Origin of the sequence: Hyphococcus aureus, from assembly GCF_042643165.1 — a bacterium.
GTDB classification, from domain to species: Bacteria; Pseudomonadota; Alphaproteobacteria; order Caulobacterales; family Parvularculaceae; genus Hyphococcus; species Hyphococcus aureus.
In genome coordinates this window covers 2430638-2485520 of the sequence record NZ_JBHRSH010000001.1, presented here as the reverse complement: position 1 = coordinate 2485520, position 54883 = coordinate 2430638, and the positions used below count along the sequence as shown (strand labels likewise).

The 54883-nt window shown below is 59.0% G+C and carries 60 protein-coding genes (2 of these 60 cut by a window edge); 28 read left to right on the top strand and 32 right to left on the bottom strand.

The genetic code is table 11. From position 1 onward, the window contains the following. Positions 1–251 carry the 5' portion of a YegP family protein gene (locus ACFOOP_RS12125; RefSeq protein WP_379881218.1) on the bottom strand. 85 nt of this gene lie to the left of the window's left edge, so the window shows 251 of its 336 coding nt (coding positions 1–251); it begins with the start codon at positions 249–251; its stop codon lies beyond the left edge, outside the window. A gap of 151 nt (positions 252–402) precedes the next feature. Here ACFOOP_RS12125 and ACFOOP_RS12120 point away from each other — a divergent pair, with 151 nt between their 5' ends. Then, positions 403–2754, top strand: a complete 2352-nt coding sequence (locus tag ACFOOP_RS12120; protein ID WP_379881217.1) for a DUF3553 domain-containing protein — start codon at positions 403–405, stop codon at positions 2752–2754. Positions 2755–2757: 3 nt separating this feature from the next. Here the strand turns inward: ACFOOP_RS12120 and ACFOOP_RS12115 are convergent, their stop codons facing one another. Together ACFOOP_RS12115 and ACFOOP_RS12110 are read right to left on the bottom strand one after the other, a co-directional pair. Then, positions 2758–3630, bottom strand: coding sequence for a glycosyltransferase family 61 protein (locus ACFOOP_RS12115; RefSeq protein ID WP_379881216.1), 873 nt, complete (start codon positions 3628–3630; stop codon positions 2758–2760). Then, the gene (locus ACFOOP_RS12110; RefSeq protein ID WP_379881215.1) at positions 3597–3851 is read right to left on the bottom strand and encodes a hypothetical protein; all 255 of its coding nucleotides are present in this window, start codon (positions 3849–3851) and stop codon (positions 3597–3599) included. The genes ACFOOP_RS12115 and ACFOOP_RS12110 overlap by 34 nt, the downstream gene beginning before the upstream one ends. A 97-nt stretch (positions 3852–3948) precedes the next feature. On the opposite strand from ACFOOP_RS12110, the gene ACFOOP_RS12105 reads away from it, so the two are divergent. Beyond that, positions 3949–4842 (top strand): 50S ribosomal protein L11 methyltransferase, encoded by an 894-nt coding sequence (locus ACFOOP_RS12105; protein WP_379881214.1) that lies wholly within the window; start codon positions 3949–3951, stop codon positions 4840–4842. A 72-nt stretch (positions 4843–4914) separates the two neighbouring features. Continuing rightward, entirely contained in the window at positions 4915–6732 is a 1818-nt protein-coding gene (locus ACFOOP_RS12100) for an aminopeptidase P family protein (RefSeq protein ID WP_379881213.1), read from the top strand. Here the strand turns inward: ACFOOP_RS12100 and ACFOOP_RS12095 are convergent. From ACFOOP_RS12095 to ACFOOP_RS12055, 9 genes are all read right to left on the bottom strand, one after another. Beyond that, positions 6729–7475, bottom strand: a complete 747-nt coding sequence (locus ACFOOP_RS12095) for a class I SAM-dependent methyltransferase (RefSeq protein ID WP_379881212.1) — start codon at positions 7473–7475, stop codon at positions 6729–6731. The two genes, ACFOOP_RS12100 and ACFOOP_RS12095, sit on opposite strands and share 4 nt — an antisense overlap. A gap of 22 nt (positions 7476–7497) precedes the next feature. After that, positions 7498–8289, bottom strand: coding sequence for an SDR family oxidoreductase (locus ACFOOP_RS12090; RefSeq protein WP_379881211.1), 792 nt, complete (start codon positions 8287–8289; stop codon positions 7498–7500). 88 nt (positions 8290–8377) lie between these two features. Further along, on the bottom strand, positions 8378–8953 hold the full coding sequence (locus ACFOOP_RS12085) for a DUF4167 domain-containing protein (RefSeq protein WP_379881210.1): 576 nt from the start codon (positions 8951–8953) through the stop codon (positions 8378–8380). A gap of 302 nt (positions 8954–9255) precedes the next feature. Next, positions 9256–10131, bottom strand: a complete 876-nt coding sequence (gene prmC, locus ACFOOP_RS12080) for a peptide chain release factor N(5)-glutamine methyltransferase (RefSeq protein WP_379881209.1) — start codon at positions 10129–10131, stop codon at positions 9256–9258. Next, on the bottom strand, positions 10124–11197 hold the full coding sequence (gene prfA / locus ACFOOP_RS12075; RefSeq protein ID WP_379881208.1) for a peptide chain release factor 1: 1074 nt from the start codon (positions 11195–11197) through the stop codon (positions 10124–10126). The genes prmC and prfA overlap by 8 nt, the downstream gene beginning before the upstream one ends. Positions 11198–11273: 76 nt before the next feature. Then, positions 11274–12404: a flavodoxin-dependent (E)-4-hydroxy-3-methylbut-2-enyl-diphosphate synthase gene (gene ispG, locus ACFOOP_RS12070; protein WP_379881207.1), complete on the bottom strand. Its 1131-nt coding sequence runs from the start codon at positions 12402–12404 to the stop codon at positions 11274–11276. Between the two features lie 170 nt (positions 12405–12574). Further along, entirely contained in the window at positions 12575–13399 is an 825-nt protein-coding gene (locus ACFOOP_RS12065; RefSeq protein ID WP_379881206.1) for a TonB family protein, read from the bottom strand. A gap of 135 nt (positions 13400–13534) precedes the next feature. Further along, on the bottom strand, positions 13535–15826 hold the full coding sequence (gene ptsP, locus ACFOOP_RS12060; RefSeq protein ID WP_379881205.1) for a phosphoenolpyruvate--protein phosphotransferase: 2292 nt from the start codon (positions 15824–15826) through the stop codon (positions 13535–13537). 32 nt (positions 15827–15858) lie between these two features. Further along, complete coding sequence (locus tag ACFOOP_RS12055) at positions 15859–17124, bottom strand: aspartate kinase (protein WP_379881204.1); 1266 nt, start codon at positions 17122–17124, stop codon at positions 15859–15861. A 106-nt stretch (positions 17125–17230) separates the two neighbouring features. Between ACFOOP_RS12055 and ubiG the strand changes: the two genes are divergently transcribed. Then, positions 17231–18016, top strand: coding sequence for a bifunctional 2-polyprenyl-6-hydroxyphenol methylase/3-demethylubiquinol 3-O-methyltransferase UbiG (ubiG, locus tag ACFOOP_RS12050; protein ID WP_379881203.1), 786 nt, complete (start codon positions 17231–17233; stop codon positions 18014–18016). Here the strand turns inward: ubiG and ACFOOP_RS12045 are convergent, their stop codons facing one another. Beyond that, positions 18017–18913 carry a tetratricopeptide repeat protein gene (locus ACFOOP_RS12045; RefSeq protein WP_379881202.1) on the bottom strand — a complete coding sequence of 299 codons (897 nt, stop codon included), beginning with the start codon at positions 18911–18913 and terminating at the stop codon, positions 18017–18019. It abuts the gene before it with no gap. A gap of 105 nt (positions 18914–19018) precedes the next feature. Further along, positions 19019–19678, bottom strand: coding sequence for an ATP-dependent Clp protease proteolytic subunit (locus ACFOOP_RS12040; protein WP_379881201.1), 660 nt, complete (start codon positions 19676–19678; stop codon positions 19019–19021). 110 nt (positions 19679–19788) lie between these two features. Here ACFOOP_RS12040 and ACFOOP_RS12035 point away from each other — a divergent pair, with 110 nt between their 5' ends. From ACFOOP_RS12035 to ACFOOP_RS12010, 6 genes are all read left to right on the top strand, one after another. After that, entirely contained in the window at positions 19789–20460 is a 672-nt protein-coding gene (locus ACFOOP_RS12035) for a nitroreductase (protein ID WP_379881200.1), read from the top strand. 6 nt (positions 20461–20466) lie between these two features. Continuing rightward, positions 20467–20949 carry an SRPBCC family protein gene (locus ACFOOP_RS12030; protein WP_379881199.1) on the top strand — a complete coding sequence of 161 codons (483 nt, stop codon included), beginning with the start codon at positions 20467–20469 and terminating at the stop codon, positions 20947–20949. Then, positions 20946–21743: an exodeoxyribonuclease III gene (locus ACFOOP_RS12025; RefSeq protein ID WP_379881198.1), complete on the top strand. Its 798-nt coding sequence runs from the start codon at positions 20946–20948 to the stop codon at positions 21741–21743. The genes ACFOOP_RS12030 and ACFOOP_RS12025 overlap by 4 nt, the downstream gene beginning before the upstream one ends. Before the next feature lie 2 nt (positions 21744–21745). Further along, the gene (locus ACFOOP_RS12020; protein WP_379881197.1) at positions 21746–22144 is read left to right on the top strand and encodes a hypothetical protein; all 399 of its coding nucleotides are present in this window, start codon (positions 21746–21748) and stop codon (positions 22142–22144) included. Continuing rightward, positions 22144–23229, top strand: coding sequence for an ATP-dependent DNA helicase (locus ACFOOP_RS12015; protein WP_379881196.1), 1086 nt, complete (start codon positions 22144–22146; stop codon positions 23227–23229). The genes ACFOOP_RS12020 and ACFOOP_RS12015 overlap by 1 nt, the downstream gene beginning before the upstream one ends. Before the next feature lie 64 nt (positions 23230–23293). Further along, complete coding sequence (locus ACFOOP_RS12010) at positions 23294–23653, top strand: DUF805 domain-containing protein (RefSeq protein ID WP_379881195.1); 360 nt, start codon at positions 23294–23296, stop codon at positions 23651–23653. 36 nt (positions 23654–23689) lie between these two features. Here the strand turns inward: ACFOOP_RS12010 and ACFOOP_RS12005 are convergent, their stop codons facing one another. Then, a complete protein-coding gene (locus ACFOOP_RS12005) occupies positions 23690–24352 on the bottom strand; it encodes a hypothetical protein (protein ID WP_379881194.1) in 663 nt (220 codons plus the stop codon). A 145-nt stretch (positions 24353–24497) separates the two neighbouring features. Here ACFOOP_RS12005 and ACFOOP_RS12000 point away from each other — a divergent pair, with 145 nt between their 5' ends. Continuing rightward, positions 24498–24983: a PH domain-containing protein gene (locus ACFOOP_RS12000; RefSeq protein ID WP_379881193.1), complete on the top strand. Its 486-nt coding sequence runs from the start codon at positions 24498–24500 to the stop codon at positions 24981–24983. Here ACFOOP_RS12000 and ACFOOP_RS11995 read toward each other — a convergent pair. Then, positions 24980–25954, bottom strand: a complete 975-nt coding sequence (locus ACFOOP_RS11995; RefSeq protein ID WP_379881192.1) for a DUF3137 domain-containing protein — start codon at positions 25952–25954, stop codon at positions 24980–24982. The genes ACFOOP_RS12000 and ACFOOP_RS11995 overlap by 4 nt on opposite strands. 190 nt (positions 25955–26144) lie before the next feature. Here ACFOOP_RS11995 and ACFOOP_RS11990 point away from each other — a divergent pair, with 190 nt between their 5' ends. Beyond that, complete coding sequence (locus ACFOOP_RS11990; protein WP_379881191.1) at positions 26145–29657, top strand: response regulator; 3513 nt, start codon at positions 26145–26147, stop codon at positions 29655–29657. Positions 29658–29712: 55 nt separating this feature from the next. Here ACFOOP_RS11990 and ACFOOP_RS11985 read toward each other — a convergent pair whose 3' ends face one another. Next, positions 29713–31551, bottom strand: a complete 1839-nt coding sequence (locus ACFOOP_RS11985) for an ABCB family ABC transporter ATP-binding protein/permease (protein WP_379881190.1) — start codon at positions 31549–31551, stop codon at positions 29713–29715. Between the two features lie 176 nt (positions 31552–31727). Here ACFOOP_RS11985 and ACFOOP_RS11980 point away from each other — a divergent pair, with 176 nt between their 5' ends. Beyond that, a complete protein-coding gene (locus ACFOOP_RS11980; protein ID WP_379881189.1) occupies positions 31728–32129 on the top strand; it encodes a PilZ domain-containing protein in 402 nt (133 codons plus the stop codon). A gap of 44 nt (positions 32130–32173) precedes the next feature. Here the strand turns inward: ACFOOP_RS11980 and ACFOOP_RS11975 are convergent, their stop codons facing one another. The 6 genes from ACFOOP_RS11975 to ACFOOP_RS11950 are packed head-to-tail and all read right to left on the bottom strand — an operon-like array spanning position 32174 to position 35770. Further along, entirely contained in the window at positions 32174–32845 is a 672-nt protein-coding gene (locus tag ACFOOP_RS11975) for an SDR family oxidoreductase (protein ID WP_379881188.1), read from the bottom strand. Between the two features lie 12 nt (positions 32846–32857). Further along, entirely contained in the window at positions 32858–33274 is a 417-nt protein-coding gene (locus tag ACFOOP_RS11970) for an EVE domain-containing protein (RefSeq protein WP_379881187.1), read from the bottom strand. Between the two features lie 3 nt (positions 33275–33277). Next, positions 33278–33778 (bottom strand): hypothetical protein, encoded by a 501-nt coding sequence (locus ACFOOP_RS11965; protein WP_379881186.1) that lies wholly within the window; start codon positions 33776–33778, stop codon positions 33278–33280. After that, on the bottom strand, positions 33775–34836 hold the full coding sequence (locus ACFOOP_RS11960) for an enoyl-CoA hydratase/isomerase family protein (RefSeq protein ID WP_379881185.1): 1062 nt from the start codon (positions 34834–34836) through the stop codon (positions 33775–33777). The genes ACFOOP_RS11965 and ACFOOP_RS11960 overlap by 4 nt, the downstream gene beginning before the upstream one ends. Then, positions 34814–35092 (bottom strand): hypothetical protein, encoded by a 279-nt coding sequence (locus tag ACFOOP_RS11955; protein WP_379881184.1) that lies wholly within the window; start codon positions 35090–35092, stop codon positions 34814–34816. The genes ACFOOP_RS11960 and ACFOOP_RS11955 overlap by 23 nt, the downstream gene beginning before the upstream one ends. 21 nt (positions 35093–35113) lie before the next feature. Then, complete coding sequence (locus ACFOOP_RS11950; RefSeq protein WP_379881183.1) at positions 35114–35770, bottom strand: DedA family protein; 657 nt, start codon at positions 35768–35770, stop codon at positions 35114–35116. Between the two features lie 215 nt (positions 35771–35985). Here ACFOOP_RS11950 and ACFOOP_RS11945 point away from each other — a divergent pair, with 215 nt between their 5' ends. Continuing rightward, a complete protein-coding gene (locus ACFOOP_RS11945) occupies positions 35986–36798 on the top strand; it encodes a hypothetical protein (RefSeq protein ID WP_379881182.1) in 813 nt (270 codons plus the stop codon). Here the strand turns inward: ACFOOP_RS11945 and ACFOOP_RS11940 are convergent. From ACFOOP_RS11940 to ACFOOP_RS11930, 3 genes are all read right to left on the bottom strand, one after another. After that, entirely contained in the window at positions 36795–37109 is a 315-nt protein-coding gene (locus ACFOOP_RS11940) for an encapsulin-associated ferritin-like protein (protein ID WP_379881181.1), read from the bottom strand. The genes ACFOOP_RS11945 and ACFOOP_RS11940 overlap by 4 nt on opposite strands. Before the next feature lie 242 nt (positions 37110–37351). Further along, on the bottom strand, positions 37352–37855 hold the full coding sequence (locus ACFOOP_RS11935; RefSeq protein ID WP_379881180.1) for a PAS domain-containing protein: 504 nt from the start codon (positions 37853–37855) through the stop codon (positions 37352–37354). Positions 37856–37990: 135 nt separating this feature from the next. Further along, complete coding sequence (locus ACFOOP_RS11930; RefSeq protein ID WP_379881179.1) at positions 37991–38458, bottom strand: PAS domain-containing protein; 468 nt, start codon at positions 38456–38458, stop codon at positions 37991–37993. Between the two features lie 505 nt (positions 38459–38963). On the opposite strand from ACFOOP_RS11930, the gene ACFOOP_RS11925 reads away from it, so the two are divergent. From ACFOOP_RS11925 to folB, 3 genes are read left to right on the top strand one after another with little or no spacing between them, the layout of a single operon-like run. Then, entirely contained in the window at positions 38964–39941 is a 978-nt protein-coding gene (locus ACFOOP_RS11925; RefSeq protein ID WP_379881178.1) for a calcium/sodium antiporter, read from the top strand. 3 nt (positions 39942–39944) lie between these two features. Then, the gene (locus ACFOOP_RS11920) at positions 39945–40706 is read left to right on the top strand and encodes an SDR family oxidoreductase (protein ID WP_379881177.1); all 762 of its coding nucleotides are present in this window, start codon (positions 39945–39947) and stop codon (positions 40704–40706) included. 4 nt (positions 40707–40710) lie between these two features. Next, a complete protein-coding gene (gene folB, locus ACFOOP_RS11915; protein ID WP_379881176.1) occupies positions 40711–41139 on the top strand; it encodes a dihydroneopterin aldolase in 429 nt (142 codons plus the stop codon). A 2-nt stretch (positions 41140–41141) separates the two neighbouring features. Here the strand turns inward: folB and ACFOOP_RS11910 are convergent, their stop codons facing one another. Then, positions 41142–41624 carry a DUF3592 domain-containing protein gene (locus tag ACFOOP_RS11910; protein WP_379881175.1) on the bottom strand — a complete coding sequence of 161 codons (483 nt, stop codon included), beginning with the start codon at positions 41622–41624 and terminating at the stop codon, positions 41142–41144. Between the two features lie 78 nt (positions 41625–41702). Here ACFOOP_RS11910 and uvrC point away from each other — a divergent pair, with 78 nt between their 5' ends. From uvrC to ACFOOP_RS11885, 5 genes are all read left to right on the top strand, one after another. Then, positions 41703–43619: an excinuclease ABC subunit UvrC gene (uvrC, locus tag ACFOOP_RS11905; RefSeq protein ID WP_379881174.1), complete on the top strand. Its 1917-nt coding sequence runs from the start codon at positions 41703–41705 to the stop codon at positions 43617–43619. Positions 43620–43705: 86 nt separating this feature from the next. After that, positions 43706–43939 carry a hypothetical protein gene (locus ACFOOP_RS11900; RefSeq protein WP_379881173.1) on the top strand — a complete coding sequence of 78 codons (234 nt, stop codon included), beginning with the start codon at positions 43706–43708 and terminating at the stop codon, positions 43937–43939. Positions 43940–44269: 330 nt separating this feature from the next. Continuing rightward, complete coding sequence (locus ACFOOP_RS11895) at positions 44270–45826, top strand: DEAD/DEAH box helicase (protein ID WP_379881172.1); 1557 nt, start codon at positions 44270–44272, stop codon at positions 45824–45826. Beyond that, complete coding sequence (gene infA, locus ACFOOP_RS11890) at positions 45744–46025, top strand: translation initiation factor IF-1 (protein ID WP_379881171.1); 282 nt, start codon at positions 45744–45746, stop codon at positions 46023–46025. Before ACFOOP_RS11895 ends, infA begins: the two co-directional genes overlap by 83 nt. Beyond that, entirely contained in the window at positions 46022–46228 is a 207-nt protein-coding gene (locus ACFOOP_RS11885) for a hypothetical protein (RefSeq protein ID WP_379881170.1), read from the top strand. Before infA ends, ACFOOP_RS11885 begins: the two co-directional genes overlap by 4 nt. A gap of 29 nt (positions 46229–46257) precedes the next feature. On the opposite strand, the gene ACFOOP_RS11880 is transcribed toward ACFOOP_RS11885, so the two are convergent. Further along, on the bottom strand, positions 46258–46710 hold the full coding sequence (locus tag ACFOOP_RS11880) for a hypothetical protein (protein WP_379881169.1): 453 nt from the start codon (positions 46708–46710) through the stop codon (positions 46258–46260). Then, the gene (locus ACFOOP_RS11875; RefSeq protein ID WP_379881168.1) at positions 46710–47375 is read right to left on the bottom strand and encodes a SatD family protein; all 666 of its coding nucleotides are present in this window, start codon (positions 47373–47375) and stop codon (positions 46710–46712) included. Before ACFOOP_RS11875 ends, ACFOOP_RS11880 begins: the two co-directional genes overlap by 1 nt. 235 nt (positions 47376–47610) lie before the next feature. Here ACFOOP_RS11875 and ACFOOP_RS11870 point away from each other — a divergent pair, with 235 nt between their 5' ends. From ACFOOP_RS11870 to ACFOOP_RS11850, 5 genes are read left to right on the top strand one after another with little or no spacing between them, the layout of a single operon-like run. Further along, complete coding sequence (locus ACFOOP_RS11870; RefSeq protein WP_379881167.1) at positions 47611–48495, top strand: RnfABCDGE type electron transport complex subunit D; 885 nt, start codon at positions 47611–47613, stop codon at positions 48493–48495. A gap of 12 nt (positions 48496–48507) precedes the next feature. After that, entirely contained in the window at positions 48508–49899 is a 1392-nt protein-coding gene (locus ACFOOP_RS11865) for a DUF2330 domain-containing protein (protein ID WP_379881166.1), read from the top strand. A gap of 55 nt (positions 49900–49954) precedes the next feature. Next, on the top strand, positions 49955–50509 hold the full coding sequence (gene pgsA / locus ACFOOP_RS11860; RefSeq protein WP_379881165.1) for a CDP-diacylglycerol--glycerol-3-phosphate 3-phosphatidyltransferase: 555 nt from the start codon (positions 49955–49957) through the stop codon (positions 50507–50509). Further along, entirely contained in the window at positions 50506–51207 is a 702-nt protein-coding gene (locus ACFOOP_RS11855) for a response regulator (protein WP_379881164.1), read from the top strand. Before pgsA ends, ACFOOP_RS11855 begins: the two co-directional genes overlap by 4 nt. A 5-nt stretch (positions 51208–51212) precedes the next feature. Continuing rightward, entirely contained in the window at positions 51213–52523 is a 1311-nt protein-coding gene (locus ACFOOP_RS11850) for an ATP-binding protein (protein WP_379881163.1), read from the top strand. Between the two features lie 9 nt (positions 52524–52532). On the opposite strand, the gene proC is transcribed toward ACFOOP_RS11850, so the two are convergent. From proC to ACFOOP_RS11835, 3 genes are all read right to left on the bottom strand, one after another. Further along, a complete protein-coding gene (gene proC / locus ACFOOP_RS11845; RefSeq protein WP_379881162.1) occupies positions 52533–53339 on the bottom strand; it encodes a pyrroline-5-carboxylate reductase in 807 nt (268 codons plus the stop codon). Between the two features lie 502 nt (positions 53340–53841). Then, positions 53842–54345: a type III secretion system chaperone family protein gene (locus tag ACFOOP_RS11840; RefSeq protein ID WP_379881161.1), complete on the bottom strand. Its 504-nt coding sequence runs from the start codon at positions 54343–54345 to the stop codon at positions 53842–53844. A gap of 130 nt (positions 54346–54475) precedes the next feature. Then, the gene (locus ACFOOP_RS11835) at positions 54476–54715 is read right to left on the bottom strand and encodes an accessory factor UbiK family protein (RefSeq protein WP_375204006.1); all 240 of its coding nucleotides are present in this window, start codon (positions 54713–54715) and stop codon (positions 54476–54478) included. Positions 54716–54825: 110 nt separating this feature from the next. Here ACFOOP_RS11835 and lgt point away from each other — a divergent pair, with 110 nt between their 5' ends. After that, positions 54826–54883: the 5' portion of a prolipoprotein diacylglyceryl transferase gene (gene lgt / locus ACFOOP_RS11830; protein ID WP_379881160.1), read on the top strand. It continues 794 nt past the right edge of the window; only the first 58 of its 852 coding nucleotides appear in the window; the start codon lies at positions 54826–54828; the stop codon falls past the right edge of the window.

Genomic DNA, 54883 nt, shown 5'->3' with positions numbered 1-54883 from the left:
TACATCTGGGATTGTCCGATAACCTGGTGGTTGGCCGCTTTGAGAACAAAATAAGGTTTGCCGCTGGTGGAATCCTTCACTTCGAAGCGCGCCTTGTCGGCTGCGTTCTTCTTGACGGAGGCGATGCCGTTTTCAGCGCCGGATTTATCCTTGTAGCCTTCGCTGGCGAGGATGTTCTCTCCATTGCCCGCTTTGAGGCGGAAGCGGAATTCACCCGCCTTGTCCTTATAAAGCTCAAATTTTCCTGCCATTAGCCAAAACTCCTATCTGGGCGCCGAATATGCGATCCGGACCTATTCTCCCCTGTCCCCAGTGTCGCGATTCCCGGATTTATTGCAATTCCGCCAAGCCTCTATATCTCTTAATGTTCCAGAATCGTTCTCCTTTCGGTACATAGAGTTCATGGCCCCTTCAACCGACCGCAAACCCAGCATTTCCGAGCGCGCGCTCGCCGCAGCGCAGGCCCGGCCCCCTTCCGGGCCGGCCGCCGGCGACAGTGAAAATGCGCCCTATCTTGAGGGCCTTAATGACGAACAGCGCGCGGCGGTGCTGGCGGTTGAGGGCCCGGTCCTGATGCTTGCGGGCGCCGGCACGGGCAAGACGCGGGCGCTGACGACGCGCCTGGCGCATCTCCTCCATACCGGCCGTGCGCAGCCCTGGCAGATTCTCGCCGTCACCTTCACCAACAAGGCGGCCCGCGAGATGAAGGAGCGGATCGCCAAGCTGGTCGGCGGCGACGTCGAGGGCATGAAATGGCTCGGCACGTTCCACTCCATCGGCGCGCAGATTTTACGCCGCCATGCAGAGCTTGTCGGTCTCAAATCCAATTTCACCATTCTTGACGCCGACGACCAGGCGCGACTCGCCAAACAGGTCATTGAAGCGGCCAATCTGGATGTAAAACGCTGGACCGGGCGCGGCCTCGCTTTTGTCATCGACGGTTGGAAAAATCGCGGACTGACGCCGGACAAGGTTCCCGAAAACGAAGCCTGGCATTTCGCCGACGGACGCGGGATCGCCTTGTACAAAGCCTATCAGTCACGGCTGACGACGCTGAACGCCGCCGATTTCGGCGATCTTCTGGTGCATAATCTGACGATCTTCCAGAACCATGCCGACATCCTAGACGAATATCAGCGCCGCTTCCGCTACATGCTGGTGGACGAATACCAGGACACCAATGTCGCGCAATATCTGTGGCTGCGCCTGCTTGCGCAAAAATATAAAAACATCTGCTGTGTCGGCGACGACGATCAGTCGATCTATGGCTGGCGCGGCGCCGAAGTCGAAAACATCCTGCGCTTTGAAAAGGATTTCCCGGGCGCAACGGTGATCCGGCTCGAACGCAATTACCGGTCGACGCCGTCGATCCTTGGCGCCGCATCAGGTCTCATCGCCGCCAACTCCGAACGCCTCGGCAAGACCCTATGGACCGACCTTGAAGAAGGTGAAAAAGTAAAAGTCCGCGGCGTCTGGGACGGTGAGGAAGAAGCCCGTCTCATCGGCGACGATATCGAGTCAGAGCAACTGAAAGGCCGCTCCCTTTCCCAAATGGCGGTGCTGGTGCGCGCCTCGTTCCAGATGCGCGCCTTTGAAGAACGCTTCAACACGCTTGGCCTCGCCTACAAGGTTGTCGGCGGCCCGCGTTTTTACGAGCGCGAAGAAAACCGCGACGCTCTCGCCTATCTGCGCCTCATCCGCTCTCCCGATGACGATCTTGCCTTCGATCGCATCGTCAACAAACCCAAACGCGGGCTTGGCGACAAGGCGCTGCAAACCCTGCACAAGATCGCACGCGCCAATGACATGCCGCTTATGGCGGCGTCCCGTCTGGCGCTTGAAAGCAATGAACTCGCCGCCGCCGCCCGTCGGTCTCTCCTCAATTTCGTCGACACCATTGACCGCTGGTCCCGCGACGCCAAGGACATGCCGCCCGCCGACCTCGCCGAACTGATGCTGGAAGAATCCGGCTATATTGAAATGTGGAAGAACTCGAAAAATCCGCAGGCGCCAGGAAAACTCGACAACCTCAAGGAGCTTATTCAGGCGGTCTCCGAATTCGAGACGCTGAACGCCTATCTCGATCATGTGGCGCTAGTGTCCGAGCTGAGCGAAAGCTCCGCTGACGGACAAATCTGGCTGATGACGCTTCACGCGGCGAAGGGCCTTGAATTTCCCGTTGTCTTCCTGCCCGGCTGGGAAGAGGAAATTTTCCCGTCAAAAAGATCGCTGGACGAAAAAGGCAACGCCGCCCTCGAAGAAGAACGCCGCCTCGCCTATGTGGGCGTGACTCGCGCCGAAGAAAGCTGCCGCATCTCCTTCGCCGCAAACCGCCAGATATACGGGCGCTGGCAGGCGGCGATCCCTTCCCGTTTTATCGATGAATTGCCGGAAGAACATGTGGAAGTGATGTCCGAACCGGGGCTTTACGGCAACGCCGCCTCCTCCCTCGCCAGCCATTCTTCCTTCGAAGGCATGAAGCTGAAAGAAAACGATTATTACGACAATCCCGGGTGGAAACGCGCGCGCGCAGCGTCCTCGCGCCCGGCGGCGCAAGCGCCGTTGATTGAGGGCCGCGGAGCAACCGTGTCGGTATCCGCGCCGGGAAAATCAAAGTTCAAAAAAGGCCAGCGCGTCTTCCACCAGAAATTCGGCTATGGAAAAATCGCTTCGATTGAGGGACAAAAACTGACCGTCAATTTCGAGCATTCGGGCCCGAAAAAAGTCATCGACAGTTTTGTAGAAGCGGCGTGACTGTTACACGCCAAAGAGATCGATTGTGCGTCTCAGGCGCTCATAATCCACAGTGAAGCCTTCTTCAGCTGGATCGCCTACCATAAAGCCATAGCGTAAGCCCAAGAGATCGGTCCAGCGCTTGTTCACCGTGCAAAACCGGTCCGGCGCGCTGATCGCAAGAAGCCCTGCGCCCTTTGGCAACGTGAATATCGAATGCACCTGATGGCTCCCTTCGGCGGCCACCACCAGCGCCGCGCCGTGAAGCGCAGTTGCGATTTCGATAACATTCATCTTTGACGGATCGACAATAGAAAACCCATCCGCTTCGAGACGCGCCGCAATGTCCGCTTCATTGCCGAAGCGCCGCACACCTTTGTCAGCGATGCCCCGCTTGATGAAAACGCGCCGCCCTGTCTCTACCGGCGCTCCAAGCTTTTCCATCGCCCTCGCGCGCAAACGCTCCAGCCTTGCGCCCTTATGGGTGGTAAAATCCTCATCATCGAACAGGACAAGTTTTTTGCAGCGGACATTTTCCGCCTGACGCCAGGGCACGTCCAAAAAGTCGATATAACCGCCAATATGCGTTTCACGAAATTGCGCCGCATGCCATGCGGGCGGACTGGGTGAGAATGGCGTTCCATACTCTTCCGCCAGCAGCGACAAGGGCGCGTCGTCTTTTAGCCAGTGCCCGAAATACATCAGCCCTAAATAAGATCCGGCGAGAGCGCCTTCATCGATAGTTTCAACCGGATGCTCCTTCGAGCGCGGTGCATTATTCTCATAGGGCAGAATGCGTTTCTCGGCGCCAGCGGCGATGATCGATCCCTGATAGAGGATCGCGTCTTTATACTCATATCCCGTCACCGCCAGGCGGTCGAAAGCGCCGCCTTGCATCCGCCGACGCTCCACCTCCGGCGTCGTCCATTGTTCCACCTCGCGGATGCGGTCGAACTCCCCTCCAGGACAATCGATGGCGGCGTTTCGATGGTTTCCGGCGGCGCCACAGTCCAGGTTTTTTGCGCCTGGTCGAACAGATTTCTAGCGCCCGAAAAACGGCGTTGCACACGAAAGCGCGCATAATCCGCCATCAGCGCCGCTCTGTTAAGATCCACCATAGAGGAACCCCTCGCCCCGGTTGCGCATGACCTGCTTTGCGAGTAGGCCAATAAGCATTAATCACCGCTTTTCACAATAAGCACGGAAACGTTCACCATGTTCAAAACGACCTGGAAAGGAAACCGGGCCGAAATGGAGGCCGCCTCGCTGTTCTTCACTGAGGCTGACGAGACCATGGAGACCGCTGTGTCGCTGCGCCGTCTCGACAAGCCCGTTGAAGAAGGCGATGACGGCGTCTGGGCGCTTGAGACGTATGCGGAGGAAGCGCCTGACATTCCGGCGCTGCGCGAAAAGCTCTCCGCGTTCGATGACATGCTTGCTGCGATCGAACATGTGGAGACTGAAGAGCTGCCGGATATCGACTGGGTCGCGCATTCTCTCGAAGGGCTGGGCGTCGTGCGTTGCGGCCGGTTCGTGCTTTACGGCGTTCACGACGCGGATAAGCTGCCCGATGATGAAGGCGACATCGCTATCCGCATCGACGCCAACATGGCCTTCGGCACCGGCCATCACCCAACAACCGCCGGATGCCTGACGCTGCTTGATCGCTTTGCGGGTTTTGCGCCGAAAAAGGTGCTTGATCTCGGATGCGGCTCGGCGGTTCTCGCTATCGCAGCCGCGAAAATCTGGAAACGCCAAATTCTCGCAACTGACATCGACGCCGACTCAGTCGCGATAGCTGCAGAGAATGTAGAACTGAATGACACTGACGATTACGTTATTACGCTCACAGCGGACGGTTTTAATCACAAAACCATTGCGGAGGCGGCGCCATTCGATTTCGTATTCGCGAACATTCTCGCCGGACCGCTCGCCGAACTCGCGCCTGGAATGACCGACCACGTCGCCAAAAACGGCCGGGTGATGCTGGCGGGCCTGATGTCGGAACAGGAAGCAGGAGTTGTTTCCGCTTATGAAGCGCAAGGGTTTCGCCTGATCAACCGCCTTGACCAGCCAACCTGGCCGGTGCTGCTATTCGTAAAATTGTAGTCACGGCCGCCCTTGTGGGCGGCGTAGCGAAGCGCGATAGTCACAGCCATCGCCACAGCTTTGGACAGACTTATGTTTCAGACCTTTGAACCTGTTTCCGACCGTTCCTTCGCAGGAAAACATCTGCCGCTGTTGCGTGCGGAAATGACGAAACAAAATCTCGATGGGTTTCTCATTCCTCATGACGACGAATACCAGAACGAATATATCCCCGCTTACGCCGAAAGACTGATGTGGGCGACAGGGTTTTCAGGCTCTGCCGGCGCCGCTCTTATCTTGCAGGATAAAGCCATCATGTTCACGGACGGGCGCTACACGGTGCAGGTGCGCCAACAGGCGGATAGCGCCTTTTTCGACTATGTGGATTTAATGGAAACGCCGCCGGACGCCTGGCTCTCTGAGCATGGCGCCAACGGCGCGCGCATCGGCTATGATCCAATGCTGCATACACTGGCGGGTGTCCAGAAACTCAAAGCGGCGGCGGAAAAAGCGGGCTTCGAACTCGTCGCCGTCATGCAAAATCCTGTGGACGCCGCATGGTCGGACCAGCCGGCGGCGCCGCTGACTCCGGTGAAACCACACGACCTTCAATTCGCCGGCAAGTCATCCGAAGAAAAGCGCAAGGAAATTGCGGCCGCTGTCGCCAAAGCCGGCGCCGACACCGCGCTCATCACCGCGCCGCCGTCAATCGCCTGGCTTTTCAATGTGCGCGGACAGGACGTCTCTCGCTCCCCTCTGCCGCTGGGGCGCGCCCTCATCAACAAGGACGGCACGGCGACGTTCTTTGTGGCGCCGGAAAAAACTGGCAATGATTTGTCGGGTTTCCTTGGCGACGATGTGGATATTCGCGCAGAAAGCGACGTCGCCTCTGCGCTTGAAAAACTCGGCAAGTCAGGCGCAAAAGTCGCTGTCGATCCGGCGCTCGCGCCATCGAAATATGTAGATGATCTCAAAGCCAATGGCGCGGTCGTCATTAACCTGACCGACCCTTGCGCGCTTCCGCGCGCGGCGAAAAATGAAACCGAAATCGCTGGCGCGCGAACTGCGCATATTCGCGACGGCGCCGCGATCACGGTGTTTCTGCACTGGCTCGACACTGACGCTCAATCCGGTGCGATTGACGAAATCACCGCGGCGCAAAAACTCGAATCCATTCGCGCGCAATCGGACATGCTGCGCGATCTGAGTTTCGACACCATTTCCGGCGCGGGCCCAAACAGCGCCCTTCCCCATTACCGGGTCTCGACCGAGTCGAATATCAAACTCGACCGTGGAACGCTGTATCTCGTCGATTCAGGCGGACAATATCCTGACGGCACGACTGACATCACCCGCACAGTGCCGATTGGCGAAGCAAGCGATGAAATGCGCGATCGTTTCACGCGCGTTCTTAAGGGCCATATCGCGCTGGCGACGATGAAATTTCCGGCGGGAACCACCGGCCACCAGCTCGACATGGTTGCGCGCAAACCCTTGTGGGACGCCGGTCTCGACTATGATCACGGCACTGGTCATGGCGTCGGCTCTTTCCTTGGCGTTCATGAAGGCCCGCAACGCATCGCCAAGGCGCCGAACACACAAGCGCTGAAACCGGGCATGATCCTTTCAAACGAACCCGGCTATTATAAAGAAGGCGCGTTCGGCATCCGGATTGAGAACCTCATCGTCGTTACACCGCCCAAACCCGTCACCGGCGGTGAGCGCGAGATGATGGAGTTCGAGACCATCACACTGGCGCCAATCAATCTCGATCTCGTCAAAATCGCGTTGCTGACCGAGCATGAGCGCCAATGGCTCAATGAGTATCACGCGCGGGTTAGAGATACGCTGTCATCGCTGCTTCCGCCCGCGATCAGGGACTGGTTCGAAAAGGCGACGCGCGCAATCTAGGCTTTCACGCCAAGCGCTCCGATGATCGGTACAATAAACGTCACCGTCTCACCGAAACGGGTAAGCGTGTCTTTTACAGACTGAAAATAATCCTCGCCGCCATGGTCGCGGGCGTAATCGCGCGCGAACGAAAACGTCGAGATGAGCCCCGCCGCCGCCGCTGAGGGCAATTGATGGCGCAGAGTCTGGCGGTAAGGAAGGACCGAAGCGAAGACACCGCTCTCCTTCAACGCCGCCTCATAGTCATAACAGTCCACAAGGCGCCGGTCGCGATAGGGCCGCCACTTGTCAAATTCATCGGTGAAGTAATCGCTGGCGTCACCGGCGACCTGAAACGCGTCCGGGGCGAAAGGAAAAAAGGCGCCGCCGGTTTTGAGCCAGCACGCAGCGTTCTTGCAAACAAGCGCCTGGTTCATCCAGTGAAACGCCGTGGCGCTGATCACCGCATCAAGGCTCGCCTCGGCAAACTCCGCCGTCTCCGCCGCTTTGAGCTCGATTTTCACATTCGCCGGAAGCCGTGCCTCTTCCACGAGCCGTCCGTCAGGTTCGATGGCAGTCACATTGCTGAACAGTCCGGCGAGGTTCCGCGTCGCCTGTCCCGACCCCGCGCCAAGATCAACGGCGAACAAACGACCGCTCGTCACATGCGCCAGGAGAAAATCGAAAATTTCCTGTGGATAGTCGGGACGAAACGCAGTGTAGCGCGCCGCCGCTTCGCCAAAATTCCTTGAAGGGTCCGCCATGACAGAAATTATGGCTTGTCCGTCATAACTCGCCAAGGGAGATCATGGCGCCGCCGTCAATGATCATCGCCTGTCCTGTCATCCAGCGCGCAGCCGGTGACGCCAGAAACACCGCAGCGCCGGCGATATCATCAGGCTCTCCGAAACGGCGCAAAGGCAAACGCTCCGTCATGACTTTTTCAATCTTCGGATCTTTCCAGAGCGCTTCGGCGAACTGGGTTTTCACAACGCCCGGACAGATGCAGTTAACCCGGACATTATCCGGACCCACCTCCACCGCAAGATTGCGCGCGAGCTGAAGATCGGCCGCCTTGGAAATACTATATGCGCCCAGAGAAGCCGATCCGATAAAACCGCCAATCGATGAAATGATAATGATCGATCCGTCTTTTTTCGCCCGCATATCCGGCAGCACCATTTGCGACAACCAGTGCGGGGATTTGACATTGCAATCGATCACCTTGTCGAACTGTTCGTCGGTCATCTCCGACGCAGGCCCGAAATATGGATTGACCGCGGCGTTGGCGACGAGAATATCGACCGCGCCGACTTTGGCCTTGGTCTCGTCCACAAGGCGCTGCAACTCTTCCTTGTGAGTGATGTTGCAGGGGATCGCGAAGGCGGCCTCGCGGCCTTCCAGCATATTGATAGACCTGACGACCGCCTCACAACCGTCGATCTTGCGGCTTGAAACGACAACATTGGCGCCGTATTGCGCCAGGCGCCGTGCAATCGCTTCGCCGATCCCGCGCGAGGCGCCGGTCACGATCGCTGTCTTGCCCGTGAGATCTAATAACGAATCAGGTTCTGCCATGCGTCTCTCTCCTCTTTTTGTGAGCAGAGACTACGAATTCGCAGTGAGTCGCAACATGGGCGCATGCAGTAATTTAAACTGCAGCGTCCTATTCCGCCGCAGCCGCAGCAGGCGTCTCGGCTGAACCGTCTTCATCTTTTTTCGTGGTGCGCCGTGGAGCCCGGCGCCGGCGAGGCTTCTTTTCTTCTTCCGCAGCCGCTTTCGGCTCATCAGCCTCAGCGGCGGGAGCCGATTGCTCGTCGCTGTCTTCGGCGTCGCCAGCCCCCGACTCGGTGGAGGCCTCGTTCGGAGGATTGTCATTACGGCGAGGAGCGCGCTGCGGCCGCGCCTCACGCGCCTCACGTTGGGCCTCGCGCTGCGGTTGCTCCTGATCGTTGTCATCAACGCCTGGCTGTTCGCCATCAACATCCGAAGACTGCGAATTAGGCTGCTGCGCCGGCTGCATGGAACGAATCAGACGGAAATAGTGCTCTGCGTGCTGAAGGTAGCTTTCGGCCTTGACGCGGTCGCCAGCAGAAGACGCGTCGCGCGCCAGCGCCTGATATTTATCATAGATCTGATTGGCTGTGCCGCGAATGCGAACATCCGGGCCATTGGAGTCGAGTGCCCGGTTTGGATTTGATCCGCCACCGGGACGGCGGCGTTGGTTACGGCCACGCTTCATATGAGTACCTTTAACAATTCCCCTTCCGAAAAGCGGGGGCTTCCCGTCTTTTCGCGATGAAAACAGTCTTTCCAGCTAACGGCGGAGAATCGGGCCCGCCCGTTTCTTCATGCGATTGTCTTGTTCCTGGCGCAGCAAGGCTGCGGGGTCAGCGCCGACTGTTTCCGGGCAAAGCAATCCCCAACGGATCACGCCAAAACCGGACGATGGTCGGATGCAAGACCGGGCCGCCGAAGATTCAAGCAAGTCGAAGGCGTTGAACCCCTGTCTTGAGAACCATGATAGTGTGTGTCCCGCGCATTTCAATCCCCTTTTTCTCCCTTTCTGAGGTCGAATCCAGCGCCCCGGGGCCGTCCAGCGAGATCATAAAGGGTAAATATTGCATTTTCAGGCGCCAGATCCTGCAGCATGGCCGCAAGAGTCTCAGTCTGGGTCGACCCGCATTCCATGAGAACGAGGCCGCCCCGAGCGAGAAAGGGAGACAATCGCCCAATGATGGCGCGATAGGCGTCGAACCCGTCCGCTCCGGCGAATAGCGCGCCATGGGGTTCATAGGCCGCAACATCTGGGGAAAGGCCCGGCGCCTCGGTCTCGGCGATATAGGGCGGATTGGCGACAATGAGATCGAAGACGCCTGTCAGCGGCGCCAGCCAGTCACCGGCCGCGAAAGACGCCCTCTCCACAAATCCCAGCGCCGCCGCATTTGTTTTTGCAATCTTCAGCGCCGCTTCTGACCGGTCGACGCCGATTCCCTGTGCATTAGGAAATTCCGACAAAAGCGCACAGAGAAGACAGCCCGACCCCGTTCCGAGATCGGCGATCCTTAAAGGTTCATCGCGGCGCCGCCGCTTGATGGCCGCCTCAACGAGCGCGCCGCTGTCATCGCGCGGGATCAGAACATCCGGGGTCACCTTGAAGGACAGGCTCCAGAATTCCTTTTCGCCGGTGATATAGGCGACAGGCTCCGACCTGGCGCGGCGCTCCAGAAGCGATTGGAAAAGCGCCGCCTCCGCCGCGCTCAAGATGTCATTGGCGCGGGCGATCAGCGCGCTATCATCCGCACACAAAGCATGCTTCAATAAAATGCGCGCATCGAGCTGAGGAGTTTCGCTATTGGCGAGAAACGCTACGCCCTGGCGGAGCGCCTCGCCAATCGTAACTGCTTTATTGTCAGGCATCTTCCTGCATCGCGGAAAGACGGTCGGCGCGGTCCTGCGTAATCAGCGCTTCGATAACCGGATCGAGACCGTCGCCGCGAATGATCTCATCGAGATTGTGCAGCGTCAGTCCAATGCGATGGTCCGTCACGCGGCTTTGCGGATAATTATAGGTGCGGATGCGTTCAGACCGGTCGCCTGTGCCCACCATGCCTTTGCGCGCCGACGCGCGTTCGGCGTCCACACGCGCACGCTCGGCGTCATAGAGCCGCGCACGCAACACCTTCATGGCTTTGGCGCGGTTCTTGTGCTGGGATTTTTCATCCTGCTGGATCACGACGACGCCAGTCGGCACATGGGTGATCCGCACCGCGGAGTCAGTCGTGTTCACCGACTGGCCACCGGGACCAGAGGCGCGAAACACATCGATGCGCAGATCAGCGTCATTGATCTCAATATCAACGTCTTCGGGTTCGGGCAGCACCGCAACGGTCGCCGCCGAGGTGTGAACACGTCCTTGCGTTTCAGTCTCCGGGACGCGCTGCACGCGATGCACGCCGCTTTCGAATTTCATCTTGGCGAAGACGCCGTCGCCGGAAATGTTCGCCTGAATTTCCTTGTAGCCGTTCTTGTCTGACTCAGAGGCGGACAGCACCTCCATCTTCCAGCCCTGAAGCTGGGCGTAACGCTGATACATGCGGAAGAGATCGCCGGCGAAAATCGCCGCTTCATCGCCGCCGGTCCCGGCGCGCACTTCAAGAATAACCGATGAGTCATCCGCCTTGTCTTTCGGCAACAGCATGATCTGTAGGTCGTGCTCGATCTCCGGCGCTTTTTCCTTCAGTTCCTGCAATTCGTCATAGGCCATTTCGGCCATGTCCTTGTCGTCGCCTTCGGACAGCTCTTTCAGCTCCGCCATCTGCTTGCGCACGGAGATGAGCTCGCGGGATTTCTCAACGACATTTTTGAGTTCACCATGCTCTTTTGACAGGCGCACGATCTCTTCGGCGCCGGACGCGGTCGACATGGCTTTTTCGATTTTCTCGAATTTCGCGACCAGCGCGTCGAGTTTTTCCTGGGGGATCACGAAAGGATTTCCATTCTATAAGATAAGAAAACCGCGCGCGAAGCCTTCCTCGCGCGCGGTCCAAAATGTTGCATCGCTACTCTGCGGCGACGGACTGTTTGGCTTCTTCAGCCTGAATTTCTGCGGCTTTCTTTTCGACAAGTTCGACGAGATGATCGACAATTTCGCTGTTGTCGATGCGGTGATCGACTTCGCCGTCAAGATAGATCATGCCGTGTTCTTTACCGGCGCCGCCGCCTGTAAAGCCAATATCAGTTTCGCGCGCTTCGCCCGGCCCGTTGACGACGCAGCCGATGACCGACAGCGTCATTGGCGTCGTGATATGCGCGAGCCGCTTTTCAAGTTGCTCCACCGTATCAATCACCTGGAAGCCCTGACGTGCGCAGGACGGACAGGAAATCACATTGACGCCGCGATGGCGCAGATTAAGCGATTTCAAAATATCGAAGCCGGCCTTGATCTCTTCCACCGGGTCGGCGGAAAGCGACACGCGGATCGTGTCGCCAATGCCCGCCCATAAAAGATTGCCCATGCCGATGGCGGATTTCACCGAACCGATGCGCAACCCGCCGGCCTCAGTGACGCCGAGATGCAGCGGGCAATCGATGGCTTCCGCGAGAGCGTGATAGGCGGCGACCGTCAGAAAGACGTCAGAGGCTTTCACTGAAATCTTGAATTCGTGAAAGTCATTGTCCTGAAGAATTTTTGCATGGTCGAGCGCGCTTTCCACCATCGCTTCAGGACACGGCTCGCCATATTTTTCGAGCAGGTCTTTTTCGAGCGACCCGCCATTGACGCCGATGCGCATGGAGCAGCCATGGTCCTTGGCTGCCTTGATGACTTCGCGCACGCGCTCTTCCGAACCGATATTGCCCGGATTGATCCGCAGGCAAGCCGCGCCCGCTTCCGCAGCCTCGATCCCGCGCTTGTAGTGAAAATGGATATCCGCAACGATCGGCACCGGGACATTGGCGCAGATTTCCTTCAGCGCCTTCGTCGATTCCACATCAGGGCAGGAAACACGCACAATGTCAGCGCCCGCCTCCGCGATCTCATTGACCTGACGGATCGTCGCCTGCGCGTCCGAGGTCAGGGTGTTGGTCATGGACTGGACAGCAATGGGCGCATCGCCGCCGACAGGCACATTGCCCACCATAATCTGGCGGCATTTGCGGCGTTCAATATCACGCCAGGGACGTAACGACATGGGACCTGCCTTGGCCTGTACGGGGCCTTGAAATACGCTGGAAATTCACCGCCAAGATTGCGCGCCCGGCGGCGAAGTCAAGCCCCGCTCATGCAGCCATAGCCTGTCTCCGGCTCAAAGGCGCGCAAAATGGCGGCCTCGCCGGTTCGAAAGCTTACTGAGTGCGCGTTTTACGGACGCTCAAAACGGAAAACATGGATCTGATCATAGGCGGGTTTGGGCGTCCCATCGACCTTTTGCGGCTCAAAGCGCCAGCGGCGCAAGGCGTTGAGCGACGCCTCATCGAAACAGCTATTGGTGGAGCCCGCCACCCGTTCTCCGGAAATCCGGCCCGCGGCCGTGACGGTGAAGGAAACTGTAACCGTCTCCGCCGCCTGCGCCCCGGAGGCGCAGCTATAGGGATAAACCGGCTCGATACGCTCGATGACACGCGCCTCAACCAGATCCCCGGCGACCGGCGGCGGCGCTGGCGTCTCAATCACCGGCGCCACGGTCGCCGCTTCCGGCGCCTCCCCGATCGGCGTCACTTTGCTGGTCAGGGTGATCTGCCACGCGCTCCAGATGATGAAGGCGATAATCGCGACAAACACCGGAAGCGACATGTCGCGTCCTTGCGTTTCCGCGGCTTCTTCCCCGGCGCGAAACTTTTCTGTCTCAATTTTCTGGGGCGCGTCGTAGCCGGCGTCGAATTTGAACTGCTCAACAACCGCGCGGGCGTCGAGTTCGAGAAATTCCGCATAGGTGCGCACAAACCCCAGCGCATAGGGGCGCGCGGGAAGCCCGCTCGCATTCACCGCTTCAATCGCCGTCAGATGAGATTCGCGGATATGGGTCCGGGCGGCGGCTTCGCGCAGATCAACGCCCCGGCTTTCGCGAACAGCGGCCAACCGCGCGCCGACATTTTCGAACTCGCCAGCATCGGCCGCAAGCCGCGCCCGCGCATCCGCCATATCGACAATTTCCGCTGATCCGTTTGCTGTCGCTCCGCTGGCCATCTTTGCGTCCTGCGCCCTTTTTCGCACTCGCCTTCGAATCCCGGCTTTTCGCAGCATAGCAAAAAAGCCGCGCCGAATGGCGCCCTTAAGGTGAAATATCACCCATGTTTAAGCAGGAATGCGTTAACCTGTGATTTATTCAAGCACGACGCCGGAGTCTTTCAGATATTCCCTGAAAGAAGAGCGCAGCGTCACCTGCGGCTGGCTCATATTGGAGTCGAGCCATTCGGCCGTCGCTTTTGCGTCAAGCGAGCGGACAAGGCGGCGGAACGGTCCCACGAACGCCGCCGGCAAGGAGAACAGGCGCACGCCGACGCCGATCAGCGCCGCCGCCGTCACCGGGTCCGCTGTCTGCTCGCCGCAATAGGAAAGCGGCGTCCCGGTGCGGGACACTTTTTCCACGGTGTTTTTCAGGAAGCTCAAAAAGCCCGGATTCATGGGATCGTAGCGCCTCTGCACCCGTTCTGAATCGCGATCGGCGGCGAAATAAAACTGCGCGAGGTCGTTGCCGCCCACCGACAGGAAATCGACTTTCTCGGCGATCAGGTCCGCCCGCCAGGCGGACGCCGGGGTTTCGATCATGGCGCCGATTTTCACGTCATTGGGCAATTCTTTTTCGCGGCGCCTGGAGCGGTCGATCTCGCGATCCAGCAGCTCGCGTATATCGTCCACCTCGCCCGGCAGCGTGACAAAGGGGAACATCACCCACAACGTCCGCCCCGCCGCGGCGGACAGAAGCGCGCGCAACTGCGGCCGGATCAGGCCGGGCCGGTCCACCGCCATCCGCACGCCGCGCCATCCCATGGCCGGGTTCACTTCATTGCCGTGATCCATATAAGGCGCGGTCTTGTCGCCGCCGATATCCGCCGTGCGGAAGATCACCGGCTTGTCGCCAGCGAGGTCTAGCGCCTCACGATAAAGCGCCTCCTGCGAGGCGACGCTCGGCAATTGCGACCCTATCAGGAATTGCAGCTCGGTGCGGAACAGGCCCACCCCTTCGGCGCCGGTCTGTTCGAGAAACGGCATGTCGAGCGCAAGACCCGCATTCATCATGATCGCAACGTCTTCGCCGTCCTTGGTCCGCGAAGCGAGGCTTTTCTCGCTGACATAACTGGCTTCGACTTCGCGATAACGGGTTTGTTTGCCACGGAAGTCTTCAAGCGTTTCCGGCGACGGACGGATGTGGATCTCGCCGGCCTCGCCGTCGATCAGCGTCGCATCGCCCTCCTCCGCCAGATCGATCGCTTCGGGCGCGCCAGTGACCATGGGCAGCTTCAGCGCGCGCGCGACAATCGCAACATGAGACGTCGCGGACACCTCGCCGAGCACAAGCCCCTTCAGCCGGTTGCGGTCATATTCCAGAAGCTCCGCAGGGCCCATGGTGCGGGCGATGAGAATGGTCTCATCATAAAGCGCACGCTGGCCGACATTCTGGTCGCCGGAAAGATGGCGCAAAAGCCGGTTCGAAAGATCGTCCAGATCGTGCATGCGCTCACGCAGATAGGGATCGCGCGATTGCGACAGCCGGGCGCGGTTTTCCGCCTTCACCTGCTCCACCGCCGATTCGGCGGTAAGCCCAGAAAACACGGCGGCGCGCAGGCGATCTTTCCAGCCGCGGTCATAAGCGAACAGGCGATAGGTCTCGAGCACTTCGCGCGACACGCCGCTCAACGAGGCGTTGGTGGCGAGCATGGCGTCAACGGACTGGCGCAGATCGTTGAGACCGTCTTCAAGGCGCGCCGCATCCGCCGCCGGATTTTGCGCAAAGACCTTGTGCTTGGGCGCCGGCGGCTGAAGGAAGACCGCCTTGCCGATGGCGATGCCGGAAACAATGCCAAAGCCCTTGAGTTTTTCCGGGCGATGCAGCATCGCGCCGACAACTTCGGTCTCTTCCTGGCTTAAGAGTTCGCCCGAGGCGGCGATCTCGGCGAGCAACGTCGCCACCGCCTGCACCGCTTCGATTTCCTCATGAGTGTATTCGCGCGACGCCTTGTTCTGAACGACGAGCACGCCAAGTGTCTTGCCCGACCGGATCAGCGGCACGCCGAGGAATGAATGCAGCGGATCTTCACCCGTTTCCGGCCGGTAGGAGAAGGCTGGATGTTTCGGCGCCTCGGCGGTCACCATGGGACTCGCGCGTTTCGCCACAAGACCGACCAGACCTTCGCCCCAACCGAGGCGAGTCTTGTGAACCGCCTGCGGGTTCAAACCTTCGGTGGAGTATAATTCCAGGACATCGTCGGGACGGCGCAGATAGATTGAGCACACATCCGCAACCACATGGCTGGCGATAACCTTGGTCAACAGGTCAAGGCGTTCCTGAGCGCTGGTGTCATGCGCGACAGCATCGCGCATACGCTTCAGGAGCACGGTGATGCCCTGTTCGCCATGTCCGCCATGAGGCGGGCGTGTTTTCTCAATACTCATCGCAGCCTATTCGCTACGCGCGGGGGCTGAACTCAGCCCTGCGCGGCTTGGGGCAGTTTATCCAGACCATACGCATCATGCAGCACCCGCACAGCATATTCAGCGGCGTCCGCATTGATCAGAACACTGATCTTGATCTCGGAGGTGGAGATATTCTGAATATTGATGCCTTTCTCGGCAAGGGCGCGGAACATGGTCGCCGCCACGCCGGCATGGCTCTTCATGCCAAGACCGATGACAGAAACCTTCGCGACATTGCGATCGGACTGCATCGCCTTAAAGCCAATTTTCGGCTGCTCTTCAGAGAGCACTTTCATGGCGCGGTCAAGGTCGCCCTCTTTCGTGGTGAAAGAGATGTTGGCGAATCCGGACTCGCGCGAGGCGCTCTGCACAATCATATCAATGTTGATGTTCGCAGCTGCGAGCGCGTTGAAAATCCCCGCGGCGCGGCCCGGTTCATCAGGCACAGCGAGAATGGTGATGCTCGCCTCGTTGAAATCGGGCGTAACAGTCGTGACAATGTTTTCTTCCACAATATCATCCTCATCGCAGATGAGCGTGCCGGGGCCCGGCGCGTCGGGCGGGTCAAAGCTCGAAAGCACCCGCACCGGCATCTTATAGCGCATGGCGAGCTCCACCGAGCGGGTCTGCAAAACTTTGGCGCCCACGGACGCCATTTCCAGCATTTCTTCAAAAGAAATCCTGCTGATCCGGCGCGCCTGCTTTGTCAGGCGCGGATCGGTCGTATAGACGCCGTCCACATCAGTATAGATATCACAACGCGCGGCACCGATCGCAGCGGCGATGGCGACAGCGGAGGTGTCTGAACCGCCGCGTCCTAAAGTGGCGATGCGTTGATCCGGCGCGATCCCCTGAAAGCCGGCGCATATGGCGATTTCACCATTATCGATGGCCTCACCCAGCGCATCGCCTTCAATGTCGGCGATACGGGCCTTGCCATGCGCCATATCCGTCTTCAACGGGATCTGCCAGCCCTGCCAGGACCGGGCGCGATAGCCGAGATTTTGCATCACGAGCGCCAAAAGGCCTGATGTCACCTGCTCGCCAGAGGCGACGACGGCGTCATACTCCACATCGCGGGCGTCCAGCGCCGGCGCCGGCTCTCCGGCCTCTTCGCACAAGCCCACAAGCCGGTTGGTCTCGCCCGACATGGCCGAGACGACAACAGCCACAGAATGGCCAGCGTCGACCTCGCGGCGCACAAAGGCGGCCGCGGCGCGGATACGCTCGAGATTGGCGACTGACGTGCCGCCGAATTTCATTACAATGCGGGCCATATTGCGCCTGCGAATTCATGTCCTCTTGCCCCCGCCAGCCGGAGACGCAAATCTGGCGTATCTCTAGAAAGCAGCGCCCCCGGGCGCAAGCGAGGAAATATCAAAAATGGCGCAGTCTGGGTTAACAACGACGCAAGACGGCGCAACTTCACGCTCCGGCGCCACTACAATCGACCCTGAAGAGGTCAGGAAGTTCTCCGCCATCGCCGATGAGTGGTGGGACCCGTTCGGCAAATTCAAGCCGCTGCACAAATTCAACCCGGTTCGCCTCGCCTATATTCGCGACGGCGCCTGCGCCCATTTCGGGCGCGACCGGCGGGCGAAATCACCGCTGGAAGGGCTTTCCCTCCTCGATATCGGTTGCGGCGGCGGCCTCGTCGCTGAGCCCATGCGCCGCCTTGGCGCGGCGGTGACGGCTATCGACGCATCCGAGCGCAACATCAAAACCGCGATGGCCCACGCAGCGCCGTCAAATCTCGAGATCGACTATCGCGCAACAACGGTCGAAAACCTCGCCGAAGAAAACACCGCGCCTTTCGATATCGTCCTCAATCTCGAAGTCGTTGAGCATGTGGCGGATGTGGAGCTGTTCCTCAAAACCTCGGCCGGTCTCGTCAAACCCGGCGGCATGATGGTGATGGCGACGCTCAACCGCACCTTGAAAGCGCTCGCGCTCGCCAAGATCGGCGCTGAATATGTTCTGCGCTGGCTGCCCCCCGGCACCCATGATCCGCGCAAGTTCGTCAAACCCGAAGAAGCAAAGTCTGCACTGACGCGCGCGGGGCTCACCGTCACGGCGGAAGCGGGCGTCACTTACAATCCGCTGATGGATATCTGGCGCATCGGCGACGATGTGAGCGTCAACTACATGCTGACGGCGGTGAAGGGCTAATTATTCTTCGTCCGATTTCTTCGTGTATAGCCCGTCAAACACCGTGTTCCAGCTTGTCCCCTCATCCGTTGACGTTTCCCAATGCTGGCGCACGCTGCCGTCATCATTGGGCGTCCAAGTGATGCGGTTGATGGTGTCGCTTTCAACCAGCCCCTTGTCAGACAGCACCATGGCGCCGTTTTCATCGAGACCGCCGCCGAGATAGAGCGCGCCGCCCGAATTCGACATCCATGTCTGGCGCCAGCGTTTTTGAGTGCTGTCGTAGAAATTGATGCTCATGCCGGTAAACGCGCCAGAATTATATTGTTCAAGCACGACGCAGCCGCCATGTTCGGAAGAAATGCTGTTCGTGGCGGACGAGCTGCTTCCCGCCGACGTCACAACCCACTCCCCCAGCCAGAAATCGAAATGCCGATATTCCGGATCGGTGCAAGGCGTCAGCGCCTGCACCGCGGCAAGAAATTTCTTGTCTTCAGCCAGCGGCGCGAACTCGGTTGTGTTGGTCAAATAGCCGCCCGGAATGCCGCCGGTTTGCGCGAGCGTTTCAAGCATGGCGAGCGCCTTTTTCTTTTTACCCGTCGCCATGTAAAGCCGCGCAAGATGATATTGCGCTGAGGCCGGACTGGCGAAGCCCTGGTCCAATGCTGCCTGATAGTTCTTTTCGGCTTCGTCATATTGACCAAGCTCGTGCTGGCCGCGCGCAAGATAATAATGGTATCCGGCGTTGTCGCTATCGACTTCCAGAAGCCCGCTATAAGCCTCCACCGTTCCTTGCCAGTCCTGCGCGGCGTATTTCGCCGAGGCTTCTGCCTCCGTCGGAGCTGTACTGATTTGGGCGAAGGCCGGACTTGCAAATACAGCAACGGCCAAAACTGCTGCGGCGCAAAATGATTTCATGAGACGCTCCGTTGAAAATCAGCGTTTTCTCATAGCATCAATCGGAGAATTTTGGCTGCGCCTCTTTCAAATTCGCAATTCAGGCCACATGGGGACCGGGCGCGATCATTCCAGCCTGGTGACAATATTGGAATGCTGATCCGTCAGCTCCTTCGCCGAATAGAAAAGATCCCTGCCTTTCCATTCCCGCGCAAGCTTGTCACGCCAGACCGGGTCCATGGGCGAGTTGACGAAGTAAATATCGAAAAACCGCTGACTCATCATGTCTCGTTCGAATTTCGGCTGGTTGACCTTCTCGCCTGTAAAAAAATCATAGGCTGTCGGTTCATGAAACATGAAGGTTGAATTCGGCGCGGCGGTGCGCTCCTCGCCTTGCAGAAAGATCGGCACGCACATGGAGTAACAGGCGCGGCGTCCGCGCACGCGCGTATCGACGATATGCGTGCGTTTCATTCGCTCAATGATGCGGATGACTTCCTGGCCTTCGGCAATGGCGCCGCCTGGCGAATGCAGATCGATGACGACGCGGTCGCCCTCATTCTTCCAGTCGCGCCACGCCTCTTCAAAACGGCGCGCCATGGGCGCCTCCACCTCATTGCGCCAGGTGAAGACGATGGTTTCCGGATCGCTGCGGTCACGCTCAACACTGAGCTCGCCCTTGTCTCGGAAAATCAGATCATTATTTCGTGAGATCAGGAGAACCGTCAGCGCCAGCAAAACCAGCGTCACAAACGGCATCAACTGGTTTTTTTGCTTCTGATCCACTGTTCTAAACTCTTGCACGCGCGCGAAGGCGCACTCACCATTTTTGTTGACTGCTGGTAAAGGTGAGCATTCGCGCGGCCGAGAGCAAGCCCCGGAAAGAGGAACACCCCATGAATGTCCGCGACGCCATTAAGACAAGAACGTCGATCCGCGCTTTTCTCGACAAGCCGGTGAGCGAGGAACAGCTGCGCGAGCTTCTGGATCAGGCGCGCTGGGCGCCGTCAGGCGGCAATCTTCAGCCCTGGCGCGTGCATGTGGTCATGGGCGCCGGGCGGGATAGATTGGTGGAGACAGTCAAACAGGCGATTGCTGAAAATCCCTTCGCGAATGAGGCGGAACTTGCCATCTATCCGGAAAAACTCAGCGAGCCTTGGCGCACGCGGCGCTTTGAGGTTGGCGAGGAGATGTATGCCCTGCTCGGCATCCCGCGCGAGGACAAGCCGGCGCGCATTCAGCATCTCATGCGCAATTACGAATTTTTCGGGGCGCCCGTGGGGTTGTTCTTTTCCGTAGGCCGCCAGTTCGACAAGGGCCAGTGGGCCCATCTCGGCATGTTCATGCAAACCCTCGCCCTTTGCGCAACGGATATGGGTTTCGCCACCTGCATGCAGGAAGCCTGGGCGGCGCGCGCAAAGACCGTTTCAGCCTTTCTCGGCCTCAAAGACCATGAACAGCTTTATTGCGGGATGGCTTTGGGCTATGCCGACCCCTCGGCGAAAGTGAATGAACTGCGCTCCTCGCGTGCAGGCGTAGACGACTTCACCACCTTTATCACGGAATAGGTCATCATGCCGGTCCAGATTTCAGTCTGCGAAACAGTGAACGCGCCGGCGGAAGCCGCCTTTAAGGCGGCGACCCATATCGACGCCCGCGAGCTGATTCGCCCCCACGGGCCGCTGCCCGGCATTGTTCATGTGGACGATCATGACGCGCCCTGGTCGGCGGTCGGAGAGGCGCGCCGTCATTCGCTCTCCGACAAATCGAGCGTGCGCGAAGAACTGATCGCCTTCACGCCCAACCAAACTTTCGCTTACCGCCTGACAGAATTCACGGGCGCATTCTCGCCGCTGGTCAAATCCGCCCGCGCGGACTGGCATTTCACGCAAAGAACCTCAGGCAGCACCAAGATCGACTGGACCTACGCCTTCACTCCGCAAAGCCTGGCGGCCGAGCCTGTCCTCTGGTTCATTGTAAAACTGTTCTGGCCCGGCTATCTGAAATCCGCCCTCACGCGCGTAAAACAAAAAGCCGAAGAACAAAGCCAGACATGAAAATCGCAAGCTTTAACGTCAATTCCATCAACGCCCGCCTGCCCCGTATTCTCGACTGGTTTGACAAGGCCAAACCCGACGCTGTCGTGTTGCAGGAAATCAAATGCATCGACGAAAAATTTCCCGCGCTTGAGTTTGAGGATCGCGGCTACAATGTCGAAGTGCATGGGCAGAAGACTTATAACGGCGTCGCGCTCCTCTCGAAACACCCTGTTGACGATGTGACGCGCGGCCTTCCCGGCGACAAGGATGACGATCAGGCGCGTTACATCGAAGCCCTGATCATGCCCGATAATGCAGAGCCCGTTCGGCTCGGCGGACTTTACCTGCCGAACGGCAATCCGGCGCCGGGCCCGAAATATGATTACAAAATGAAATGGATGAAACGGCTGAAAAAGCACGCCGTGAAACTTCTGGAAAACGAAGAAGCCTTTGTGCTTGCCGGCGATTACAATATCATACCGCAGGTGGAAGATGTCCACGATCCGAAAGCGTGGGCCGATGACGCGCTGTTCCTGCCAGAAACGCGCGCGGCGTTTCGCGAGCTTCTCAATCTCGGCCTGACCGATTCAATCCGTCAGGCCAATCCGTCAGGCGTTTGTTACACCTTCTGGGATTATCAGCGCGGCGCGTGGGAGAAGGATAACGGCATCCGCATTGATCATCTCCTGCTCTCGCCACAAGCCGCTGACCGCTTCAAGGATGCTGGCGTCGACCGCAAGGAGCGCAATCCGTCTTCGAATGGTGAGGTAAAGCCTTCGGACCATGTGCCGGTCTGGGTGGAGTTAGCGTAGCCTTGACGAAGTTTGGAGAACTCAAGTCGATTGGGCATAATATTGCTGACTCATTTGCGAGCGGTATCGGCTTAATGATTGGCTATTATGAGATCGATGTTTTCAAAGAAGCGGGACGATCAAAAGATGGTCACATCACAATTGACTTTCTGACAGGAAGAATTTTATCAGGCCGAGCCTCGCGCAGTTTGTCGCGCGCAGCAAAGCTTTACGCAAATGCTTTGCCTGAGCTTTGTAAAAAGCATGGCGCCTCAGTGCACGACCTAAAAACATTGAAAGTAAGATTTGGTAGCAACCTTGTTCAGCGGCCGCATTTTGTAGTGACGGTAGAAAACAATCTCGGCAAGAAATCCGAAGATATATTTACCGGCATCCCAGGCCAAAAGGTCCAATATAAGTAATGAACTGGTCTCCCGAACAGGATAACGCCCTTCTCGCTGTGGATCGCTGGTTGAAAAACCGCGACAGCCAGGTGTTCCGGCTGTTCGGCTATGCCGGCGCTGGCAAGACCACCATGGCGCGTCACATCGCGGAGAACGCCGGCGGCGATGTCGCCTTCGCGGCGTTCACCGGCAAGGCGGCGCATGTGATGCGCCAGAAGGGTTGCGTCGGCGCGACGACCATCCACTCGCTAATCTATCGGCCGTCCAGCGTGGAGGAAGAGGGAGAGCCCTCCTTCACCATCCGTTATGACGCGCCCGCCGCTGACGCGGACCTCATCATCATCGACGAATGCTCCATGGTGGATGAAGACCTTGGCGCCGATCTTCTCTCCTTCAAAAAGCCGGTGCTGGTGCTCGGCGATCCGGCGCAGCTGCCGCCCGTCAAGGGCGGCGGCTTTTTCACCGAAGGCGAGCCTGATTTCATGTTGACGGAAATTCACCGTCAGGCGGCGGACAATCCGATCATTCGCCTGTCCATGGCGATCCGCGAAGGCGGCGAGTTCGATGAACAGTCGGATGAATGCCGCATCATTTCGAGGCGCGATGTCCAGACCGAGGAAATCATGGAAGCCGACCAGATTCTTGTCGGCGCCAACAAGACCCGAAAGCGCTATAATGACCGGCTGCGTGAATTGCACGGACACACGGACGCGTCGCCGGAAGCCGGCGAAAAACTCGTCTGCCTGCGGAACAACAAGAAAAAGGGCCTCCTCAATGGCGGCCTGTGGACGGTGAAACAGCGCATGAGCCCGCGCGGCGGGCGTGTGCGGTTTTCGGTCAATCCTGAGGAAGGCGGCAAGGCGGTCAATGTCTCGGTCCCGCGCGCCTTTTTCACCGACGGCCCGGAAGCGGTGCCCTGGCCTCAGCGCAAAGGCGCTGACGAATTCGATTATGGCTACGCCCTGACTGTTCATAAGGCCCAGGGCAGTCAGTGGGACAATGTCGTCCTGTTCGACGAAAGCTATATGTTCCGCGAACATGGCGCGCGCTGGCTCTATACGGGCGTTACAAGGGCTGCGGAGCGCCTCACGCTGGTGCGCTGAACGCTCCTTGCACGGAGCGCGAACCACGTTAGAATCAGGTCCAAGCATATGGAGGGAGACCGGCATGGATATCCAGCAGGCCGTTAAGACTGTTCTTGCAAATTACGCCAAGTTCGAAGGGCGCTCCGGACGCCCGGAATATTGGTGGTGGGTGCTCGCCTATTTCCTCGCGGCTATCGTTGCGGCCTTTGTCGGCGGCATGTTGGGCATGGGTGAATTGGTGCTCAACCTTTTGACACTCGCCTTGCTGGTGCCGAATATCGCCGTCGGCGTTCGCCGCTTCCACGATATTGGCAAGTCCGGCTGGTGGCTGTTGATCGGCCTGATCCCTCTCGTTGGCTGGATCGCCGTCATTTATTTCGCCGTACAGCCGTCGCAAGGCCCCAACCAATATGGCGAGGGCCCGCAAGGACCGGCTGCATAAGCCAGACGAAAACAGCGCCAACATGGCGCTGTTTTTTTAATCAAGCTTCGGCGCGATATGACCATCACGACCATCCACGGGGATAGCAATGATGGTGCGCGCTGAGCCCGGGGCTTCCGCGACAATGGGATCGCCGCGGGCGATAGAGGCGCCGCCGAGCATCTCGTTTGTATAACCCGGCGCATAGACCATCACATGAGGATGCCAGGCGCCGATCCCCTCCCCAAGACGTTGCGCGGCGGAATACATATAGGCGAACGCAACGCCGTCGACCGGCGCAATCTCACCCTTATCAAAGGCGCCCATCACCGCATCTCTCACCTGATCATGAGACTTGCCTTCAACGCCAAGTTCGGCGCGCAGAAATTGCTCTTTCATGGGCGCGCCTGACGCCTTCGGATCATAACAAATCGGCGCGACAACGCTGCCCGGCGTTTCAAACAGATCACGTTGCGCATTAAAAGCAGCGCCCCAGCGGCGCATGACGAGACAGTTGAACCCATTCGTTCCTTCAACTGCGATTTCATAGCCCGCCTCGCCCAGCACCCAGACGCTTGCGTCCGTTGAAACCGACGCGGGGCCGGCGCTGCGGGCGATGGCGATTTCTTCGTCCTTGGGCCAGACGGGATCTTCAGCAGCGAGAGCGGGCGCAAAGGCCGCCGTCACCAGAGCCGCGAGAAAACCGGATAATTTGACCATGAATGCCTCCTTTTGGCGTCGCGGCGCCGTGCGCCGCCAAAAAAGAGACGCCCGGGCCCAGCCGGTTTCGACAAACGGGTCTCGTATACGCAACCTTTCGGTCTTGCCGGTGTTCCCCTGATGCAAGCATCAGCAGGCCAACCCGATGTCCTATGTGAAATCCAGCCTCGGCGCAGACGAAGAGATCCTGATGATCGCCCGGTTTCCGTGGCCCTATCATCTGGTCGCCTGGGGCGCGCTTCTGGTTCTCGGGATTGTCGGCGTGGGCGTCATCATCTGGGCGATGATGCTGGTGCATTTCGCCACGACCGAAGCCGCGCTGACGACGCGCCGGGTGGTTTACAAAAAAGGCCTGTTCACACGCGAGACCCTGGAGCTCGGGGTTTCCACCATCGAACAGATCGAACTTCACCAGGGGTTCTGGGGCCGGATTTTCGGTTTCGGTGTTGTTGAAGTTTCCGGAACGGGCGACGGACAAATCCGAACTCACAGTATGGCCGATCCCGTGAAATTCCGGCGCCTTGTCACCGACGCCAGAGCCCAAGACCGCGCCATCGTCGTCGAGCAAACGGAATTCAATCAAGCCGACGCCCGCACCCGCGCGCGCGAACGTTTGCAACTGTCGTCCTAAGCGCCGCGAACGGCGTCCACTCGAAAGGCGCCGTCAAGCCTGCCTTCAACGCGTTTGAACAAAACATCGATCAAATCAAAAATCAGATCGAATTCGTGAAGAATGCGCTCCACGCGCGCCGGCCCTTCCAGCGGCGCAAACATCGATCCCATATTGAGTTTGTCGCCGGTTTCGAGCGCAAGACATAGCTTCCCGCCCGTAAACGCCGCGCGCAATTTCGCTCCGTCAAACAGGCGGTCAAGCTCCTCGAACCGCTCGAGCACCAGAGGATCGAGCAGTTCGCGCGCCTCCACCTGATCAGTGGACCACGCCTCGAAAATCTTTTCGAATTTAGGCGAGACGATGCCAATATTCTGAAATTCCTTGCCGGGCTTGCCGAGGCGGTTCAACAGCCCAGCGTCTCGGCGCACCACCGTCTCGCCCAGAAATTTCTTGTGATAGTCGATCACCAGAAGCTGGCCATGAAAGACCGTGCGCGTCGAGGAATTCTTGCCGCCGGATTTGTATTTCAAATGCGCTTCGCACATGACGAATTCGGCGCCGTGGCGTTCGCCGCGCACTTCGTCCTCCCAGCTTTCGCGGTTGAAATTTGCGATCAGCTTCAGCCGCTCATAGTCATGAAAATATGAAGGCCGTTCGATGTCGCGCCGATAGGCGCAACCGAGCCGTTCGCAGACCCGTTGCAGCAATCCGCCGGTGATGTCGCCGCGCGTCTTATTAACTCGCCACATGGCCGCCCCTGCGCCCAACACGCCCAAAATCCCGCCGACCTGGATATTCCCCTCCCCAAAGGGAAGAAACCGGAAGCCGGCAAACGCGATGACGGCCGCCGCAATTGCGATCAATCCCGCCTGCATCACCGCATTCTGGCGCGCATCCTCCTTGCCGCGCAGATAAGGCGCGATGTCGCTCTCGTAAAACGCGGCGAAGCCTTGAAACTCCTCGCGCTCAGACGGCGGTGTGATGCTCATTCGGCCCTGCCCCCCAGGTTCAGCCCGGCGATCCTGATAGGAAATTGTTAACTCTTCTTTTCCGCCCAGACACCGCCAGGCCAAAAAATTCACTTTCACCTAGATATTACAAGCCTGCCCGCGCTGACTATACGGCGAATTAACCAAGATTTCAGAAGCTGCCGGGCAAACCATCCGGAACCGTAGCCTGATGCAGAAAATTATAAAAAAGATTGCGACTTTTCTCGGCGCGCCGGGCGATACGACGCCAGACGTGGTGATAGACCGGCAAGTGCGCGAACTGAAGCAACAGATGCCGCGTGTGCTTATTGGCATTGGCCTGACATCGGCGCTGATCGGCTTTCGCTTTTTTGAACATGATCGCGCGCTGATCCTGATTTTTGTCGGCGGTTATTTCGCTTTTCTGGCGGCGCGGATCCCTGTCTGGCTTCGTCTCGACGTCAACGCCATGCTGCCTGAGGCGAAGCGCCGCCAGCTTGGCGCGACGCCCATTATTGCACTCGGTCTTGGCCTGTCTTGCGTAGCGATCGCCATTTATCTTTCGCAATTCGCCGACAAACAGGGCCTGATCATGCTCGGTCTGTGGTGCCTTTATTGCGGCGTTGCAAGCGCCATGGGGCTGACGGCCCTGCCTCGGGCGTCAAGCATTCCCCTGTTCACATGCATTCTTCCGTTCACACCCGTCATGTTCGCCACAGGCGATATGGACCTCATCATTCTTGCGCTCATCATGATGATCGGCGCTGTTGTGGCGCATTTTCACAATACTCATTTTGGCGAGGTGCTCGCCGAAATTTCCATCAGCAAGCAGACGGTTGAACAACATGCTGAACGCGCAGCCATGCGCTTCCGGAACTTTATCGAAAATACATCCGACTGGGCGTGGGAGTTCAATGCTAAGGGCGAGCAAGTCTATATCTCGCCCAATTTTGAAAAAATCACCGGCATCCCGAGCAGCCACCGGCTTGGCCAATACAGCCTGAATATTTCCCAGCTCGATAAAGGCCGGTCGATCAAGGCCGAGGAAGAATTCATCCGGCTCTTCAACAAACATGTTCCCATAGAAGGTCTGCGCCATAACGTCATCAAGACTGACGGCGACGTCATGTGCATCGCCGAATTCGCCATGCCCCAGTTCGACAATAACGGTGAGTTCACAGGCTATATCGGCTGGTCAAAAGATATCACCGAGCAGGCGGAAGCCGAAGAACGCCTGCGCGAGAGCGAGGCGCGATATCGCGATTTCGCCGAGAGCGCCGGCGACTGGGTGTGGGAGATCGACGCGGATTTGCGTTACACCCATATTTCGGAGCGAGCGAAAGAAGTCACCGGCGTCGACCATGACTGGATCATCGGCACAAAGATGACGATGGAAGGCAACAAGGTCAGCGACGAAGCCTGGCGGGAACTGAGCGAAACCATTCGGCAACGAAAACCGATCCAGAATTTCATCTCTTGCGTAGACTTTGAAAAGAGCGGGCGTTCTTTATGGATTGAACGCAGCGCCAAGCCGGTGTTCGGTCCCGATGGTGACTTCAAAGGCTATCGCGGTGTCGCGCACGACATTTCCGAAAGCATGGCCGCGAAAATCGCAGCAGCCGACGCGCTGAAGAAGCTTGAAGAGGCCAACGCAAATCTTGAGGACATCGTCCATCAACGGACACAGGATATTGAAGAAAAGTCCCAGTTGATGGGCGAGGTGCTCGAATCCATGGCGCAAGGCGTTGTGGTGATTGACGACAACTACAAGATTGTCGAGCTTAACGAAAAAGCGTGGCGCATTTCCGGCATGCCAAAAAGCGCCTGGGCTCCCGGAAATGATATTCGCCCGCTTTTACAGATCGGCATCAATCACGGCATGTACGAGTATACTAGTGTCGAAGAATATTTCGACGATTGTGATTCTTCGCTTAACGCCGGTAAAGATTTCCGAGTGGTGCGGCGCCAGAAAGACGGGATCGTCATTGAGGAAAGCACCCGTCGGCGCCCTCACGGCGGTCTCGTCATCACCTATCGCGACATCACCGAACAACAAATTCGCGAAGATGAATTGCGCGCCCTTTCCGCACAACTCCTCGCCTCAAAAGATGAGGCAGAAGCCGCGAACCGGGCCAAGTCTGAGTTTCTCGCCAATATGAGCCATGAAATCCGCACGCCCATGAACGGCGTGATCGGCATGGCTTCACTGCTTCTTGATACAAAGTTAGACGAGAACCAGTCCGACATGGCGCGCGTGATTGTCAGTTCCGGCGATGCGCTGCTCAAGATCATCAACGATATTCTCGATTTCTCAAGGCTCGAAGCCGGCAAGTTACGTCTCGTCAAGGAAGAGTTCAAACTGCGCGAATGCGTCGAAGATGTCGCCGCGTTGTTGTCTCTGCCTGTCGAGGAAAAACACCTTGAACTTATGGTGCGCTACCAGCCGGAGGTCGATTGCGGCTTCATCGGCGATCCGGGGCGTTTGCGTCAGGTAATCACAAATCTCGTCGGCAACGCAGTCAAATTCACCGAGAAGGGCCACATTCTGGTCGAGATCGGCGGCGTGCGCCGCGGTGAGATCGCGGACGTGACGATTGACGTCACCGATACGGGTTGCGGCATTCCCGAACACAAGCTGAACGCTATTTTCGACGAGTTCGAGCAGGTCGACGGCTCCTCGGCGCGCAAGCACAATGGCGCCGGCCTTGGTCTCGCGATCAGTCAGAAAATGATCGAAGCCATGGGCGGCGAGATTTCCGTGGAAAGCGAAGTCGGCAAAGGCTCCACCTTCCACATTCGACTTCCGCTGGCGATTGACGAAAATGCGCCGATGAAAGTGATCGCGACAGACGCCACCTTCGCCGGGCGGCGCGCCATCATTGTCGATGACAACCCGGTCAACCGCACTATTCTGAAAGAGCAGCTCGCTTCCTGGGGGCTCGCCGCCGACGCTGTTGAAAGCGCAGAAGACGCGCTGGTCGCTATCCGCGCCGCAAATGCAAAAGACGAAGCCTACTCCATCGGCATTCTCGACTTTCAAATGCCCGGCGCTGACGGCATCGAACTCGCCCGCATCATCAAGAGCGACCAGGCGCTTGCCTCAACGCCTCTGGTCTTGTTGACCTCGGCGGGGCGCAAGGGCGATCCTTCCGGGCTCGCCGGCGATCTCTTCTCCGCCTATCTCGTAAAGCCCGCCCGCGCCTCCATGCTGCTTGACGCGATCCTGACGGCGCTCAATGACGGCGCAGTGGCGCAGCTTCGCACCAAGACCGAAACCCTTGCTGAGGGGACAAGCGCAAAGGCCTGTCCTTTCACCAGTGACGGGTCGCCGCTCCACGTCCTCGTCGCTGAAGACAACATCGTCAATCAGATGGTGATCAAGGCGATGTTGCAAAAACTTTGTTGCGACGTCGCCATCGCCTCCAATGGCAAGCTCGCTCTTGAAGAATATCGCGAGAATACGCCGGACATTGTGCTGATGGACATGTCCATGCCGGAAATGGATGGCGCACAGGCCACAAGCCATATTCGCAAGCTTCAGGAGGAGACCGGCGTCCACACGCCAATCATCGGCGTGACGGCCCATGCGCTGCGCGAAGACCGTCAGCGTTGTCTTGACGCCGGCATGGACGACTATTTGCCCAAACCGGTGAAGCAGGATGCGTTGCTGGAAGTGATCACCCGATGGACCAGCGGCCGCGATGTGAAAAGCGCCCGCGCCTAGAGCGGTTCAATTGAACGCCGGGTCAGTCATCAGCCCCGCTATTACGGAAAATGTCCTAGACGTCCGCCATCTGCAGGATGGCGTCTTCTGCGCCGTCACTGGTCTGGCTCTGGCGCCGCCACAAGGACGCATAAAGGCCGTCTTTGGCGATCAGATCCTGATGGCGGCCCTGCTCGACAATCTCGCCATCGTTGAAAACGAGGATCATGTCTGCGCCCGCAATCGTCGACAGCCGGTGCGCCACGGCGATTGTCGTGCGCCCTCGGGCGGCTTCCTTCAGCGCCGCCTGCACTTCCTGCTCTGTGGTTGAGTCGAGCGAAGACGTCGCTTCATCGAGGATCAGGATCGCCGGATCGAGAAGAATGGCGCGAGCGACGCCTACACGCTGTTTTTCACCGCCTGAAAGCTTGAGACCGCGTTCGCCGACCTTGGTGTCGAGTCCCGCCGGCAGGCTTTCGATGAAGCCGCGAAGCTGCGCCCGGTCCGCCGCCGCCATGATTTCCTCGTCGCTGGCGTCAAGACGCGCATAAGCGAGATTGAAGCGCAGCGTGTCATTGAACAACACCACCTCCTGCGGCACGAGACCCAGCGCGGCGCGCAAGGATTGCTGGGACACGGCGCGAATATCCTGACCATCCACGAGAATGCGGCCGGACGCCGGGTCGTAAAACCGGAACAGAAGTTTCAGGACTGTGGACTTGCCCGCGCCCGATGGGCCGACGACCCCCACAAAGGCGCCGCCCGGCACGGTGAACGAAACATCCTTCAATCCGCTGGCGCGCCCTTCATGGGCGAAAGCGACATGATCAAAACGGACATCGCCTTCGCCGGATATGAATTGCCTTGCGTCAGGCGCATCCGCCACTTCGGATTTACGATCCATGAGGGCGAAAAGTTTTTCGATGTCGACCGAGCCCTGTTTGATTTCACGCCAGGCCCAGCCCAGAATATTGAGCGGGCGATAGATATTGAGCAGCATCAGCATCACGGCGGTCACATCGCCTGCTTTCATCTCTCCGCTGATCACCCCATGCCCGGCGAGCAGCACCGCCGCCAGCAGGCCGCCGGTCATGATCAGTTCCTGTCCGGCGTTCAGAACCGAAAGAGACTGCTGCACCTTCACCATATGGCTGTTATAGTCCTGCTGGGCTTCGTCATAGCGCCCGGCCTCCCGGTCTTCCGATGCGAAGGCCTTTACCGTTTCGAAATTCGCCAGCGTGTCGAGCGCGATGCCGCGCAGGCGCGTGTCCGCTTCATTCATGGCGCGGCGCTGTTTGTTGCGCCACTCCGTCACGGTGATCGTAAATCCGGAATACAAAACGATCACAATGACCGCGGCGAGGGAAAACTGAACGCCATAAAAGACCGCAAGCACCACCGCCGCAAAGACAAGCTCCACAATCGTCGGGCCGATATTGAAGGCGAGGAAGCGGAAGAGATAATCCATCGCCCCGGCGCCGCGTTCGATGATGCGGTTCAGCGCGCCGGAACGCCGGGTAAGGTGAAACTGCATGTCGAGATGCTGTGCGTGGCGGAAGGCGTCGACCGCGAGGAGCCGCTGGGCGTCCTGGGTCACAGGCGAGAAAAATCCGTCACGCACATAAGGGAGCCCGTTTGCGGCGAAACGCGCGGCGGCGAACAGGATGAAGAACACTGCAAAGGACAACCCCGCCGAAGCCGTCTCGCCGTCGATCAGGCGGTTGACGCCATTGCCCATGAACACCGGGGCGATAACCGCGAAGCCCTTTGAGATGACAGTCAGGAAAAAGGCGAGCGCGATTCGGAAGCGCCATTTCACCAGCTCAGGCCTCAGAAGGACCTTGAACATCCGGGCGATGGACTGGCCGAAGGGGGTCGGCGCGGAGTTAAATTCCTGGTCATGATCGGGCGGCATAGACCGCAAAATGGGGTCGAAAGGTCGAAAAAGCTAGGCCGCGGGCCCATAAAAGGCGGCGCCTGCCGCCCCATCCGCGAATCGACTATCAACCGGGTGTTAACTCTACCTACTCTCTAAGTCGCTATAATGACCTCGCGCAGGTTCGGGAGAGCCTAGGCGCAAGTGGATGATCGATGCGTAAAAAGGACAATCGGCTCACGGAACGGCTGGCGGCGATTAAAAGCGCGGCGCCAACCATTACGGATGGCCGCATTCCGCCGCCAAAAAAACGCGGCCCCCCGGATCGCGACAAACGCGACGCCGTCTTTCGCCCCGGCAAGATCTATCTCTCAAAATCCGACCAGGTCCGCTGCGTGATCCGTAATGTGAGCCAGGGCGGCGCCTATGTGCATCTCGAAGGGATGCAGCCTCTGCCGGCAATCGTCATGCTGCGCTTCGAGCAGACCGGCGTCATCAAAAAGGCTCGCGTCGCCTGGCAGAACGATATTGAGGCGGGCCTCGCCTTCGTTAAAGACGTAACGCCCGGCCGCACTGGGCCGGACCCCCACGAAATTCCGCCGGTAGTTGCGCGCTGAGCAAGGTCTAACGCCGCACCACCTTCCCCAAAAAGGCTGACTACCTACCAGGGCAGGACATCGCCATTATAGGCGACAAGCCGCGGCTCGCCCGGCGTCATGGCCGCGATCTGTTTGCGCAGCCCCGCGACGCTCTCCTCCGGCGTGACCGGCGCCTCCGCGCCGCCCATATCGGTTTTCACCCAGCCGGGATGGAACAGGCCAACGGCGACGCCTGCTTGCGTAAAGAGCGGCGCGAGCGATTTGATCGCCATATCGAGCCCCGCTTTCGAGGTGGAATAGGCCGGCGCAAAACCGCTGGCGTTTTCAATTGATCCAAGCTGCGAGGAGATCGCCGCGAACTTTCCTTTTGCTTTTTTCAGTTGCGGGCCAAACGCCTCCAGCGTCGCCACGGGGCCGAGCGTATTCACCTTCAGAAGATTTGAAAAAGCCTCAAAGTCATAACCGCCAAAGTCACCGGTATCCTTGCCGCCGGCGCCGGCATTAGCGACGACGATATCGAGCGGCTCGTCAATCTTTTGGCCAAGCGCTTTCACCGCAGCGAAGTCCGAAACATCGAGCTTGTGCAGAACGATGTCTCCGCTAATGGCTTTCAGGGCGTCCGCCTTGTCCGGATTGCGGCAGCAGGCGTGCACCCGCGCGCCTTCGCCCGCATATTGTTTGACAAATTCAAGGCCAATGCCGCGATTGGCGCCGGTGATGAGAACAGTCGTCATAATCTTGTTTCCTTATTTCAGCCCGGCCATTTTGCGCACCAGCTTCCATTCCTTTTCCGTCACCGGCTGAACGGAAAGGCGCGCATTTTTTACGAGCTTCATCTCGGCGAGTTTCGGTTCGGCCTTGATATCCGCAAGCGTCACCGGCTCTGCAACCGGCTCCACTGCAACGACATCGACCACGAGCCAGCGTTCGTCATCGGTGGTCGGGTCCTGATAGGCCTCCTTCGTTACCTTCACAACGCCGACAACCTGTTTCTCGCCGCCCGTGTGATAGAAAAAAGCGAGATCGCCTTTTTTCATGTCCCGCATAAAATTGCGCGCCTGCGCGTTGCGGACGCCGGTCCAGATTTCGCCTTTCTTGCCCCTGGCGATTTGTTGATCCCAGGACCAGTCTTCGGGTTCTGTTTTTAGGAGCCAGTAAGCCATAGCTTAGTTTCCTTTCCGCCACTCACCCTTGGCTGAGCGAGCAAGCACATCTACAGAGTTTGTGAGGCTAAACAGGCGCCAGTGCATGGTTTGATCCATCCAATCGCGATTCCATTCCGGGAAAATTCTATCTCTCCATGCAGAGTTTTCAATTTTCAATATCGGATAAATTGCGCCGGAAAAAAATTCAGTATCAAGCGTTGGACGTTCTGAAGCGCCCCACTGCCAATCTTCCCAACCTTCTTCACTTGTGTTTAGCGCATAGACATCTGTGAAAATGATTTCCATGTAACTCGAAAGATCTCTGATTGCTTCGCGTGTGCCTTGAAGAATATTGCGAACAGTATTTTCCGCACCTTCGGAACTGACTGCGACAAGCTTCAAAGGAGAAGCGATGATCCGCGCATCTTCAAACTCCGATTCAATCTTGAAATCGAAAAAGCGACATTCAATAACTCCGAACGACTCTTCCTTGATATAAATCTCTTTCTCTGCATCGCTCACGGTAGCAACAGTTCTGCGTCGCCCAGCGGTTCGAAGTAATGTGCTATGTCGGCGTCTTTCACCTCAGCGAGTGACGCGGGCGCCCATTTCGGGTTGCGGTCCTTATCGAGAATTTGCGCGCGCACGCCTTCGAAAAAGTCATGACCTTCCATCACCCGGCGCACCATGCGGAATTCCATTTTCATGACCTCGTCGAAATCGAGTTCGTGGCCGTGGCGCATCTGTTCAAAGGTCAGCCGCATGGATGTCGGTGACATTTTCTCCAACGTCTCTAGCGTTTGTTTCGCGAACGCGCCGCCGTCAGCTTTCAAAGCTTCCATTAGCGCGTCGAGCGTTTCATGGCCTTGAAACAGCCGTGCAATCTCTTCGCGACTGTCGTTCACCGGCGCATGACCGGGATCGCCCGCATAGATATCGAGCACCGTTTCAATATCGGCGTGTGCGGAGTGGCTCAGCGGCGTTTTCAATAACGCTGATGCAAGCTCATCATATTTGTCGCCGGGCGCGTAATGGGTGGCGATGCCCGCCGCCATGCAGTCAGCGGCTTTGGCGCGGGCGCCCGTTAACGCGTAGTACAAGCCGAGACCGTCATGCAGGCGCGGCATGAAATGCCCGCCCCCCACATCGGGAAACAGGCCAATCCCTGTCTCAGGCATGGCGAACAAGGTCGCGTCGCCCGCCACGCGAAAATCCCCATGCACCGATATGCCGACGCCGCCGCCCATGACGATGCCGTCAATCAGCGCCACATAGGGTTTCGGGTAATGATAGATCAGCGAGTTATTGCGATATTCCTCGCGGAAAAATTCGCAAGCTTGGGCTGGATCTTCTTTCGCCGTGTCATGCAGCCAGCGAATGTCGCCGCCGGCGCAAAAGGCGCGCTCGCCCTCGCCGCGCACCATCACCGCTTTCACCGGAGACCTTGCGCCCGCCCATTCGATCAGTTGCGCGCGCATGGCCTTGACCATGTCCCAGTTGAGCGCGTTCAGCGCCTTTTCGCGGTTGAGCGTGACAACGCCCCAGTCGCCTGTCTGTTCAAAGAGAATGTCTGTCGTCATCAACACGCTTTCTGCCGCCAATCAAATTCACGACGGCGATCACAAAAAGTAAAAGCCCGGCATAGAGAAAACCGCTTAATTGCGGAATGTCTCCGCTGGCGATCCGCTCGATCACCGTCAGCATCATGGAAAACGCCGAAAGCGGCGTTTGCGCGGCTTCAAGCTCAACGCCGATCTGCGCAAAGGCCCCGAGATAGGAATAAGCGAGCAGCCCAAGGCTCGCGAGAAACAGTCCGATGGAAATCAATATCCTCATGGGGACCAGCCTTCCAAAGGGTTACTCCTCTTCCTCTTCTTCAAGGGGCGTTCCTTCAAAGCCGGGCATCCCCGGCATCGGGTGATCGCGCTCCTTGGTGAGCGGCGTCATCACGCCTTCCTTTTTGCGGCGATGATTGATCCAGCGGAACAATATATAGGCCGCCAAAAGCGTGATCGTCACCAGCGGCATCCAGACAATCGCCTCTTCGCCCGCCACCGCCCCGACCGTGTGAAACAGGGAAAACACTACGCCAATATAAAGCGATGCGGTGAACACCAGCGTCAGCACATATTTCGGATAATAAGCCTTAAAAAATCCGGCCGCGATATAGGTTGGAATGCGCGTGCCGGGCACGAAGCGCGCCGTCAGCATGGTCTGCAGAAACTCCTTGCGGATCAGATCGCCGGCGACGGAGACCCCCGGCTTCTCCGCAAATTTATGCGCCCATTGATAACGGCGCGCGAGCCGGCCCATCCAGTATTTCCAGGCGTCCGAAGCGACCAGCCCCGTGAGGATCGCCGCAATCAGCAAAACCGTCGGCGCGGTTCCAGCCAGCGACGCCGTCGCGGCGAGGATGACGCCAAAGTCTTCCTGAAGAAATGGCGTCAAAAAAAGAGCGCCAAACAGCACCCACCAGCTCATCGTCGCCATGTCGCCTGCTTCAAACCCGAACATTCGGTTCCCACTCACCCCGTTGCCGCCCCGGCTGTTTAGGCGATTGCCGCGCTCCGGGGAAGACCGCGTTCATCAGCCCTGTCCGCCGGAATGCGCGTCCCTTCCGGAGCGGGAATAAAATTTGAAACAAAGGCTTAGCAAAACATTTGCGCCCCGCCGATAGGTTCAACCTCTGATTTACGCGGTCGCATCGCCGCATGCAGGGGAAAAACGCCATGTTTGTCGTCACCTATGACAACTATCAGGACGCCACGCTGGGCCTGACCAAATATGTAATCCTGCCGGTCCTGATCTTCGGGCCGTTTGTCTATCCCTCAATCCTGCTCATGAATGACGGTCAGGTCGCTTATGCGGGTTTATGCGCGCTCCTGTGCCTGGCGTTCTTTTATTTCGCCTTCAAGGCTAAGGGCTTCATGAAAGTCCTGGCGATCGCCGGCGTGATCGGATGCTGGATCGGCGGCGTCCTCCTGAGCGAAAAGCTGAAGGAAGACTTCGCAGCGCGGGACGTCCAGGCGAGGGAAATCATTCAAATGGCGGGCTACCAGAACTATGGCTTCAGGAAAGAGCCCGAATACAGCCCGCTCGCCGAACTCTATCCGCAAGAGCTGACCGCATGGCTCGACGCGCTCGATATAGAGACCCATTTTGGCAAGCGCGATAATATGAGCGCGCTCAACATCCCCGTGACGACGGAAAAGAGCGAAGAAGAATATTTCACTGTCAGGCCCAAAAACATGGTCGCCGACTATCGAAAGCTCGCCGCCCGTCATGGCGACTGGGTCGGTCTCCACCATGTTTGCGTGAAGACAAATATTCGCGGCAACAAGGCGCTGCCGCGTCCCGCCTCTTGCGAAAGCTGGGATGCGATCAGGCAGAATTACGGGATCGACATCCCCCAGCGCGTCGCAACTGCGTTAAGCGCAAATGCTGACAAGTCCTGTACGGACTTCGCCATTTGCAGCGCGGCGCAAAGCCATTTCGGCCTCGACCTGCCCGATGACGGCGCGCAACTGGCGTCGGCCCGCTAGCTGTCGCGTCCCATCGCTTCCGCTTCGAGCTTGGTGATGGGACCTTCCTTGAACAGGTAGGTCCGCAACTCCTTGTCAAAGTCCGGTGAATTGCGCCGCAGCCATTCAAGCGCCATGGCGGCGTGTTCGATTTCCTCTTTCATATTGTGCAAGAGGATTCCCTTCAGCGATGCGTCGTCGCAGTCGTCAGCGCGCTGCTGATACCAGTCCACAGCCTCAAGCTCCTCCATCAGGGAGGAGATCGCCTGGTGCATGTGAATCGTTTGTTTGCTCAGCCGCTCCCGCGGTGCATGCAAGCCTTCGCTGGACATAAATGCTCCTGTCGCCGTATCTGTTGGTTTCAGGCCCGGCCTTGTCGCCGGAGGCCCTAAATCCTGTTGAGTGTCTTCTTGAGAACGCCCTGACAGCTTATCACGATTTTCATCGCGTTCGCCCCGCCGTCGCCAGAACCGCCACATAGCCGCACCCCTTCCCACATCTGAAGAAAGAATTGTTGGCGGTCATGTTGCAGTGCGTCAAGAGCTGAAAATATCAGCGCAAATTGAAGGCGGCGCTATTCGACCAGCCTAAGCCCCGGCTCCACATCGACGGCCAGACGGCCGCTCGCCGCGCCGATGACATGGGTGATGGCGCCGCCATCGGCGGCCAGCGGCGCGGTGACGGAGCGCAGCAAAAGCCGGCGGCCGTCGCACAAGGTCAGCGTGTCGTCCCGGTAATGGGGCGCCTCTGACGCCACCGCCGCGTAGACATCTGCGGTCGCCTTGTCGAGAAGCGTCAGGGTCCAGTCATCCTCGCCGCTCAGATGCACGTCGGAGAGTTTTGCGAGACAATCGCCAAGGTAAATGAAAAACGGAAAACCGATGCTCTTTTCCAGGTCGACGGCGAAAATCCAGTCCCAGTCATCACCGAGATCGGATTCCTGCATCGCCTCCCAACTTGGAAACTGCCCCCTCGCCGATCGCGCCCAGACATCGACGAGGCGCCGGGTCAATCTCCGGTCAGCCGCCGGCGCCACAACCACGTCGCCGAAAAGGTCCGCCACATCGCTCAGCATCATCGCCCCGTAAAGTTCCCGTTATCGCGATGAACTATAGAACAGGTTCGTAAGCTGACGATTTTCAGAAACTGGCGTATTTAGATCAAATTCCCCGGCATGAGTAACCATGCAGTCATTCACCCGGGAAATGTTTGGCTAAACGTTGCGCCCTTTTGCAGCGCCGAAAATATGGGTGACGTCCTGGCCGTTCTCCGACAGGGGCAGCAGGATCGAGCGGAAGGCGACGCGCCGCCCGTCATCGAGCTGTTTGATGTCGTTAAACTCCACCGGCGCGCGCGCGAGCGCGGCCTCATCCATCTTGGCCATGGCGGTGTCGAGCAATGTTTTCTCGCGCCGCGGATCGCCCATGGGATAGGCGGTGGAATAACGTGCGATCGCATCTCCCATGAACAGAAAATATGGGAAAATATCCGATAGCCTCATATCCACCGCGAAGCAGAACGGCCAATCGGGACCAAAATTGAGCGCCTCGATCTCCTGGAGCGACGGCAACTTGTCATCCGACAGACGAGCCCATTTGTTCCGAATCCGCTCGGTGAGCCGGCGTTCGGTGATTCTCGATGTCGTCTTTCTCCCCGCTGCCTCTAGTACTTCCAGTTTCATAGAACCCGCCTGATGCAACGTAAGCCGGAGCATAGGCCGCAAGCCATGAAAAAGGGCTAACAGGTCCCGGCGGGTTTTGTTGAAAATTTGAAGGAGTTTGCGGGGCGCGCCTCTTTGCGCATGCCCCCTGCGTCATCCCTTGGAGCCCTTGGACCGCCCCTCGGTCACCCCTCAATCCCGGCTCGCGATGAGCGTCCGCCGGGGGGTGACGGTGTTGACGAGCGGCCCTATAAGGGCGGTCAGGCAACGCTTAAAAAGGGGTATTTCCATGAATCCAGGTTGGATGGCTGTCACCACGATCCTCGCTTTTGTGATCTTTTTCGCGATCCTCAATCTTTTGGAAAAAGGCAGCGTCGACTAGGCGGCCCGCCCTCAAGGCCCGTTCTCCGCGAACCGGCCTCTTTCAGCCCCGCCCACAGCCGCTCTGGAAAGCGAATAAAGGCTTCCCATATGGGGGCTTGCGGCCGGGCCAATGCTCCGCCGCCCTGCGCAACATAGGCGTTTCATGATCCCAGAGATCGCACCCCAGATCGCATTCATCATTCTCGGCCTCGCCATTCTGCTTGTCGCAGGCGACCTGCTTGTGCGCGGCGCAGTCGGTCTCGCGGCGGCGCTGAAAATTCCGGCGCTGCTGATCAGCCTCACCATCGTCGCTTTCGGCACGTCGGCGCCGGAGCTTGTCGTCACGGTGCAGGCGGTGTTGAGCGGCAATGACGGCATAGCGCTCGGCAATATCATCGGGTCGAACATCGCCAATGTCTTTCTGGTGCTGGGCGTGCCGGCGATGATCTATCCGGTGACAACGCATGTTCTGGGCCTGCGCCGTCATGCGGTCATTATGTTGATCGCAACCGTCGGATTTCTCGCCGCCGCCTATGGTCCGGGCGAGATAGACGGAAGGATCGGCGCCGCGCTGTTCGCCGGCATTTTGATGTATGTCGGCTATATGTGGGTGCGGGCGAGCACCGGCAAATCCGAGGATCCGCTGCTCGATGAAGTCGAAGAGTATAAAGAGACGAAAGGCGTTAGCCTCAAAACCATGCTGTTTCTGGCGGCCGGCCTTATTGGTCTGCCGGCCGGCGCACATCTTCTGGTGTCGCATGGCGCAGACCTCGCCACCAATCTTGGCGTGCGCGAGGAGTTGATCGGCCTCACCCTTGTCGCCTTCGGCACCTCTCTGCCGGAGCTGGCGACTGTGTTCGCCGCCGCTCTACACAAGAAGTCGGACGTCGCTATTGGCGGCGTTGTCGGCTCGAACATTTTCAACATCCTCGCCGTGGGGGGCGCCGCCGGTCTTGCAGGCACAGCGGCCTTCGACACGGCCTCTCTGACGCTCGACCTGCCGGTGATGGCGGTCGCCGCAATTGCGCTTGCAGCCTTCGTCCTCACCCGCAAGGACATTGGCCGCGTCGCAGGTCTCATCTTCACCGGCGCATATATCGGCTTCATCCTGATGCTCGCCGAAAACGCCGGAGCGTTTTAGACAATGAGCGCGGGCGCACCGGGCGCGGCTCTGATTACCGGCGCCGGCAAAAGGCTGGGCCGCGCGATGGCCCTAGCGCTTGCAGACGCCGGCTATGATGTCGCCGTCCATTACAACAGCTCATCCGCCGACGCCGATGCGGTCGTTTCCATGATCGAGGCGAAAGGCCGCCGCGCCGCCGCCGTCAAAGCCGATCTCTCAAAAGAAACCGAAACCGCAGCGCTGGTCGACGCTGCGCGCCATGCGCTCGGCCCTCTTACTGTGCTGGTGAACTCGGCCTCCGCTTTTGAGCATGACGACATGGCGTCCATGACGCGCGACAGCTGGGATCTTCATATGGAGGTCAATTTGCGCGCGCCGGTGAAACTCGCCCAGGATTTCGCGGCGCAGGCGCCGACCGACAGCCTCATCGTCAACATCATCGACCAGCGCGTGTTGAAACTGACGCCGCAATTCCTTTCCTATACGGCGTCGAAAGCAGCGCTCTTCGCCCTCACCCAGACCATGGCTCAGGCGCTCGGCCCCAAAGGCGTCCGCGTCAACGCCATCGGGCCCGGCCCGACCCTGAAGAACCCGCGCCAGTCCGACCAGGACTGGCAGCGCCAGAACCAGTCTACGATCCTCGGCCACGGGGCGGACCCTGAGGATATATGCGGGGCGCTTCTTTATCTGTTGTCAGCGCGTTCGGTCACGGGACAGATGATCGCCGTCGATGGGGGGCAACATCTCACCTGGCGCACCGCCGATGTCCTGGTGCAGGAATAGACCCATGAGCAAGCCCAAAACGCCGTCCTCAGAAACGCCGCCTGACGTCACGCCGCTGCCGCGCAGCGCTACCGCGCCGCAACGGCGCATCTTTGTGCGCGGCCTGACGCTCGACGCCTATATCGGCGCCTATGAAAGCGAACAGGGCGTCACCCAGCCGATACGCATCGACTTCGAAGCCGACGTGATTGAACCCGCCAATCCCGTGAGCGACGAACTCGAAGACATTGTCTGTTATGACGAGATGACCCGGGGCATTAAAGCGATCATCGCCGAGGGTCACATCAAGCTGGTGGAAACTCTCGCTGAGCGCATCGCCGATCTGGTGCTGTCGCACCCGATGGTGATTTCCGCGATGGTGCGCATCGTCAAACCGAACGCCATCACCGAAGCGGACGCGGCCGGCGTCGAAATCAGCCGCACCAAAAGATAAGCCTAAAAAGCGTGACTGGCCTCGCCCATGGTCACTTCGCGGGTGCGCGACAACGCCCAGACGACGCCGCCGACCCCAAAGAAAACCGCCGCGCCTGAAAGCAGCGACAGGACGACAAAGGCCGCGCTCGATCCGCCCGGATAGAGCACCGAAAAGGCGTGATCTTCCGGGTCCACAAAAACCACGATGGATTCGCCAGGGCGGTGTTGCGCCTGCTCCGTCATCATGAACCAGCCCAGAAAGGTGCGCGTGCGCGACGCCTCATGGCTGCGGCCATCGAAAGAATAGACATAGCGCAGCTGCGCGCCCTCGCCTTCAAGCTGGCTGAGCACGATCGCATCTGCGGCGGGCCAGGTGACGCTCGCCCGCGACCGGGCGTAATCACGGACAACAAAACCTCCACAGGCGACGCCCAGCACCGCCATCGCCGTAAAGACAAACAGCACGATCGAGATGTCAGATTTTGTTTTCAGTTCCGGCGGCATTTGACCTTTTACCCGCGCGTGATTAGCTCCGGTGATAGATTTACCGCCCCTTTGTGAATGCCCGGTTAACCATTTCTCATGAGCCCTGAAACCACAGCAGAAACGACGGAAAAAGACGCGCTTTGCGGCGCTGCGCTGATCGCCGACCATGTGACGCGCTTGCCGGCCAAACCCGGCGTCTACCGGATGTATGGCGCGAAGGCCGACGTTCTCTATGTGGGCAAGGCGAAAAATCTGAAAAGCCGGGTTTCGTCCTATGCGCAGGGGCGCGGCCACTCGAACCGCATCCTGCGGATGATTTCCGAAACCCGGTCGATGGAGTTCGTGGTCACGGGCACCGAAACCGAGGCGCTGCTCCTCGAAGCTAATCTCATCAAACAGCTAAAGCCGCGCTACAATGTTATCCTGCGCGATGACAAATCCTTTCCGTTTATTCTCGTCGCCGAAGATCATGAAGCGCCGCAGATCCTGAAACATCGCGGCGCGCAGAAACGCCCCGGAACCTATTACGGCCCCTTTGCGTCGGCCGGCGCCGTCAACCGCACGCTCAACACACTGCAAAAGGCGTTTCTCCTGCGCTCCTGCACCGACAGCGTTTATGATGGCCGCACACGGCCCTGCCTGTTGCATCAGATCAAGCGCTGCGCGGCGCCTTGCGTCGGGCTGGTCAACGCCGAGGAATATAAAGAGCTGGTCGATGAGGCGAAAACTTTTCTGTCGGGCGAGAGCGCGCAAATCCAGCGCACCTTGTCCAGACAAATGGAGCAGGCCTCCGCCGATCTCGATTTTGAAAGCGCTGCGAAACTGCGCGACCGCATCCGCGCGCTTTCCTATATCCAGGGCGCGCAGGACATCAATCCCGGCGGCGTGTCGGAGGCCGATGTTTTCGCCATTCATTCCGAGGGCGGACAATCCTGTGTGCAGGTGTTCTTCTTCCGCGCCGGTCAGAACTGGGGCAATCACGCCTATTTCCCCAAACACGACAAGGAAGACGAACCGGCGGCGATCCTCGACGCCTTCATCGCCCAGTTTTACGACTCGCGCGAGCCGCCGCGTGAAATCTATGTGTCCGTCAAGCCGCCGCAAGCCGATCTCCTCGCCGAGGCGCTGACGATCAAGGCGGGCCGCAAGGTCGCCATTCACGAACCCCAGCGCGGCGAAAAGCGCGATCTCGTCAAAGCCGCGCAAATGAATGCGCGCGAGGCCCTGTCCCGGCGCATGGCGGAGAGCGCCAGCCAGCAAAAGAGCCTGCGCCAGCTCGCCGATATTCTGGGCCTCGAAGCGCCGCCAGAACGGATCGAAGTTTATGACAACTCCCACATTCAGGGATCGAACGCCGTCGGCGCCATGATCGTCGCCGGGCCCGAAGGCTTCGTCAAAAACCAGTATCGCAAATTCAACATCAAGACCGACAGCCTCGCGCCGGGCGATGATTTCGGCATGATGCGCGAGGTTATCACGCGGCGGTTCGCGCGGCTGATGAAAGACGAAAACGCAGAGCGTCCAGATCTCGTCATTATCGATGGCGGCAAGGGCCAGCTTTCCGTGGTGCTCGACGCCTTGAGCGAAATCGGCGTCGATCCGGAGGCGGAAGGCGTGACGATTATCGGCGTCGCCAAGGGCCGCCGTGAAAATGACGCTGGCGAAAAACGCATCGACCGCACCATGGGCGCCACAGGCGAGCAGGTGGTGACGCCGGGGCGCGAGCCCTTCACCCTGCCCCCGCGCGATCCGGGATTGTTCGTGTTACAGCGCCTGCGCGACGAGGCGCATCGTTTCGCCATTGGCGCGCATCGTGCGAAACGCAAGAAAGCCATCGCCGCGAACCCGCTTGACGGCGTTTCGGGCATCGGCGCGAAGCGCAAACGCGCGCTCCTCAACCATTTCGGCTCGGCAAAAGAAATCGCCCGCGCCAAACCCGCCGATCTGGCGGCCGTTGAAGGCGTCTCCGCGGCGCTGGCCCAGAAGATTTACGACTATTTCCACAGCGGCTGATGCATTTAGGACCATTGCGCCCTATATGTAGTCGCGCCTCGGCCGCATGGTGCTGTTCCCGGGCTTGACCCGAAAGGACCAGCGTCTTGTCCACCCCCAAAACCACCGCCGCGAACCGCGCCTATCGTCAGATTGACGCCAAGGCTGCGCGCGCGGAGCACGATAAAGAAAAACGCGACACCCTGAAAAAGACCGAGCGCCTGCGCGAATTGCGCCTCGCCAAGGAAGCCGAAGACAAGGCCGCCGACGCGCTGAAAGAGAAAAAGCCCGCGAAAAAGCCCAGAAAACGCGGTTTGCCTGAGTTTGAGCGCGAGCGCTGAGGCTGTTCTCAAAGGTTAAGATTTTTCGCCCACGGACGAATTTTGCGCTGCAACGTGATTTCGCTTGCATTTGCGCCGTTTAGGTCCATATAGACCCCATAGCTGGCCATGCGCGACTGCGCGCGGCTTCGGCTACAACCAAGATCAGGGCGTTTTTAATAACAAGCCGGTCTTCCTTTGACCGGAAACTGCCCGGGTGGCGCGTGTAAGCGGACTGACTTTCCGCATGGCCATTCTCATCCAACCAATATTTTGAGCGCCTGACACGCGGGTTCTCCTGAACCCAAATGCGTTCGCGTGTGTTCCGCGCCGGACGCGGAAAGATTTTTTGTGACTACTTTTGCTGATTTCGGCCTTTCAAAGCCGATCCTCACCGCGCTTGCGCGCGAAGGCCATACTACGCCGACCCCTATTCAAGAAGGCGCCATCCCCGTGATTCTCAAAGGTCGCGACCTGTTGGGCATCGCCCAGACGGGTACCGGCAAGACCGCAGCTTTTGCGCTGCCGATTCTTCATCATCTGGCGCAAGACCGCCGCCGCCCTGCGCAGCGTGAATGCCGCGTTCTGGTGCTGGCGCCGACGCGCGAACTCGCGCTTCAGGTGCTTGAGCGCTTCAACGCCTATGGCGCCGCGCAAGGCCTCTCCACCGGCCTCGTTATCGGCGGCGTCGCCTTTGGCAAACAGCGCGCGATGCTGCAACGCGGTCTCGACATTCTTGTTGCGACGCCCGGCCGCCTCATCGACATGGTGGACAAGGGCGCCGTTAAACTTGGCAGTGTTGAACATTTTGTCCTCGACGAAGTCGATCAGATGCTTGATCTCGGCTTCATTCATTCAATCCGCTCGATCGCGGCGAAGCTGCCCGAAGACCGGCAGAATGTGTTTTTCTCGGCGACCATGCCGCCGGCGATTGCGAAACTCGCATCGAACCTTCTTAACAATCCGGCGCGCGTGGAAATGGCTGCGTCGAAACCCTTGAAGATCGACCAGAGCGTCATCTTCGTGGAAAAACCCAACAAAGCCGCTACGCTGGTTTCTCTTGTCAAACAGGATGCGTTCAAGCGCGGTCTCGTGTTCTCACGCACCAAGCATGGCGCCGACAAGATCGTGCGTATGCTGAACGCCGCCGGCGCGCCGGCGCACGCCATTCACGGCAACCGCTCCCAGGTCCAGCGTGAAAAGGCGCTTAACGCCTTCCGCAATGGCAAGGCGAGCATCCTCGTGGCGACGGATATCGCCGCGCGCGGCATCGACGTGCAGGACGTCACCCATGTGGTGAATTACGACCTGCCTAATACGCCGGAAACCTACACCCACCGCATTGGCCGCACCGGCCGCGCAGGCGCAACGGGTACGGCAATCTCCTTTTGCTCCGGCGAGGAACGTCCGTTCCTGCGCGCCATTGAAAAGCTGACCAGGCAGACGCTGACTGACGCTAACGGCGAAAGTGTCGGCGAGGAGGAACGCAAAACGCGCGGTCCCCGCGCCGATGGACGCAAAAACGGCGAGCGCAAGGATTGGGGACGCAAACCCGGCGGGCGCAAACCTGGCGGCCGCAAATTCGAAGGACGCAAACCCGGCGATCGCAATCCTGACGGCGTAAACGCCGAAGGGCGCAACGACGCCAACGGCAAGCCCGCCTTCCATGGCGGCGACAGCCGCAAAGCAGGCGCCGGCGCGCCCGCCAATGAAAACCGGCGCCGCAAAGGCGCCCCCAATTCTCAACGCCCGCCAAAACCGGCGGCGTACCATTCAAATGAAGCGCTCCCCCATGAAAGCGCTGACGACAAGAAAGGACAAGAAAATGGCGAAGGAAGAACTAATCGAGTTCGACGGCGTCGTCACAGAGGCGCTCCCGGACGGCAATTTTCGAGTCACGCTGGATAATGAGCACGAAGTGCTCGCCTATATCGGCGGCAAGATGCGCAAGCGACGCATTAAAACCCTCGCGGGCGACCGCGTGACCGTCGAAATGTCCGGTTACGATCTCTCCAAGGGGCGCATCACCTTCCGCCACAAAACGGAAGGCGCTCCGCCGCCGCCGGGCAAACGCCAGAGCAGCTACAAATCAAGGGGACGCAGATGAGCGACCGCACCGCAGCAGAAGCCTCGCGCGCTAAAATCGCCGAGCTCACCGACGCCCGCCTTCAGGCGCTGGCGTTTCGCGTCTGGCGCGCCGCCAGAAGCAAACACACCAAACAGCGCACCCGCGCGGCGCATCTTGCGCCGCTGTTCAGGGCTGAGTTGAAGCTTCGCAATCTCGACGGCTCCAACGGCACAGCGCATTAAAAAATCAGGCGCCGGCGACAGCCGGCGTCTCAGCCTGCGCCCAGCAACGCCTGGACGCCCGGAACAATTCTGTATCCGGCAAAGTGATCGAACAGGATAAAGGCGAAAGCCATCATCGCCGCCCAGAAAATACTCGCCAGCGAGCCGATGAGGAAATATTCGGCGTTCAGCTGATCGTCGAGCTCCTTATATCGGGCGACGGTTTTCAGGGCGACGACGCCCGCGATAATTTCCCACCGCCCAAAGAGCACGCCCAGAAAAATCAGGATGCGCTCCAGAACGCCGATAATCCGGCCCGCCGCGATGGTATGCTGTCCTGTGGGTTTTTCTTCGTCTTGCGGAGGCATGCTTTCCGGAGACGGCGGCAATGGCGGCGCGCTCGCCGCATTCAACACCAGCCGGCAAAACTGATTGCCCGCCTGCCATATCAGAAAGATGAACGACAGATAGACCGCCGCTCTCAACAGATCGGCCCAGATCATCACGCTGTCTCGCCATCCAGATGCGCCAGCATCATCATGATCGTTTCCACCTGTTTTTTATACAGCTTGAACTTCGCCGCTCTCAGCACCTTATAAACATTTCTGTCGGAGACGCCGAACTTTTCCGCGATCTCCAGATTGGTTTTGTTCCTGTTCGTCAGCGCGAAATGCACATAGCTGAATTGCGTATCGCTCCAGTCGCTTTCAATCTCGGTCATGGTGTAGCCGAACGTGTCGAGCGCCGCCTCAAATACCGCCCGGCCCGGCAAGACGAAACGATAGGCGCCAGGCTCTCTTTTATCATCGAGAGCGGCGCGCGTTTGTGTCAGCCCCGGCCCCATCATGTTCCACGCCTTGTCGGGATTGAGTTTCGTCGCAATCTCCCCATAGCCGAGAACGAAGCGGCAGCGCACATCCTGGCTGAGAAACCGCAGCCGCATTTCATGCATGATCATGAAAGCGCTTGAGAGGCTGTCCGCCACTCCCTGAAATTCGTCGCCCAGCGTAATCGTCAAGGGCGACAGGAGCGCGTCGCCATGGCTTTTATTGATGGCGGCGACGCCCGCATTGAATTTGCGATGAAGCGCCGCTGGCGATTTCGCCTTGCCGCTCGCCACCAGATCGCCCATGAGAATCGCCATGGGCCGTTTTTTACGCGCAGTCATCAGCCTCGCTCCTGACAGATCGTTGCAGCCAGCATATGAACCTATGTTAGTTCAGTCAATTATATATGAACCATTTATGGTGCAATTTCCGACTCTGAAACAAAGGCGGTGGGGTCGATAAAATCCCGGATTTGCGCCCCCAAACGATCCCGCCTTCGCCCCGTTTCCGCCTTGTTCATCGGCTTTTCTTCAGGCCTTCCTGGCCCTCAAAGCAAACCGGATTAGGCGCCGTCAGATGGTGAATGCGAGATTAACGGATCGCCTTTTCAAAGACCCAAGGCATTATCAGCTGGCGACCCTGTCCATGCTGCTCGCCTTTGGCGTGACGACGCGCGCCTTTGAAATTTCCCCGATCCAGATCGCCGCCATCTTCGCCACAGCGCTTGGCGTTCAGTTTCTCGGCTCCTTCATGACCGCCACACGGTTCGATCCGCGCAGCGCCATGATCACGTCGCTTTCGCTTTCCCTTTTGCTGCGCGCCGACGCCATGGCGCCGTTAATGATCGCCGCGGCGATCGGCGTCGGGTCGAAATTCATGTTCCGGCTTTACGGCAAGCATGTCTTCAATCCGGCCAATGCAGGCATCGTCGCGCTTCTCCTGATGTCGCAAACGATCATGCCTGGCGCGGCCTGGACGCCGTCCGGCCAATGGGGAACGGCATTGTGGCTCGCGGCGACGCTCGCCGGCGCCGGATTGTTCGTCACCTATCGCTCCGCGCGGATCGACGTGCCGCTCATATTTCTTGGAACCTTTGCGGCGCTGATTCTCGCCCGCGCCTTGTGGCTCGGCGATCCCTTGGCGATCCCGCTCCTGCGTCTGCAAAATGGCGCGCTGATACTGTTCGCCTTCTTTATGATTTCCGATCCGAAGACGACCCCCGACGGCGCCTATGGACGCGCCTTTTTCGCCGGCGCCGCCGCCGTCATCGCTTATGTGCTGTCCTATCACTTCTTCATCTCGGACGGCATTTTCTACGCTCTTACCACTATGTGCGTTCTGCGCCCGGTCATTGAGGCCTTCGATCCCGCGCCCAATTATCGCTGGGGCGATCCGGTTTCGACGCCCCGTTTTATTGCGCGGTTACACCATCCGCGGCCGCACCCCCTGCCCGCAGAATAACGAGGAGAGATTATGCGCCGTTCTTTGAAGAAAACACTGTTCGCCGCCGCATCCGCCGGGGCCGCATTGGCGCTCACCGGCGGCGCTGTCGCTTTTTGCGGATTCTATGTGGCGAAAGCCGACACCAAGCTGTTCAACAAGGCGTCCAAAGTCGCGATCATGCGCGACGGAGACCGCACGGTCATCACCATGGCCAATGACTTTCAGGGTGACCTCAAGGAATTCGCCATGGTGATCCCGGTGCCGGTGGTGCTCGAAGAAGGCCAGATCCACGTCACCGAAAACGCGATCCTCGATCATCTCGACGCCTATACGGCGCCGCGTCTCGTCGAATATTTCGATGAAGACCCGTGCATGATGCATCGCTACAAGGAATTGCAAATGGCTGCGCCGACGGCCGTTGCAGAAGACGCGGTTGGCGCCGTCAAAAAAGACGGCTACGGCGTCACCATTGAGGCCGAATACACTGTCGGCGAATATGACATCCAGATTCTTTCCGCCGACCAGTCCGACGGCCTCGCCGCCTGGCTGACGGACAATGGCTATAAACTGCCTGAAGGCGCGGAAGCGACGCTTGGCAGTTATATCAAACAGAACACCAAATTCTTTGTCGCCAAGGTAAATCTCGAAGAGCAGGCGCAAACAGGGCTGAAATATCTGCGGCCTCTGCAGATCGCGTTCGAACATCCGCGCTTCTCCCTGCCGATCCGGCTCGGAACGGTGAATGCTGACGGCAAACAGGAATTGTTCGTCTTCGCGCTCACCCGCTCCGGCCGGGTCGAGACCACCAATTACCGCACGGTGAAACTGCCCACAGGTCAAAACATCCCGCTTTATGTGAAGGGCGAGTTTGGCGAGTTTTATAAATCCATGTTCCACCAACAGGTGGAAAAGGAAAATGAACGCGCCGTGTTCCTCGAATATGCCTGGGATATGAACTGGTGTGACCCGTGCGCCGCCGATCCGCTTTCACAAAATGAATTGCGCGAGCTTGGCGTTTACTGGGTCGATGGCGGCGGCGACAAGCCCGGGATATTGCCGCGCAGGCCCGGTCCGCAACAGGCGCAGGATGTGTTCGTCACGCGCCTGCATGTTTCCTATGACGCCGAACATTTCCCCGAAGACTTGATGTTCAAGGAAACCGGCGACCGCTCGAATTATCAGGGCCGCTATGTGCTGCAGCATCCTTACAAGGGCGATGCGACCTGCGAGGCGGCGGAGGCGTACCGCGCCGAATTGCCAAAGCGGTTTGAGCAGGAAGCGCAGACCCTCGCCAACCTCACCGGCTGGGACATTGACGACATTCGCGACAAGATGAAAGACGCCGACCAAAGCTTCGAGCCGCCAAAGCCGACGCCCTGGTGGAAGAAACTCTGGGGCGGCGACGAAAAGAAAGAAGGCTAAACAAGCCGTCCCCCGCACTGGCGAATAGCGGCGGCGCGGTTTATCTTCCCGCTCCATGGCCAATCTCATCACCCTCGCCCGCATGGCGCTTGTCATTCCGTTCGTCGCCGCCTTTCTCGCCAATGCGCCGTGGAACATGACTGCCGCGCTCGTCATATTCGTTGTCGCGGCGCTCACCGATTTTATCGACGGGCGCGTGGCGCGCGCGCGGGGAGAGACATCCGCGCTCGGCGCCGCGCTCGATCCTATCGCCGACAAGCTCCTGATCGCCGCCGCGCTGATCCTGCTGGCGCGCAATGGCGTCATCGCCGGCGTCGGCGTCATCGCAGTGATCATTATCGTCTTGCGCGAAATTCTCGTCAGTGGTTTGCGCGAAGCCCTGGCCGCAGCGGGACAGTCCCTCGCCGTCACGTCTCTCGCCAAATGGAAAACCACGGCGCAACTTGTCGCCGCCGGGGCGATGCTCGCCGCCGCGCCCACCGGTATTATCGGCGAAGCGCTGCGCCCCGCCGCAAGCGCCGCGCTGTGGATCGCCGCGATCCTCACCCTGTGGACCGGCGCTGATTATTCCCTGCGCGCCGCTGCGCTGCTCAAAGGCGCGCGCGCATGAAAGCCGCGAAGCATGTCATCCCTGAGGACGCCGCGCATATTCTGATCGTCGATGATGACGATCGCATTCGTAGCCTGTTGAAACGCTATCTCAGCGAACATGAATTTCGCACATCCGTCGCCAGCAACGCCAAGGAAGCGCGCGCACTGATGGCGTCGGTCGATTTCGATGCGCTTGTGCTCGATGTGATGATGCCCGGCGAAACCGGTTTTGAACTGACGAAATCAGTACGCGCTGCATCGAATGTGCCGATCCTCCTCCTTACCGCGCGCGGTCTCGCCGAAGACCGGATCGAGGGGCTTGAAATGGGCGCCGATGATTATCTGTCAAAACCGTTTGAGCCGCGTGAATTACTGCTGCGCTTGAATTCCCTGCTGCGGCGGTCGGCGGTCGCGGGCGGCGAAAAGCGCGAAGTGAAATTCGGCGGCTGCACCTTCTCCCTCGGGCGCGGCGAGTTACGCAAGGGTGGCGAGATCGTGCGGCTGACCTCCGGCGAAGCCGCGCTGTTGAAAGCGCTGGCGCAAAAACCGGGCGAAGCGATCAGCCGTGAAGCGCTCGCGAAACAGACGGCGCAGGGCATGGAGCGATCCGTCGATGTGCAGGTGACTCGCCTCAGGAAGAAAATCGAAGAAGATCCGCGCACCCCGATCTATCTTCAAACCGTGCGCGGCGTCGGCTATGCGCTGATGACGGACTGACCGCGATGCTGCGCCGCTATCTTCCCAAAAGTCTTTATGCGCGAGTGACGCTGATCGTCATCCTGCCGATTTTTCTGACCCAGGCGCTCGTCACCTATATTTTCTTCGCGCGCCACTGGGATCTGGTGACGGCGAATATGTCGGAAAATGTCGCCGGCCAGATAGCCATGGTGACGCGGCTTTACGGCGAGGCTGAAAATGAAGCAGCGCGCGCGGAGATTATCGACATGGCGCGCGAGGATTTACATATGCGGGTGCATTATGATCCGCTGGCGCCGCTGCCCGACAATAATCTTCTGGCGCCGTTCAATGTCTATAACGCGACCTTGAAGCGGCGCCTGCGCCATACGTTGAAACAACCTTACTGGCTCAACACCCAAAGCTGGCCGGACGATGTGGAAATTCGCGTCGCCTATGACGAAGGCGCCCTTGTCTATTTCGTAAAGCGCGAACGGGTGTTCGCAACGACGGGCCGGATCTTTCTGTTCTGGCTGATCGGCACATCGATCCTCCTCGGCGTTGTCGCCATCATCTTCATGCGCAATCAGGTGCGTTCGATCCTGCGTCTCGCCGACGCGGCGGCGGCCTTCGGACGCGGGCGTGACGCGCCGGGATACCGCCCCTCCGGCGCGACAGAAGTTAGAAAAGCCGGCTACGCCTTCATCGCCATGCGCGAACGCATCAAGCGCCATCTCGAACAGCGCACAGCCATGCTCGCCGGCATCAGTCATGATTTGCGCACGCCCCTGACGCGCATCAAGCTGGCGCTCGCCATGCAGCCCGACAGCGAGGACATCAGCGAATTGCGCGATGACGTCACGGAGATGGAGCGGATGATCGGCGCCTATCTCGATTTCGCGCGCAATGAAGCCGCGGATGAAGAACCAGAAACCTTCCGCCTCGCTGAGCTTCTCAAGGAAATCACCGGCGACGCCAAACGCGCAGGCCAGGAGGTGGAGCTTGACGCGCCCACAGGCATCGCCATCGAAGCGCGGCGCAGCGCCCTGAAACGCGCGATCGGCAATCTCGTCAATAACGCCCTGCGCTACGCCGATCATGCATGGCTCAGCGCGCGGCGCTCCGACCGCTATATCGAGATCATCGTCGATGATGACGGGCCGGGCGTCGATCCCGCCCGATATGAAGACGTGTTCAAACCCTTCACGCGTCTTGATGATGCGCGCAATCTCAATGAAAGCGGCGTCGGCATGGGCCTCACCATTGTGCGCGATGTGGCGCGCGCCCATGGCGGCGACGTGACGCTCGAAAAGTCAGACAAGGGCGGGCTGAAAGCGACGATGAGACTGCCGATTTAGCCGGACAATTTACTCGGTCAATTCGCCCGCCCGGTCGGCGGCCGCCTTCGCCGCCTTGTCCACCAGCTTGCGCAGGGCGGCGTCATCGCCATCAAACACATTCAGCGCCGCCTGCGTCGTGCCTCCGGGCGACGTCACCGCCTTGCGCATCTCCGCCGGAGAACGCGGATCAGCGTCCATCATAGCCCCGGCGCCGGCGAGCGTCGCACGGGCGAGCGCGGCGGCTGTTTCCTTTTCAAGCCCGAGCGATGCGCCGGCCTCAGTGAGCGCTTCGGTCAGGAGAAAATAATAGGCGGGGCCGGAACCGGAGACCGCCGTCACGAAATCAATTTCCTGTTCGGTCCGCACCCAGACCGTTTCGCCCGCTGCGCGCATCAGCGTTTCAATCATCGCGCGCCCGGCCGCATCAATCGTGTCCGGCGCATAAAGGCCCGACGCCCCGCGACCAATGGCGGCGGGAAGATTCGGCATCACACGCGACACACGCGGCGCGCCGTTCAGCATCTTGCCGATGCTCTCAACGCTTTTGCCGGCCATGACGGATATCACAATCGCGTCTCTGGCAAGGGCTGCATATTGGGGCAGCGCCTCACACGCGATCTGCGGCTTCACCGCAACGACCATGGCGTCGAACGGACCGCCATCATTCACCGCGACGCTATTGTCCGCGCAAAGCCTAGCCATCTCGTCCTTGATGTTCGGATCGAAAACAGCGGATCGCGCAGCGTCGATTGTTCCGGCGGCGAGCCAGCCTTTCAATAAGGCGCCGCCCATGGCGCCGGCGCCGATAAGCGCAACGGAGGGTTTTTGGGTCATGGCCGCGACCTTATGAGGCGTCTCGCCCGAGATAAAGACCAATGGCCCGCTTGCGTTGCTTTTTGACCCGCTTGTTTATTGGCCTGCAGACGAGTTTGGCGCCATTTGACATTTTCTGCTTCTCCTCTGGTTCAAGCCTCAGCCATGCGATCATATAAACCATCCATCAAAAAATCCGGACTCCACGATCAAGTCGAAGCCCATCGCGTGCGGTGACATCTTTTTTCAAATTTGGAAGAGCATAACGCCGCCCCGGAGCCCGGGGATAACTCTTCACCAAACCTCAAAAAACCGCCTGAATTCATCAGATTTGAGGTATTTTTCCCGTTATTAGGGTTGGATTTTTTTAAGTCGCTTTCCTCCCCCGTTTACGGGGGAGGTGTCGCCGCAGGCGACGGAGGGGGTGTTGGTTGTTGCTGCTTAGCACACCCCTATCGCCCCGCTTCGCTCGGCGCTTCCCCCGCAAGCGGGGGAAGGAAAGCATCACGATAGGACGGGTTTGTTACGCGTTGCCTTGCGTTTCGAACAGCGACGCCTGAAGCGCGTCTTCGGGCTTCTTGCCGCCCCAGATCAGGAAGTTGAACGCCGGGTAAAACCGATCCACCGCTTCGCTCGCGGCGCGGATCAGCGCTTCGCCCTGCACGCTGTCGAGACCGCCTTCTTCGTTCAGTAGGACAGCGTTGCGATAAACGATGGAATGATCCTCCGCCCACAGATCAAAATGACCGATCCACAGGCGTTCATTCACCATCACAACGAGCCGGCTCGCCTCATCAAGACGTCCCACCGGCGCCTTGAGATCGAGCGGCGCGCCCATTTGCAGAGTCGCCAGCTCCGGCCGCCATGTGAACCAGAGACCGATATCGCGCCACACGCCCGGCAGCATCACATGAAGCTCATGCTCGCCAGCGCGCTCCATTTCGAACTCAAGACCCGCCGCCGCGGCTTCAAGCGCCTTTAGCGGATTGACGGTCTGTTTTGGCTTGCGGATAAGTTCGATGGACATAGCGCCCCTTTTCCCGGTCAAATTCTCGATTTGGGCGACTACAGTCAGCCGCCTGCAACCGCATGTCGCTGCGATTCGGGACGCGCACAAATGATTCGATTACCTTCGTTTTCCCAAGACTTTGGGGATGTTAACGATTCTCCAGCGCGTCGAGGCGCGCCTTGAGCGATTCGTTTTCCTCACGCGCGAGACGGGCCATTTCCTTCACGGCGTCGAACTCTTCGCGGGTGACAAGGTCCATATCCGCCAAGAGGCGCTGCAAGCGGCTGCGCATGACGGTTTCCGCTTCGCGCCGGACGCCGTCCGCAGCTCCTGCGGCCTCGGTCATCAGCTTGGCGATTTCGTCAAAAATGGCGCTCTGGGTCTGCATGTCGATCTCCTTGTGAACCCCAATATAGGTAGAAAGTGCGTGGGGCGACAGGGGCGGCAAAGCGCGCTATTGAGACGCACGAAATCCCCAAGCCCTCTTCAAGGCCGGTTATGAGCGTCCCCTATCCCACCATTGACCCCGTTCTCCTGAAGATCGGCCCGTTTTCCC

Coding starts and splice junctions, on each gene's coding strand:
- ACFOOP_RS12120 (WP_379881217.1), top strand. CDS start 403: ATGGCCCCTTCAACCGACCGCAAACCCAGCATTTCCGAGCGCGCGCTC.
- ACFOOP_RS12115 (WP_379881216.1), bottom strand. CDS start 3,630: ATGCAAGGCGGCGCTTTCGACCGCCTGGCGGTGACGGGATATGAGTAT.
- ACFOOP_RS12110 (WP_379881215.1), bottom strand. CDS start 3,851: ATGGTGGATCTTAACAGAGCGGCGCTGATGGCGGATTATGCGCGCTTT.
- ACFOOP_RS12105 (WP_379881214.1), top strand. CDS start 3,949: ATGTTCAAAACGACCTGGAAAGGAAACCGGGCCGAAATGGAGGCCGCC.
- ACFOOP_RS12100 (WP_379881213.1), top strand. CDS start 4,915: ATGTTTCAGACCTTTGAACCTGTTTCCGACCGTTCCTTCGCAGGAAAA.
- ACFOOP_RS12095 (WP_379881212.1), bottom strand. CDS start 7,475: ATGGCGGACCCTTCAAGGAATTTTGGCGAAGCGGCGGCGCGCTACACT.
- ACFOOP_RS12090 (WP_379881211.1), bottom strand. CDS start 8,289: ATGGCAGAACCTGATTCGTTATTAGATCTCACGGGCAAGACAGCGATC.
- ACFOOP_RS12085 (WP_379881210.1), bottom strand. CDS start 8,953: ATGAAGCGTGGCCGTAACCAACGCCGCCGTCCCGGTGGCGGATCAAAT.
- prmC (WP_379881209.1), bottom strand. CDS start 10,131: ATGCCTGACAATAAAGCAGTTACGATTGGCGAGGCGCTCCGCCAGGGC.
- ispG (WP_379881207.1), bottom strand. CDS start 12,404: ATGTCGTTACGTCCCTGGCGTGATATTGAACGCCGCAAATGCCGCCAG.
- ACFOOP_RS12065 (WP_379881206.1), bottom strand. CDS start 13,399: ATGGCCAGCGGAGCGACAGCAAACGGATCAGCGGAAATTGTCGATATG.
- ptsP (WP_379881205.1), bottom strand. CDS start 15,826: ATGAGTATTGAGAAAACACGCCCGCCTCATGGCGGACATGGCGAACAG.
- ACFOOP_RS12055 (WP_379881204.1), bottom strand. CDS start 17,124: ATGGCCCGCATTGTAATGAAATTCGGCGGCACGTCAGTCGCCAATCTC.
- ubiG (WP_379881203.1), top strand. CDS start 17,231: ATGGCGCAGTCTGGGTTAACAACGACGCAAGACGGCGCAACTTCACGC.
- ACFOOP_RS12045 (WP_379881202.1), bottom strand. CDS start 18,913: ATGAAATCATTTTGCGCCGCAGCAGTTTTGGCCGTTGCTGTATTTGCA.
- ACFOOP_RS12035 (WP_379881200.1), top strand. CDS start 19,789: ATGAATGTCCGCGACGCCATTAAGACAAGAACGTCGATCCGCGCTTTT.
- ACFOOP_RS12030 (WP_379881199.1), top strand. CDS start 20,467: ATGCCGGTCCAGATTTCAGTCTGCGAAACAGTGAACGCGCCGGCGGAA.
- ACFOOP_RS12025 (WP_379881198.1), top strand. CDS start 20,946: ATGAAAATCGCAAGCTTTAACGTCAATTCCATCAACGCCCGCCTGCCC.
- ACFOOP_RS12015 (WP_379881196.1), top strand. CDS start 22,144: ATGAACTGGTCTCCCGAACAGGATAACGCCCTTCTCGCTGTGGATCGC.
- ACFOOP_RS12010 (WP_379881195.1), top strand. CDS start 23,294: ATGGATATCCAGCAGGCCGTTAAGACTGTTCTTGCAAATTACGCCAAG.
- ACFOOP_RS12005 (WP_379881194.1), bottom strand. CDS start 24,352: ATGGTCAAATTATCCGGTTTTCTCGCGGCTCTGGTGACGGCGGCCTTT.
- ACFOOP_RS12000 (WP_379881193.1), top strand. CDS start 24,498: ATGTCCTATGTGAAATCCAGCCTCGGCGCAGACGAAGAGATCCTGATG.
- ACFOOP_RS11995 (WP_379881192.1), bottom strand. CDS start 25,954: ATGAGCATCACACCGCCGTCTGAGCGCGAGGAGTTTCAAGGCTTCGCC.
- ACFOOP_RS11990 (WP_379881191.1), top strand. CDS start 26,145: ATGCAGAAAATTATAAAAAAGATTGCGACTTTTCTCGGCGCGCCGGGC.
- ACFOOP_RS11985 (WP_379881190.1), bottom strand. CDS start 31,551: ATGCCGCCCGATCATGACCAGGAATTTAACTCCGCGCCGACCCCCTTC.
- ACFOOP_RS11980 (WP_379881189.1), top strand. CDS start 31,728: ATGCGTAAAAAGGACAATCGGCTCACGGAACGGCTGGCGGCGATTAAA.
- ACFOOP_RS11975 (WP_379881188.1), bottom strand. CDS start 32,845: ATGACGACTGTTCTCATCACCGGCGCCAATCGCGGCATTGGCCTTGAA.
- ACFOOP_RS11970 (WP_379881187.1), bottom strand. CDS start 33,274: ATGGCTTACTGGCTCCTAAAAACAGAACCCGAAGACTGGTCCTGGGAT.
- ACFOOP_RS11960 (WP_379881185.1), bottom strand. CDS start 34,836: ATGACGACAGACATTCTCTTTGAACAGACAGGCGACTGGGGCGTTGTC.
- ACFOOP_RS11955 (WP_379881184.1), bottom strand. CDS start 35,092: ATGAGGATATTGATTTCCATCGGACTGTTTCTCGCGAGCCTTGGGCTG.
- ACFOOP_RS11950 (WP_379881183.1), bottom strand. CDS start 35,770: ATGTTCGGGTTTGAAGCAGGCGACATGGCGACGATGAGCTGGTGGGTG.
- ACFOOP_RS11945 (WP_379881182.1), top strand. CDS start 35,986: ATGTTTGTCGTCACCTATGACAACTATCAGGACGCCACGCTGGGCCTG.
- ACFOOP_RS11940 (WP_379881181.1), bottom strand. CDS start 37,109: ATGTCCAGCGAAGGCTTGCATGCACCGCGGGAGCGGCTGAGCAAACAA.
- ACFOOP_RS11935 (WP_379881180.1), bottom strand. CDS start 37,855: ATGATGCTGAGCGATGTGGCGGACCTTTTCGGCGACGTGGTTGTGGCG.
- ACFOOP_RS11930 (WP_379881179.1), bottom strand. CDS start 38,458: ATGAAACTGGAAGTACTAGAGGCAGCGGGGAGAAAGACGACATCGAGA.
- ACFOOP_RS11925 (WP_379881178.1), top strand. CDS start 38,964: ATGATCCCAGAGATCGCACCCCAGATCGCATTCATCATTCTCGGCCTC.
- ACFOOP_RS11920 (WP_379881177.1), top strand. CDS start 39,945: ATGAGCGCGGGCGCACCGGGCGCGGCTCTGATTACCGGCGCCGGCAAA.
- folB (WP_379881176.1), top strand. CDS start 40,711: ATGAGCAAGCCCAAAACGCCGTCCTCAGAAACGCCGCCTGACGTCACG.
- ACFOOP_RS11910 (WP_379881175.1), bottom strand. CDS start 41,624: ATGCCGCCGGAACTGAAAACAAAATCTGACATCTCGATCGTGCTGTTT.
- uvrC (WP_379881174.1), top strand. CDS start 41,703: ATGAGCCCTGAAACCACAGCAGAAACGACGGAAAAAGACGCGCTTTGC.
- infA (WP_379881171.1), top strand. CDS start 45,744: ATGGCGAAGGAAGAACTAATCGAGTTCGACGGCGTCGTCACAGAGGCG.
- ACFOOP_RS11885 (WP_379881170.1), top strand. CDS start 46,022: ATGAGCGACCGCACCGCAGCAGAAGCCTCGCGCGCTAAAATCGCCGAG.
- ACFOOP_RS11880 (WP_379881169.1), bottom strand. CDS start 46,710: ATGATCTGGGCCGATCTGTTGAGAGCGGCGGTCTATCTGTCGTTCATC.
- ACFOOP_RS11875 (WP_379881168.1), bottom strand. CDS start 47,375: ATGACTGCGCGTAAAAAACGGCCCATGGCGATTCTCATGGGCGATCTG.
- ACFOOP_RS11870 (WP_379881167.1), top strand. CDS start 47,611: ATGGTGAATGCGAGATTAACGGATCGCCTTTTCAAAGACCCAAGGCAT.
- ACFOOP_RS11865 (WP_379881166.1), top strand. CDS start 48,508: ATGCGCCGTTCTTTGAAGAAAACACTGTTCGCCGCCGCATCCGCCGGG.
- pgsA (WP_379881165.1), top strand. CDS start 49,955: ATGGCCAATCTCATCACCCTCGCCCGCATGGCGCTTGTCATTCCGTTC.
- ACFOOP_RS11855 (WP_379881164.1), top strand. CDS start 50,506: ATGAAAGCCGCGAAGCATGTCATCCCTGAGGACGCCGCGCATATTCTG.
- ACFOOP_RS11850 (WP_379881163.1), top strand. CDS start 51,213: ATGCTGCGCCGCTATCTTCCCAAAAGTCTTTATGCGCGAGTGACGCTG.
- proC (WP_379881162.1), bottom strand. CDS start 53,339: ATGACCCAAAAACCCTCCGTTGCGCTTATCGGCGCCGGCGCCATGGGC.
- ACFOOP_RS11840 (WP_379881161.1), bottom strand. CDS start 54,345: ATGTCCATCGAACTTATCCGCAAGCCAAAACAGACCGTCAATCCGCTA.
- ACFOOP_RS11835 (WP_375204006.1), bottom strand. CDS start 54,715: ATGCAGACCCAGAGCGCCATTTTTGACGAAATCGCCAAGCTGATGACC.